The 48,729-nt window shown below is 38.3% G+C and carries 41 protein-coding genes, 1 pseudogene and 2 riboswitches; of the genes and pseudogenes, 28 read left to right on the top strand and 14 right to left on the bottom strand.

All coding sequences use genetic code 11. The features are described from left to right. The first annotated feature begins 691 nt into the window (after window positions 1-691). The 8 genes from RZN25_10795 to RZN25_10830 all read left to right on the top strand — a co-directional run bounded on the left by RZN25_10795 (window position 692) and on the right by RZN25_10830 (window position 11,600). Window positions 692-1,726: an ABC transporter substrate-binding protein gene (locus RZN25_10795; protein ID MEQ6377308.1), complete on the top strand. Its 1,035-nt coding sequence runs from the start codon at window positions 692-694 to the stop codon at window positions 1,724-1,726. Continuing rightward, complete coding sequence (locus RZN25_10800; protein ID MEQ6377309.1) at window positions 1,723-3,813, top strand: ATP-binding protein; 2,091 nt, start codon at window positions 1,723-1,725, stop codon at window positions 3,811-3,813. Before RZN25_10795 ends, RZN25_10800 begins: the two co-directional genes overlap by 4 nt. Then, a complete protein-coding gene (locus tag RZN25_10805) occupies window positions 3,806-5,158 on the top strand; it encodes a sigma-54 dependent transcriptional regulator (protein MEQ6377310.1) in 1,353 nt (450 codons plus the stop codon). Before RZN25_10800 ends, RZN25_10805 begins: the two co-directional genes overlap by 8 nt. Before the next feature lie 273 nt (window positions 5,159-5,431). Beyond that, window positions 5,432-5,626 (top strand): twin-arginine translocase TatA/TatE family subunit, encoded by a 195-nt coding sequence (gene tatA, locus RZN25_10810; protein MEQ6377311.1) that lies wholly within the window; start codon window positions 5,432-5,434, stop codon window positions 5,624-5,626. Between the two features lie 15 nt (window positions 5,627-5,641). Further along, complete coding sequence (locus RZN25_10815; protein MEQ6377312.1) at window positions 5,642-6,541, top strand: 4Fe-4S dicluster domain-containing protein; 900 nt, start codon at window positions 5,642-5,644, stop codon at window positions 6,539-6,541. An 11-nt stretch (window positions 6,542-6,552) separates the two neighbouring features. Further along, window positions 6,553-7,830: an NrfD/PsrC family molybdoenzyme membrane anchor subunit gene (nrfD, locus tag RZN25_10820; protein ID MEQ6377313.1), complete on the top strand. Its 1,278-nt coding sequence runs from the start codon at window positions 6,553-6,555 to the stop codon at window positions 7,828-7,830. Continuing rightward, complete coding sequence (locus RZN25_10825; GenBank protein MEQ6377314.1) at window positions 7,823-10,918, top strand: molybdopterin-dependent oxidoreductase; 3,096 nt, start codon at window positions 7,823-7,825, stop codon at window positions 10,916-10,918. The genes nrfD and RZN25_10825 overlap by 8 nt, the downstream gene beginning before the upstream one ends. Before the next feature lie 13 nt (window positions 10,919-10,931). Further along, the gene (locus RZN25_10830) at window positions 10,932-11,600 is read left to right on the top strand and encodes a hypothetical protein (protein MEQ6377315.1); all 669 of its coding nucleotides are present in this window, start codon (window positions 10,932-10,934) and stop codon (window positions 11,598-11,600) included. A gap of 194 nt (window positions 11,601-11,794) precedes the next feature. On the opposite strand, the gene RZN25_10835 is transcribed toward RZN25_10830, so the two are convergent. Continuing rightward, the gene (locus RZN25_10835) at window positions 11,795-13,363 is read right to left on the bottom strand and encodes a DHA2 family efflux MFS transporter permease subunit (GenBank protein MEQ6377316.1); all 1,569 of its coding nucleotides are present in this window, start codon (window positions 13,361-13,363) and stop codon (window positions 11,795-11,797) included. A gap of 211 nt (window positions 13,364-13,574) precedes the next feature. On the opposite strand from RZN25_10835, the gene RZN25_10840 reads away from it, so the two are divergent. From RZN25_10840 to RZN25_10860, 5 genes are all read left to right on the top strand, one after another. Beyond that, window positions 13,575-14,453 (top strand): TetR/AcrR family transcriptional regulator, encoded by an 879-nt coding sequence (locus RZN25_10840; GenBank protein MEQ6377317.1) that lies wholly within the window; start codon window positions 13,575-13,577, stop codon window positions 14,451-14,453. A gap of 128 nt (window positions 14,454-14,581) precedes the next feature. Then, window positions 14,582-15,340, top strand: a complete 759-nt coding sequence (locus RZN25_10845; protein ID MEQ6377318.1) for a DUF2087 domain-containing protein — start codon at window positions 14,582-14,584, stop codon at window positions 15,338-15,340. A 150-nt stretch (window positions 15,341-15,490) separates the two neighbouring features. Then, window positions 15,491-16,531, top strand: a complete 1,041-nt coding sequence (locus RZN25_10850; GenBank protein ID MEQ6377319.1) for a fatty acid desaturase — start codon at window positions 15,491-15,493, stop codon at window positions 16,529-16,531. Window positions 16,532-16,668: 137 nt separating this feature from the next. Then, window positions 16,669-17,793 (top strand): sensor histidine kinase, encoded by a 1,125-nt coding sequence (locus RZN25_10855; GenBank protein MEQ6377320.1) that lies wholly within the window; start codon window positions 16,669-16,671, stop codon window positions 17,791-17,793. Window positions 17,794-17,815: 22 nt separating this feature from the next. Beyond that, complete coding sequence (locus tag RZN25_10860) at window positions 17,816-18,421, top strand: response regulator transcription factor (protein ID MEQ6377321.1); 606 nt, start codon at window positions 17,816-17,818, stop codon at window positions 18,419-18,421. A gap of 140 nt (window positions 18,422-18,561) precedes the next feature. On the opposite strand, the gene RZN25_10865 is transcribed toward RZN25_10860, so the two are convergent. The 5 genes from RZN25_10865 to RZN25_10885 all read right to left on the bottom strand — a co-directional run bounded on the left by RZN25_10865 (window position 18,562) and on the right by RZN25_10885 (window position 23,555). Beyond that, window positions 18,562-20,145 (bottom strand): 5'-nucleotidase C-terminal domain-containing protein, encoded by a 1,584-nt coding sequence (locus RZN25_10865; GenBank protein MEQ6377322.1) that lies wholly within the window; start codon window positions 20,143-20,145, stop codon window positions 18,562-18,564. Between the two features lie 158 nt (window positions 20,146-20,303). After that, window positions 20,304-20,435, bottom strand: a complete 132-nt coding sequence (locus tag RZN25_10870) for a hypothetical protein (GenBank protein MEQ6377323.1) — start codon at window positions 20,433-20,435, stop codon at window positions 20,304-20,306. 64 nt (window positions 20,436-20,499) lie between these two features. After that, window positions 20,500-21,123, bottom strand: coding sequence for a CoA pyrophosphatase (locus tag RZN25_10875; GenBank protein ID MEQ6377324.1), 624 nt, complete (start codon window positions 21,121-21,123; stop codon window positions 20,500-20,502). A 79-nt stretch (window positions 21,124-21,202) separates the two neighbouring features. Then, window positions 21,203-22,945, bottom strand: coding sequence for an aminodeoxychorismate synthase component I (gene pabB, locus RZN25_10880; protein ID MEQ6377325.1), 1,743 nt, complete (start codon window positions 22,943-22,945; stop codon window positions 21,203-21,205). Window positions 22,946-22,952: 7 nt separating this feature from the next. Then, window positions 22,953-23,555: an aminodeoxychorismate/anthranilate synthase component II gene (locus tag RZN25_10885; GenBank protein MEQ6377326.1), complete on the bottom strand. Its 603-nt coding sequence runs from the start codon at window positions 23,553-23,555 to the stop codon at window positions 22,953-22,955. A 163-nt stretch (window positions 23,556-23,718) separates the two neighbouring features. Between RZN25_10885 and RZN25_10890 the strand changes: the two genes are divergently transcribed. Together RZN25_10890 and RZN25_10895 are read left to right on the top strand one after the other, a co-directional pair. Beyond that, a complete protein-coding gene (locus tag RZN25_10890) occupies window positions 23,719-24,834 on the top strand; it encodes a plasmid pRiA4b ORF-3 family protein (protein MEQ6377327.1) in 1,116 nt (371 codons plus the stop codon). Window positions 24,835-25,133: 299 nt separating this feature from the next. Further along, entirely contained in the window at window positions 25,134-25,862 is a 729-nt protein-coding gene (locus RZN25_10895; GenBank protein MEQ6377328.1) for a 2-phosphosulfolactate phosphatase, read from the top strand. A gap of 24 nt (window positions 25,863-25,886) precedes the next feature. On the opposite strand, the gene RZN25_10900 is transcribed toward RZN25_10895, so the two are convergent. Further along, entirely contained in the window at window positions 25,887-26,165 is a 279-nt protein-coding gene (locus RZN25_10900) for an ankyrin repeat domain-containing protein (protein MEQ6377329.1), read from the bottom strand. A gap of 302 nt (window positions 26,166-26,467) precedes the next feature. Here RZN25_10900 and RZN25_10905 point away from each other — a divergent pair, with 302 nt between their 5' ends. The 3 genes from RZN25_10905 to RZN25_10915 all read left to right on the top strand — a co-directional run bounded on the left by RZN25_10905 (window position 26,468) and on the right by RZN25_10915 (window position 28,895). Next, complete coding sequence (locus tag RZN25_10905) at window positions 26,468-27,130, top strand: abortive infection system antitoxin AbiGi family protein (protein MEQ6377330.1); 663 nt, start codon at window positions 26,468-26,470, stop codon at window positions 27,128-27,130. 113 nt (window positions 27,131-27,243) lie between these two features. Continuing rightward, window positions 27,244-27,738 (top strand): Lrp/AsnC family transcriptional regulator, encoded by a 495-nt coding sequence (locus tag RZN25_10910; protein ID MEQ6377331.1) that lies wholly within the window; start codon window positions 27,244-27,246, stop codon window positions 27,736-27,738. Further along, window positions 27,735-28,895, top strand: coding sequence for an aminotransferase (locus tag RZN25_10915; protein MEQ6377332.1), 1,161 nt, complete (start codon window positions 27,735-27,737; stop codon window positions 28,893-28,895). Before RZN25_10910 ends, RZN25_10915 begins: the two co-directional genes overlap by 4 nt. Window positions 28,896-29,089: 194 nt before the next feature. Here RZN25_10915 and RZN25_10920 read toward each other — a convergent pair whose 3' ends face one another. The 5 genes from RZN25_10920 to qoxA all read right to left on the bottom strand — a co-directional run bounded on the left by RZN25_10920 (window position 29,090) and on the right by qoxA (window position 33,624). Continuing rightward, window positions 29,090-29,371 (bottom strand): spore morphogenesis/germination protein YwcE, encoded by a 282-nt coding sequence (locus RZN25_10920; protein MEQ6377333.1) that lies wholly within the window; start codon window positions 29,369-29,371, stop codon window positions 29,090-29,092. A gap of 448 nt (window positions 29,372-29,819) precedes the next feature. Next, window positions 29,820-30,125 (bottom strand): cytochrome aa3 quinol oxidase subunit IV, encoded by a 306-nt coding sequence (qoxD, locus tag RZN25_10925; GenBank protein ID MEQ6377334.1) that lies wholly within the window; start codon window positions 30,123-30,125, stop codon window positions 29,820-29,822. Next, window positions 30,126-30,722, bottom strand: a complete 597-nt coding sequence (qoxC, locus tag RZN25_10930; protein MEQ6377335.1) for a cytochrome aa3 quinol oxidase subunit III — start codon at window positions 30,720-30,722, stop codon at window positions 30,126-30,128. It abuts the gene before it with no gap. Further along, window positions 30,719-32,665 (bottom strand): cytochrome aa3 quinol oxidase subunit I, encoded by a 1,947-nt coding sequence (qoxB, locus tag RZN25_10935; GenBank protein MEQ6377336.1) that lies wholly within the window; start codon window positions 32,663-32,665, stop codon window positions 30,719-30,721. Before qoxB ends, qoxC begins: the two co-directional genes overlap by 4 nt. Next, on the bottom strand, window positions 32,665-33,624 hold the full coding sequence (qoxA, locus tag RZN25_10940) for a cytochrome aa3 quinol oxidase subunit II (GenBank protein ID MEQ6377337.1): 960 nt from the start codon (window positions 33,622-33,624) through the stop codon (window positions 32,665-32,667). Before qoxA ends, qoxB begins: the two co-directional genes overlap by 1 nt. A gap of 393 nt (window positions 33,625-34,017) precedes the next feature. Here qoxA and RZN25_10945 point away from each other — a divergent pair, with 393 nt between their 5' ends. From RZN25_10945 to RZN25_10975, 7 genes are all read left to right on the top strand, one after another. Next, window positions 34,018-34,782, top strand: coding sequence for an NRDE family protein (locus tag RZN25_10945; GenBank protein MEQ6377338.1), 765 nt, complete (start codon window positions 34,018-34,020; stop codon window positions 34,780-34,782). 218 nt (window positions 34,783-35,000) lie between these two features. Then, window positions 35,001-35,107: riboswitch (SAM riboswitch) on the top strand. Between the two features lie 130 nt (window positions 35,108-35,237). Then, a complete protein-coding gene (locus RZN25_10950) occupies window positions 35,238-37,085 on the top strand; it encodes a bifunctional homocysteine S-methyltransferase/methylenetetrahydrofolate reductase (protein MEQ6377339.1) in 1,848 nt (615 codons plus the stop codon). After that, a complete protein-coding gene (gene metH, locus RZN25_10955; GenBank protein MEQ6377340.1) occupies window positions 37,078-40,536 on the top strand; it encodes a methionine synthase in 3,459 nt (1,152 codons plus the stop codon). Before RZN25_10950 ends, metH begins: the two co-directional genes overlap by 8 nt. A 621-nt stretch (window positions 40,537-41,157) precedes the next feature. After that, window positions 41,158-41,246: riboswitch (cyclic di-GMP riboswitch) on the top strand. 365 nt (window positions 41,247-41,611) lie between these two features. Next, a complete protein-coding gene (gene motA, locus RZN25_10960) occupies window positions 41,612-42,406 on the top strand; it encodes a flagellar motor stator protein MotA (protein ID MEQ6377341.1) in 795 nt (264 codons plus the stop codon). Beyond that, on the top strand, window positions 42,399-43,166 hold the full coding sequence (gene motB, locus RZN25_10965) for a flagellar motor protein MotB (GenBank protein ID MEQ6377342.1): 768 nt from the start codon (window positions 42,399-42,401) through the stop codon (window positions 43,164-43,166). Before motA ends, motB begins: the two co-directional genes overlap by 8 nt. A 16-nt stretch (window positions 43,167-43,182) precedes the next feature. Continuing rightward, window positions 43,183-43,521, top strand: a complete 339-nt coding sequence (locus RZN25_10970; GenBank protein MEQ6377343.1) for a hypothetical protein — start codon at window positions 43,183-43,185, stop codon at window positions 43,519-43,521. A gap of 168 nt (window positions 43,522-43,689) precedes the next feature. After that, entirely contained in the window at window positions 43,690-44,217 is a 528-nt protein-coding gene (locus RZN25_10975) for a CueP family metal-binding protein (GenBank protein ID MEQ6377344.1), read from the top strand. 301 nt (window positions 44,218-44,518) lie between these two features. Here the strand turns inward: RZN25_10975 and cysK are convergent, their stop codons facing one another. Beyond that, window positions 44,519-45,433 carry a cysteine synthase A gene (cysK, locus tag RZN25_10980; GenBank protein MEQ6377345.1) on the bottom strand — a complete coding sequence of 305 codons (915 nt, stop codon included), beginning with the start codon at window positions 45,431-45,433 and terminating at the stop codon, window positions 44,519-44,521. 194 nt (window positions 45,434-45,627) lie between these two features. On the opposite strand from cysK, the gene RZN25_10985 reads away from it, so the two are divergent. Both RZN25_10985 and RZN25_10990 read left to right on the top strand, forming a co-directional pair. Continuing rightward, window positions 45,628-46,371 carry a ZIP family metal transporter gene (locus RZN25_10985; GenBank protein ID MEQ6377346.1) on the top strand — a complete coding sequence of 248 codons (744 nt, stop codon included), beginning with the start codon at window positions 45,628-45,630 and terminating at the stop codon, window positions 46,369-46,371. A gap of 286 nt (window positions 46,372-46,657) precedes the next feature. Beyond that, window positions 46,658-47,038, top strand: a pseudogene (locus RZN25_10990) (CAP domain-containing protein). 212 nt (window positions 47,039-47,250) lie between these two features. Here the strand turns inward: RZN25_10990 and RZN25_10995 are convergent. Next, entirely contained in the window at window positions 47,251-48,294 is a 1,044-nt protein-coding gene (locus RZN25_10995; GenBank protein MEQ6377347.1) for a DUF3048 domain-containing protein, read from the bottom strand. Window positions 48,295-48,478: 184 nt separating this feature from the next. Between RZN25_10995 and RZN25_11000 the strand changes: the two genes are divergently transcribed. Continuing rightward, complete coding sequence (locus RZN25_11000) at window positions 48,479-48,712, top strand: hypothetical protein (GenBank protein MEQ6377348.1); 234 nt, start codon at window positions 48,479-48,481, stop codon at window positions 48,710-48,712. Window positions 48,713-48,729: the final 17 nt, after the last annotated feature.

Raw genomic sequence — 48,729 nt, forward strand, 5'->3', positions numbered from 1 at the left:
TCCCCAGAGCCATCGCGTAGCGATTTCGTTCTTCTTACCAACACACACATCACTAAAGTTTTCTAAATGTGAATATAGGTTTATATAAGAACCAAAAAGTTAGAAAACATAACAACCGTTAAAGGGCTTCTAAGAAATCATACCTCGTTTTCTTAGAAGCCACTATTCTTATAAGTGCAGGCCTTTAAGGCGCCCAATGTTGCTGCCTTTACGTAGATAAGACAAGTTTTCCTATCTGCATAGCAACACTTGTCTTATAGCCAATCCCTAATAGAGAAACCTAATTTTCCCATGTATTCTCAAGCGACTAAAGTTATAATTTCTAATAGTAGAAAAAAGTCCACTCCAACTAATATTGGGTGGACTTTTATCTTACCTTCTTACCCTGGTGCTTACAATCAGTGGGGGACGGCACTGATGGAAGTTTCACTTTATCTTCATCACAGGGAGGACACCCTTCAGTATTACTAGATTTAATGATTGGCCCCCATTAATATATAATTTGTGTTGGTGGGAACCGTCCCTACCAACACACCCGCGCCCGCCAACACACCCGCGCCCGCCACCACCCCGTGCCCGCCACCAACCCCGCCAACAGGCTTACCTGTATGTGGGTCCTCACAAAATTGTCATTTTGTCATGGTGATTTTGTGGTTTTGTGAGTTATATTTAGGATACGGGGGGTGGTTTTGTGAGGAAGGGATTATGGATTTTCATTGCTAGTTTTTTTATAGGTGCGACAATTTTAATTGTAGTTTTAACGATAGATTCTCCCGAGCAAAAAGATAAGGTTTACCAAATAGGAGTGCTTATGACTGGAAATAGCAGATTAGAAAAATTCCGTGGGTTGGAGCAGGGGCTATATGAACTTGGTTATGAAAAGGGTACATTTCAATTCGATGTATATAATAGCCAAGATAATTTGAAAGAATTAGAAACTTTAGCTAAAGAAGCTGTTCAAAATAATCCGGATATTTTGGTAGCATTAGGGGCGATTGAGGCTTTAACAATTAAAGATACCATGGAAAAACAGGGAGTCTCTATCCCTGTGGTTTTTGCGGGGATTGCGGCGCCTAAAGAGTTGGGACTAATTGATGACTATCGAAATCCTGGGGGTATGTTTACTGGAGTTGATAATAATCATTTGAATCTATCAGCTAAGAGATTGGAACTACTGCTTAATCTAGTCCCAAGTATCGAACGAGTCATTGTTCTATATGACCGCGAATTGGATGTTAGTGTCATGAGTTTAGAACGGGTGAAAGAGGCAGCAAAGGAATTGGACATCCCAATTGTCGCATTCCAAACGATTGGAGAACCTGAACTATTTGAAAATCTTGATCATATCGTCAAATCAACAGATGGATTGATGGTATTACCAAGTTTCCATATTGAAGCTTTATCTAAGGAAATTTCGGAGTTTGCAATGGAACACTCACTTCCAACGATGGGGATTTTTGAAGAAAATATACAGTACGGATTTTTGGCGGGATATGGAGTTCCTTTTTTTGAACAGGGTTTTCAGTCAGCTCGACTTGTTAGTTTGATTTTACAAGGGGCAGACCCATCTCATATATCTGTGGAGTTACCAGATCAAGTAAAGTTTTTGATTAATGACTACGTCCGAAAACAAATTGGTGTCTCTTTAGATCAAGAAACATCTCTTTTGGCTGATTTTTTGACAACAAATGAATCCCTTCTTGATGAAAGTGGAGAAAGGCCATGAGAAATTATATAAATCGACTACGAATTCGAAATAAGGTGTTGTTGTTTGGTTTAATTATGTCGACTCTCCCTCTCATATTTTTAAGCGTTTTTCTCTTCTTAGAGTTTATGGACGATCAGGAAAAAAGTGTGAAGGAAAGGCAGACTATTATCATTGAGAGTATTGCAAAAGATGTGGATCAACAAATACAACAGATAATCAAGCATGTTCAATTTTTATCTACTGTAGATGGTTTAGAGGATCATCGAGGCCTCTATTATCAAACCTTACATGAAAATCAAGCAATTGAGGAAATCGTTATGTTTGACCATTTGGGGGTCGTGAAGGATCGTGTATCACGTTTTGATTTGAATAGGGTGCAAAACCAGGATTGGATGAATACAGAACAGCTAGATCAGCTTTCTCATGAAAAGATATTTATTGATGAGGTGTCCTTTAACTCATTTGGTCAACCCATTATGAAACTAGCAACTTCACTTCCGCTGAAGGAAAATAACCAGTTCCTAGGTGGTATTGGTGTTGTTATTCAGCTGCAGAAAATTATAGGAGAAATTACTTCTTCAAGAGTCAAAGAGGAAGGAATTCTTTATTTATTAGATCAAAAAGATAAAATTATTGCTCATCAGGATTATTCTCAGCTTTGGAAGCCTAGTGAGGAGAATAATGAAGGGGACAGAGTTTTGGGGGTGCAAAAAAAGATCGATACTTTAGGTTGGACCCTTGTTATGGAACAGCCATATAAAGAGGCCTATTCCTCCGTGTATACTCTAGCTTCAAAAGGGACAATTATTGTATTAATAGTGGGCTTTTTCATTAGTTTGCTAAGTATTGCAGCTGGACTTTATTTTACAAGGCCTATTGAAAGTCTGCAAAAGGCTATTAAGAGCTTTCAGAAAAATCAATGGGTGGAGCCTGTCCGTCTTCAGCGAGCGGATGAAATGGGTCAGCTAGCTAATGCTTTTAATGAGATGAGTGCGGAGCTTTATGAAAAATCGCAGTCGCTGCTTATGGAAAAAGAGCGGCTGGACGTTATAGTCGATGGGATTGGAGCTGGCCTAGCATTAGTTCGTTCTGATTTTACCATTTCATGGATTAATCCAACATTAGAAAGCTGGTTAGATCGGTTCGAATTAAATATCCCTTGCTATGTGTTGTTTAGCGGAGAGGACCAGCCGTGTAAGGATTGCCCAATTATGGATCCTGCACAACCGATAGAGTCGAATGAAATCCATAAAGTAATTGGAAAAAGCGGGAAAAAGAAAATCTTTAGGCACCGTGTGTATCCTTTGACTCAAACGGTAGATTCTAATGAACATTATCTAATTGTCATGGAGGATATTACAGAACAACAAGAGATGGAGGAAAAGCTGATCCAGACCGATAAGTTAAGTGCCTTAGGATTAATGGCATCTAGCTTTGCCCATGAGGTAAACAACCCATTAGCGACCATTAATGTTTATGCTGAAGATCTACTTGACCGTTTAAAGGAAGAAAAAGAGGAGCTTGTTCAGTCAGGTGAAATGGAAAAGTATTTACGCATAATTAAAGAAAATACAGAGCGCTGTAAAAATATCACTAGAAATCTACTTAATTTCTCAAGAAAAACAGAATGGACAAAGAATAATATTGATGTGAACGAGGTGGTTCACAATAGTATTGCTTTAATCCATTATACGTTTTCTCGTAAAAATATAAACTTGGAATTAATGCTTACTCCAAATCTTCCTCCTCTCATAGGAGATGGATTAAAACTGATGCAGGTGATGGTAAATATGATTCAAAATGCAGTTGACGCCATGGAAAATGGAGGAGATCTTCTTGTTTCCTCAACCTTGGAAAGAGAATCAATAGCCTTGGTAGTAAAGGATACGGGTTGCGGGATGTCTGAAGAAACGATAGGAAAGGTATTTGATCCTTTTTATACAACCAAACCAGTAGGGAAAGGAACGGGACTTGGACTTTCTGTTTGTTATGGTATCATTCAGCAATTTGGAGGAGAAATTCACATTGAAAGTGAAATAGGAAAAGGTACTGTTGTGAAAATACAGTTACCCATCCTAAAAGGGGAGGAGGAAAACAATGCCTAATCGTATTTTGGTCGTTGATGATGAAAGAGATTTACTAGAATTGTTGGTGAAGCGCTTAAATCGGAAAGGTTTTATTGCTAAAGGGGTTGAATCTGCTGAGGAAGCCATCCCGTTGTTAAAGAAAGACGTTTATGATGTTGGAATTTTCGATATACGAATGAAGGGAATGGACGGATTAGAACTACTTAAAATCGTAAAAGAAATCCAACCAGAAACTGAGATCATCATGCTGACTGGACATGGTACGATTGACACAGCCATTGAAGCTATGAAACGGGGAGCCTACGATTATTTAACGAAACCATATAATCTATCAGAACTTGAAATTACAATTCAAAAAGCTTCTGAGAAAAAGAAATTAAGAGAAAAAAATGCCGGTTTAAAACAGATGCTTCATAAACAAGATTTTCAAATTATAGGTACTAGTAAAAAAATCCAACAGGTTATTCAATTAACTTATCAAATTGCTGACCGTGATGTCCCTGTCCTTATAGAAGGGGAGAGTGGCACGGGTAAAGAATTATTTGCAAAAGCTCTCCATTATTGGGGCTATCGGAGTAAGGAACAGTTTGTTGCCGTGAATTCAGGGGCCTTGCCAGAAACACTTTTGGAAAGTGAACTTTTTGGTCATGAAAAGGGAGCTTTTACTGGGGCGCAACAACAGAAAAAAGGATTAGTGGAAATCGCCGATGGAGGTACTCTTTTTCTTGACGAAATTGGAGAAATGCCTTTGTCTGTCCAGGTGAAACTGCTAAGGTTTTTAGAATCTGGTGAATTTCGAAGAGTTGGGGATGTTAGGCTGCGACAGGTGAATGTTCGTGTGGTTGCCGCAACCAATCGAAATATGGAGGAAGAGGTTCGTGAAGGTAGGTTTCGAGAAGATCTATATTACCGTATGAATGTAATTAAGCTTGAAATTCCTCCTTTACGGGATAGGTTAGAGGATATAAAACCTTTAGTAGACCATTTTTTAGTAAAACACCAAGGGAAAGAGCTCTCTAAAGAGGCCGAAAGCAGATTGCGATCCTATCCATTCCCGGGAAACGTAAGAGAATTGTTTCATATTTTGGAACGGGGATGCTTACTATCGGTGGGGAATCAAATCAAAGCGAAGGACCTATTGCTACCTGGTATGGACGATACTTCTTTGCAAAAGGAAGACTCTCAAAAACAAACTCACTCTTTAGAAGAACTAGAGAAGAACCATATTCGTAAAGTGCTCCATGAAGTGCGTTGGAACAAAACAAAGGCAGCAGAGATTCTTGGCATCAGTGTTCGGAATCTCTATCGCAAAATTGATACGTATCATTTGAAGGATAAAGCTGTGCAAAAGGAAAAACTATGACTCTTTGTCACTATTGACGAGTTGACTCTGACAAAATGGCATGTAAAAGCTGAGGAGAACAAAAAATCTCTTCAGCTTTTTTATTTGCAGAAAAACATGTGAAGATTTTGTGAAGTGGGAAAGGTTGTCGAAGCCTTAGATTTGAATAAATTTTGGTCCAGTAAAACTCGAGAGTGGGAACGTAGGGATTTGCTGCTTTCTTCATCTAAATTATAAAATTGGCATGATTTTTGCATGTACTTAGTTGAACAGCAATTTAAGGAGGCTAGGACTATGTTATCAAATATTGGTATACCAGGTTTAATTCTTATTTTAGTGCTTGCGTTGATTATATTTGGTCCAAGTAAGTTACCGGAAATGGGAAGGGCGGTAGGGCAGACCTTAAAGGAATTTAAAAAATCGGCACAGGAGCTGACCAATGATGGTAATAGAAATCGCTCCAACGACACCATTGAATCTATTAAATAAAAAAGAGGGGTGAATATGATGGGTATTTTCTCGAAACAAAGCATGAGTGAAAAAGATTGGGACCAGATTTTGGATTCCAATTTACCTGATGCAAGACAGGAATTGGAACAATCTCCTTATGATACTCAGTTAGGTTTAAATATGGCTAGGGATGCTCGGAAAGTTATTAATGGAAAATTGAAAATTGAGGATTTTCACAAAGTCTATTCCAGTTCTCTTCTAAAAGAGTTTGGAACAGAAATGGCCTCAGGGGAGCCGAAAACGTCTTCTTTTAAAACGAAGGGCCCAAAGTGGGCGATGGTTATTGATTTGAAGAAATGTGTTGGTTGCGATACTTGCACGGTTTCTTGTAAGGCTGAAAATAGAACTCCTCCAGGAATTTCTTATAATGTAGTCATGGAGAAGGAAATTGGAGAATTTCCTAATCTAGCAAAAGTGAATTTACCTCGACCATGTATGCAATGTGATAAGCCGCCATGTGTTCAGGTTTGTCCAACACGAGCTACTTATAAAATGGAAAATGGTATTGTGGCTATTGATAATGATCGATGCATTGGCTGTCGATATTGTATAGTGGCTTGTCCTTATGGAGCACGTTCCTTTGATTTTGGAGAGAGTTATGAAGGAGAGATGGAGGGCTACAATGATGTAACAAGTCCGGAATATGGGGTAGAAAGAGGAGAACGGAAAAAAGGTAAAACACCACAAGGAACTGTTCGGAAGTGTAGTTTCTGTTTCCATCGTTTAGAACGTGGAGAAGAGCCAGCTTGTGTAGAAACTTGCGTAGGGGATGCTCGTTTCTTTGGAGATATAAGTGACCCGAATAGTGTGGTATCAAAGCTTGCCGCTAGCCCACGTGCTTTTACTCTGAAATCTGAACTAGGAACAATGCCTAGTGTCATTTACTTGAAATAGGAGGGATGAATATGTCGCAGATCGCCTATGAATCGAAAACAAATGTGAAGACTAGCTCTAGTCGGTTGTTCAAAATTTGGATAGGAGCGCTCTCCATTGTATTCTTAATTGGCTTATATTTTATAGTTGAACGGATGATTACAGGGCTTGCAGCAACTAATCTGTCATCCATTACCCCTTGGGGTGCTTGGATTGCCTTTTATATCTTTTTTGTGGGATTAAGTGCAGGCTCCTTTCTCCTTTCAACCTTAATATACGTATTTGGTATGGAGGAATTTGAAAGAGTTGGAAGGGCTGCGTTATTTACAGCTATTGTCTGTATGATTGTGGCTTTGACCTTTGTTTTGATGGACCTTGGTCGTCCTGAGAGATTTTTAAATGCTATTATTCACTGGAATGTAACGAGTATGCTAGCATGGGAGGTTCATTTTTATCTCGTATACATTGCCTTATTAAGTGTTGAACTGTATATAGCCATGAGAGAGGATCTCGTTAAGCTAGCCAAAGGTAGCAGCACATGGAAAGGAAAATTCGCAAGACTCATAACTTTTAAGAATAGTACAATCAATGAATTTACTAAAAAGAGAGACCACCTGTGGATGAAGATTCTTGGAACCGTCGGAATCCCTATAGCTATTTTTGGAGTGCATGGAGGTACTGGAACCATTTTTGCTACTGTAAAAGCACGTCCAGCATGGAATACAGGGCTCTTTCCAATCATATTCGTTGTTTCCGCGATGGTATCAGGTACTGCGCTTTTGCTAGCCATGTATGTGATTAAGAAAAAAGCAACAAAACAACCAATTGATAACGAAATGGTTCAATCGTTAGCCAAATTAATGGTTGCATTTTTATTTGTAGACTTGGGTCTACAATTCTATGAATATTTAGTGAGTTGGTATGGATTAGAACATGAACATTTACTGACTCTTGAAACTCAAATGACAAGCGAATTTGCTTGGTCTTTCTGGGGAGTGCAAATGTTTTTAGGGGCAGTTGTGCCGATCTTTCTCGTCTTCTGGAAAAAAACGAAACAATCAACTACTGCTCTTTTAACGGCTGCGGTCCTAGTAGTTATCGGTATTATTGGAGTTCGATTTAATATCGTTTTACCTCCACTAATCATCCCAGTGTTTGAAGAACTTCCTTTTGGATATTATTATCCGACGTTCAGTGAGTGGATGATTAGTTTAGGAGTCGCGGCGATGGGATTATTGATTTATTCTATTGGGGATCGATTGTTACCACTTGAGGAGCTTGAGAAAACAGGAGGAAATAGTCATGAATAGTAAAGAAATGAACCGAAGAGGTTTTCTTAAGGCTTTAGGAAGTCTTGGAGCGGTTGTACTTGTGGGCCCTGCTTTTGTTGGTCCGGTGAAACAGGTCATCAATGGGGTGTGGATTGATGAAGCACATGGAGTTGGCTCTGCCACTCAGGACTATACAGCGGACAATGTCATTTTTACGACCTGCCAGCAATGTAACACTTTTTGCACCATTAAAACCTATATCGTATCTGGGAATGAAAATGGAGCCTATTCCTCTATCGTTAGAAAAATTGCTGGGAATCAGTACAGCCCTATGAATATGGTGCCTTATGGGCAAATCAACTACAACACTCCAATCCAGGATGCAGTGAAAGGGACTGGGGATGTGAAAAAAATGGGGCGTGGATTCCGTGGAGGTCGCACGTGTCTGAAGGGACAGGCCGGAATTCAAACAGCCTATGATGCTTATCGCATTAAAAAACCTATGAAACGTGTAGGAGAACGAGGTAGTGGGGTTTGGAAAACCATCAGCTGGGAGGAAGCTTATAAAGAAATTTTGGAAGGTAGCCCTGATTTAAAAACTCCGGGACTTAAGGACATTTGGGCATACGTTCCTCAAGGAAAAGTCATGGAGGATTGGGATAAAGTCAAAAATGGCAGCATGAGTCAGGAGGATTTCGATCAGAAATATAAGGATTCGTTAATAAATACGAAGCACCCTGATCTTGGTCCAAAATCTAATCAAATTGTCTTTATGGCAGGTAATCGAAGAGATTTAATTGAGAGACTTACAGGTCAATCCTTAGGAACCATTAATAATTTTGATCATGGAGGTGTCTGTGGAATAAGTAGTGCTATGGGGAATGTTCGCTCATTTGCTGGATCTCAACCGAAAAAGCGAATGATTCCCGATATGGAAAATGCGGAATTTGTAATGATATGGGGGACCAATCCGCTTGTTTCTAGCAAAGGTCCAACTACACTTGGCCCACAAATTACGAATGCTATTCAACGAGGAATGAAGATGGCTGTCATTGACCCACGCTTTAGCAAGACAGCGGAGAAAGCGGATATGTGGGTACCGATAAAGCCTGGGGCAGATGCTGCCCTTGCGCTCGCAATGTCTCGGTGGATCATAGAAAATCAGCGGTTTGATGAAGTGTATTTGACCAACCCCAATAAAGCTGCGGCTAATCAAGACGGTGAACCAACTTGGAGTGACGCCACATATTTAGTGAATGTCAGTCACCCGAAGCGTCCACTTTTACGCGCGAAGGACATTGGAATTGGGGAAGATGAATTTGTTGTCTTAGAGAATGGGAAACCAGCAACACATAATAAAGCCCGACAAGGTGATTTAGAGGTAGATACAACGATTCAAGGAATGAAGGTGAAATCCGTTTTTCAAATGTTCAAGGAGCGGGCTTTTGAAAAAACGTTAAAGGAATATGCTGAAATAACAGAACTAGCTCAAGATCAAATTGTGCAGCTTGCCAAGGAATTTACTTCTCATGGGAAAAAGGCTTCCATCATGTCCTATCGCGGTCCTGCTAAGCACGGGAATGGATATTATGCCACAAGGGCAATTAATATGTTGAACCATTTAATCGGAAATCATGACTGGAAGGGTGGAGATACTTTTTCGGGTAGAAGCTATAAGCAATTAGAAGGTCAGTATGATTTAAATGCTGTACCTAATGGAAACAAAGCTTGGGGAATTCCAGTGACCAGACATAAGACGGTTTATGAAAAAACGTCCTTGTTTGCAAAAGATGGCTATCCCGCCAAACGTCCTTGGTTTCCGTTTGGAAATAAATTAGTTCAAGATGTGTTGCCGAGTGCTGCGGAAGGATATCCTTATAAAATTAGTGCGCTTTTCATTAACCGGTTTTCACCAATCATGTCGAACCCAAGATCCATTATGCAACAGAAGTTTTTAGCAGATCCAAAAGTTGTTCCACTTGTTGTATCATCAGATATTGCGATGGGTGAATCAACAAAATTTGCAGATATCGTACTTCCAGACCTTTCTTATCTAGAGAGCTGGAACTTTGAAAATATTTTTCCAATCCTAAAAACGAAATTCGCCAGTCTTTATCAACCTGTGACACGAGTGGTGCCGGATGCTCGTCCGACTGATCAAGTATATATCGACTTGTTTAAAGAAATGGGATTGCCAGGGGTAGGGAAGGACGCATTCCCTGATGGATCTTCTTTGGATCGTCCAGAAGATTACTATCTCAAGCGAGTTGCTAATATTGCCTTTGATGGCAAGCCTGTTCCTGATGCTAACCCTGAAGAGCTTAAAGCATTTGAAAACGCAAGAAAGCTAGCTCTTGGTAAATTTTTTGACAAAAAAGTATTAGAAAATGCGGTAAAGCCTGAAGAATGGAAGAAAATTGTTTATGTACTAAATCGCGGTGGACGATTTGAAGGTGCTGGCGATGAATATGAAGGAGCGTATTTAAAATATCGTTGGGATGCTCAAGCTTGTTTTTATGATGAGAAGGCAGCTGGTTTTAAGAACTCATTTACTGGTGAATTTTTTGATGGATTGCCACTTCATGAGGAGATTAAGCAATTCGATGGAACAGAGGTAAAGAAGAACCGAGGATTGCAATTTGTGAATTGGAAATCTCGTAATATGGGAACTCATCGTACGGAAAGTAATGCATGGCTTCGTGAGATCCGTAGTGATAATTACATTTGGATGAATCCTATTGATGCACATAAGAGAGGTTTGTCTTCAGGTGATGAGGTTAGAATTACTTCAGATGAGGCGGAAGCAACTGGTATTGTGTATGTTACTCAAGGAATTAAACCTGGGATAGTGGGGTCTGCTTATAACTTTGGACATTTTGCCTACGGATCCTCTCGGGAAAAAATTGATGGGAAAGTACAGGAACCGCCGAAAGGATATGGACATACTCCATTTAAATTTAATCGACCGATTCATGAGGAATCTGGATTTGCACCAAAACGTGGAAATGGTTTCTCTGTGAACCATTTACTAGTTAAGGATGAAAGTTATTTTGAAGGATATATAGTAGATCTTCTTGGTGGTTCACCAGGTCAATTGGATTTGTATGTAGATATTAAAAAAGTATAAGGGAGGAACTACGATGATGTTTGATCTAGAGGAAAGTTATGGTCGGCTAGCGTTATGGAATATCTTATCCCAAATTTGGCTAGGAGAATGGGATGAGTATGAAGCGTATTTTCGTGAACTACCTCTCGAGGTAAAACAAGAGTTTCCATTTCATTCCCATTTTAAGCGGGAAGAGGTATCTCTATGGTATGACAACTACTTTGTCATACCCGGAGATTACTTTGTTCCTCCTTACTTTTCGTCCTATTCTGGTGGTGATTCTCGAGAGCCTCTCGTTGGTAGTTCTGACGGAGAATTTCTTCAAGAGGATGATACAAAACAAGAATTGCTATGCTTAATAGGTCATTTTGAACGAGTAGGATATTATTATCCATTAGAAAAAGATGTGTATCCTGATCATTTTGGTAGCCTTGCCGGATTTATGGTCTCTGCTATTCGCGAAGAAATCCAAAGCATATCTAATGGGAATTCCAATCGTTCAATTGAAATGAAAGAATTAGAGGAAGAAATACTTGTAAAATATCTTATACCTGTGGAAGATAAGTTAAAAAAATCTGCACAGGAAAGAATAATGCACCCCTTTTTTCAAACATTTCTAACTTTCTATCATAATGCTGTTCAACAGGAGAGTGTTCTGTTGAGGAGTGCTGGTAGGGACCGTTCTCACGCTGAATTTAATTAATGCCTAAAAAAAGGTGAAATTGAGTTTGCAAACGCACTCAGTTTCACCTTTTTCAAAATATAATTTCGTCTTGGATAGAACAAATTTCCTCCGCATAACGGGCAAGTAGTGCTGTTGGCTGGGCTTGTTTGCGTGCCAAACTAAACTTCCGATTGTTACCTGAAAGAACAGCCCCCACCAACACGATTGAACAATTAGTTTCTTGCTAATTTTGGTACTGCAGTTTCGGGGATGAGTTTTGGTCCTCCCTGTCCTCCGCGACTTCCTTGATCTCTGTCCATTTGGTTTTCTTCAAGTGGATCTGGAGCTTGTGTTGCTCGCTTAATGAAGAAGGCTAGGATTAAAGCCACACAAGCGATTCCTGTAGCCACTAAGAAAGCATCGTTAATTCCTCCAAGCATAGCTTGCATTCCAATTTCTTGTTCCATAAGAGCTAAATCGGCAGCAGATGGTTGTGCATTTGGATTAGCAGCCATTAAGTCAGCTGCAATCTCTTTAGCATGTGTTTCTGTTCGAGTTGACATAACAGTAATAAGTAAGGCAGTACCAATAGCACCTGCCACTTGGTTAAGCGTATTGTTCATTGCTGTTCCGTGTGGATAATAACGTGCTGGCAATTGATTTAGTCCGTTGGTCGAAACAGGCATCATAACCATAGACATACCAAACATCCGAACAGCATTTAAAACGACCAAATAGCTATAAGGAGTTTCAGCTGTTAATTGACTGAAGTAATAGGTGGTAACAACTAAAATGCTTAACCCAGTTATAGCTAGTATTTTTCCACCAATTTTATCGAATAAGCGACCGGTAATTGGTGACATAGTGGCCATTACGAGCGCTCCAGGTAATAAAAGTAATCCAGCATCCATTGGAGAAATTCCACGGATGGTTTGAACATAAATTGGAATTAAGAGCATTCCGGAAAACATTGCCATATTTACTACCATTGTAATTACGGAAGACAAAGCAAACATTGGATATTTATATACTGAAAAATTCAACATTGGTTGATCTTGTCTTTGTTGGCGCAAAATAAAAATAGTTAAGGAAATCGCACCAATAACGATCGTCCCATACACATACGGGCTATCCCATCCCTTAGTTCCAGCTGAGCTAAATCCATACAAAATTCCTCCGAATCCCACACTGGATAATAGAAGAGAAAATAGATCTAATTTGATATCTACTTTTTCTTTTGTATCTTTAAGTTTAAAAATTCCAATAAGAATAATGATTAATGCAATTGGTGTTAAGAAATGAAAAAGCATTCTCCAGTCATAATGCTCTATAATCCAACCTGAAAGTGTTGGCCCAATAGCTGGTGCAGCCATTAAAATGAGCCCAAATACACCCATGGCAGCCCCGCGTTTTTCAACTGGGAAACTAACTAACATCACATTCATTAAAAGAGGCATCATAATGGCCGAACCAGATGCCTGCATCATTCGACCGGTGAGAAGTACCCCAAAAATATCAGCAGTTCCAGAAAGGATGGTACCTGCTGCAAACAATGTCATTGCTATTAAAAACAAACGGCGAACGGTATATTTTTGGATTAAAAAGGCTGTTGCAGGAATTAATACACCGTTCACGAGCATAAATCCTGTTGTAAGCCATTGAACAGTGGCAGCTTCTACTTGTAAATCGATCATTATGGAAGGTAAAGCAATGTTCAACAGGGTATTATTTAAAAATGCAATAAACGCCCCGATCATCAGAACAGCAAGAACCCCATAATCAACTTTGTTTGTTTGGTTCATGGTGAAAATCCCCCTCTATACTAAAAGTTCATCTTTTTATACTTTGATTTCACATGAATAATATAATATAACACCAGTTCAATTTTTGCAACTCAAATTTCTCGCTAATTATATTTTATTTATGAAAGCCCTTTTATAGTAGGCTTTACATTGTATTTGAACCCCAACTAAGGTACTATACTAGTAGTATAAAAAGATCCTATAGATAAAGGTGATTACTTTGCATAATCGAAAGCAGCATGTTGTTCAAAAAGCTCATCAACTTTTTATAGAGAAAGGGTTTCAAGCAACTTCCATTCAGGATATTTTGGATTACAGTGGCATTTCAAAGGGAACGTTTTACAATTACTTTGCCTCTAAAAACGAATTATTAATAACCCTATTTAAAGAAATCTACGAAAAACTTGAGAAGGACCGGAATGAATTACTGATTGGACAAAACCCAGCAGATATTGAAGTTTTTATTAAACAAATCGAACTCCAGTTAAACACGAATCAAAAAAACAAACTGGTTGCTCTATTTGAGGAAGTATTTGTTTTAAATGATGAAGATCTGAAGGAATTTATAAAACGATCACAGTTGCGGACCTTACGCTGGATTTATGAACGTTTTCTAGAGATTTTTGGTGAGGATAAAAAGCCATATTTACTCGATTGTGCTATAACTTTTTTAGGGATCTTAAATCATAATATTAAGTATTATCGAATAGGTCATGACATCAATGATGGGATTTATGAAGTGGTACGATACAGTGTGAACCGAATCGTCAAAATGGTTTATGAGGTGGCCCAATCTGAAGAACAACTTAACGGTCCGGAGTTATTAGAAACGTTGGTCCCAGTGAGCCGATCCATAGGGAAAACCACACAGCAACGTATGGAGGAAACGATAGACTATCTTAAAAAGATGCTTAGCAATAGTGATGAAGATTTGGTTTATGTTGAACTAATTGACTTTGTGAAACATGAGGTTCTTCATTCGAATAGTCCAAGAAAAATGCTAATACAAAGTGCATTAAATACTTTGAAAATAAATACTAGATACGTTAAAGAAATTGAAGAACTAGAAAAAATGTTAACTGATTTCTAAAAAAGGATTACTGCCAGGAATGGTAGTAATCCTTTTTTAACGTAAAACGAATCAACAAAACGTTTTACAATTAACAAACGATTTGATAATATGTTTACATATATAAAAACAATTGAGGTGATTGTTTGTTGGGCAAGGAAGAATTTTGGGATGCATCGGTTGAGGAATTAACAAAAGGATATTTTTATAATTCAGAAAAAGAAACATATTGCTGTCTTGTTTGTCAGGAGGTCTTTCAAAAAGGGATTATTTATCCAATTAATAATGTTTTATATGAAGCTGAATGGGCAATGAAGCATCATATAACAGATAAGCACCATTCCATGCTTCACCACCTTTTATCACTAGATAGAAAATATACGGGTTTGTCAGATATTCAAAAAGAGGTTCTTACCTATTTTTATCAAGGCTTGTCAGATAAAGAGATAGCCCAGCTGATTGAGGTAGGTAGTACATCAACCATTCGAACGCATCGTTTTAAGCTAAAGGAGAGGGAAAAGCAATCAAGGGTGTTTTTGGCCATTATGGACTTGGTGAATCGTCAAAAGTCCGGGGAAGAAGAATTTATACCATTACACAAGGGGGCGACTATGGTGGATGACCGATATGCAATTACTTCGTCTGAAAAGGAAAAAGTATTAAATACATATTTTAAACAAGGTTTAGATGGAGCCTTGGAATCATTTCCAAGTAAAGAAAAACGTAAGATTATTATCCTTCAGCATATAATAAGGAAGTTTGATAAAAACAGGATTTACACTGAACCTGAAGTAAATGGGGTACTAAAGAAGATATTTGCTGATTTTGCAACCCTTCGACGTTATCTTATTGAATATGGATTTATGGACCGAAGCAAGGATTGTTCCCAATATTGGGTGAAAAAATAGCTTTTTGCTCATAAATGAATAATTTGGACGAGCATGACATTTGTCATGTATAGGGGCTGACGGTTATTACTTATTTGAATGAGATGTTTTCACTATGATAAAGATAAGAACATAAACAATTTCTTTCGTCATACAAGGAGGTTCTCATTCATGAGTAAGCAAAAGCAAGTAGAGCTAAGAAAGAGTGTAAAACCATTTGAAACATCAGATATAAAGGTTGGCATAAAGCAAATTTTAAATACCATTCCACCATTTTTTCTTTTCTGGTTTTTATCTTACCAAAGCCTATCTATCTCAATTACTTTGAGTATATTTTTATCAATCATTGCTGCTGGGTTTTTGGTTCGAATCTTTATTATTTTCCATGACTGTACCCATCAATCTTTCTTTAAAAGTAAAAAAGCAAATAAGGTTCTTGGAACAATTACCGGGGTTATTACTCATTTTGCCTTTGAAAAATGGAAACGAAGCCATACGATTCACCATGCAACAAGTGGTAATCTTGATAAAAGGGGAACTGGTGACATGTGGGTCATGACGGTAGATGAATATATGAATGCGTCATTTTGGACGCGTTTGTCATACCGTTTTTATCGAAATCCACTTGTGATGTTTGGATTGGGACCTTTCTATTTGTTTTTAATCGAAAACCGTCTGAATCGAAAGGGTGCTCCGAAGAAGGAGCGTTGGAATACGTATTTAATTAACCTTTCCCTTGTTATGGTCTATACCATTTTATTTATGACCATTGGTTGGCAAGCAGTTCTTTTCGTTCAGCTTCCTATTGTATTTGTTGCTGGCGTTTTGGGGATTTGGTTATTTTATGTTCAACATCAGTTTGAGGATTCTTACTTTGAGTATGAAGAGGAATGGGATTATGTAAAGGCTGCAGTTGATGGGAGCTCCTATTATCAGCTTCCAAAAGTATTGCAATGGATTACGGGTAATATCGGGTTCCACCATGTTCACCATTTGAGTCCAAGGGTACCGAATTACAAGCTTGAAGCGGCCCATGAATCGACTCCTCCATTGCAAAAAGCAACTACGATAACTCTGGCATCCAGTCTGGCAGCTATTCGTTTTAGATTATATGATGATAAGAAAAAGGATTTTGTCTCGTTTAAGGAAGTAAAGGAACGTATGCGAAAAACCAAACTTTCCTTAAATCCTTCTCGATTACAAGAAAAATAACAGGTAAAAAACCCTTCAGTTCTTTGAAGGGTTTTTTACCTGTTTGTAGGACAAGAGAGCTTATTTAATCCATTTGGTATCATTTATAGTACAATAAAGTTACATATTGAAAAAATGTTCTTTGAAAGGGGAATGATATGCAAAACTGGTTTCATATTTTTCCGAAAAACACAGGATTAAGTTCCTACATTTGGATCATTTTTTGTATTCTACCTTTTTATTTTATATTTCGGTCTTCTTCTACTCCTGAAATTATAATTGGCATTGTTTTAACTATTTTATTTTTTGTCTCCTATAGTCTTTCTTTTCTGTCCAAAGGATGGTCAGTCTATGTTTGGCTTGGGATTGATTTGTTTATAAGTTTGGCAATGACCTGGATGTTTGGATATATTTATTTTGCTTTATTTCTAGCTTTTTTTATTGGAAACATCCAACAAAAAGCAGGTTTTATCACCTTATATGTTGTACACTTAGTTTTTACAATTGTTTCCATAAGCTATGGCTTTTTTGTAGAAACAGCCATGTTTTTAAGTCAACTTCCGTTTATTATTATCAGCTTAATTGGAGTAATTTTGCTACCATTTACATTGTATAATCGAATTAAACAAGAAAAATTGGAAGATCAACTCCAGAATGCGAATGAACGTATTTCACGGTTAATGGTGATTGAAGAAAGGCAAAGAATAGCTCGTGACTTACATGATACGTTAGGACAAAAGCTTTCTTTAATAGGCTTAAAAAGTGATCTGGCAGGCAAATTAATTTCAGTTAACCCGGATTCAGCAATAAGAGAAATTCAAGATATCCGTCAAACCGCTCGAACGGCATTAAAAGAAGTTCGCGAGATGGTTTCTGATATGAGAGGTTCCACCCTTGACGAAGAGCTCGGGCATGTTCAGCAGATTTTAGAAGCCGCACAAATCGAACTAGAGGTAGTAGGAGAACCAAAGTCCATTGAAGTTCCTTTATTTGTGGAGCATGTTTTAAGCATGTGTCTTAAGGAAGCTATAACCAATGTGGTTAAACATAGTGAGGCGGATTTTTGTAGAATTGTAATTGAACAAACAGTTGATGAAGTAATCATTCATGTCATGGATAACGGAAAAGGGATATCTTTTACATCAGAAAAAGATTCTCAAGGTGGTCATGGGCTTGAAGGGATGAGAGAGCGCTTGGAATTTGTGAATGGAAGTTTGGAAATCCAAGAGCAAAATGGAACAGTTGTCAAAATAAAGGTACCAAATGCTTTATTAAATCAATAAATCCATGAGGGGAGAGAATGCGTTGATTCGAATAGTCATAGCGGAGGATCAAAGGTTATTGTTGGGAGCACTTGGTTCATTGCTTGATTTGGAAGAGGATATGGAAGTCGTAGGGATGGCTAAAAATGGGGAAGAGGCCTTACAACTTGTTAGAAAGTATCAGCCAGATATTTGTATTATGGATATTGAAATGCCGATAAAGAGTGGTCTTGATGCTGCAGAGGAAATCAAAAAACATAATATACCATGTAAGGTAATTATATTAACCACATTTGCTAGGTCCGGATATTTTGAGCGGGCGCGTAATGCCAATGTAAGTGGTTATTTATTAAAAGACAGCCCAAGTGAAGAATTAGCCAATTCGATACGTATCATCATGGGAGGAAGAAAAGTGTATGCTCCTGAACTAATTGATATGGCTTTTCATGAAAGTAATCCCTTGACCGAAAGAGAAGAGCAAGTAATGAAGCTTATGGCTGATGGAAAGAATACGAAAGAAATTGCGAAAGAATTATATATAACGAATGGGACTGTCCGAAATTATATATCGGTTATTTTAGACAAACTAGAAGTCAGTAACAGAATTGAAGCTATTACTCGTTTTAAAGAAAAAGGTTGGTTTAAATAGAGTGAAACTTCAATCAGTGGCCATCCCCACTGATTGTTAATACCTAAGGATATGACCTAAAGGTCCGTAAATGCGGGATAAATGAAAAGGCACTCATCATGTCGGAGTGCCTTTTCAATTTATATTTTTGTTTTGCATTCTTATTTTAATTGAATTCTTCCATCTCTATCGTATGAAATAGGTTGATCCATTGCTTCTACAAAATCCACTAAGGCATCAATGTCAGTTGGACCAGTTGCTTGATTCGTTCCTTCGGTGAGTACCGTAAAACCATCCCCGCCGGCTGCTAGGAAATTGTTTGCTGTAACGGAATATGTTGCGTTTGGATCAATTGGTTCACCATTAATAGTAATATCTACTATACGATTTTCATTATAAGGAATGGAGTCATCCCATGTGTATTTGAGTCCCGAAATTTGGAGCATTATCGTTTTGTCCTCTCGCCATTGTTGATTCAACAGATTTATAATTTGTTGGCCGGTCAAATCCATCTTAACTAGGATGTTATTAAATGGCTGAACGGTGTACAGATCACCCCAAGTGATTTCCCCTTTATAGATATTGTCTCGAATTCCTCCCGGGTTCATCACTGCAATTTCGGAATTCATCGCTTTTCGTTGTGCATCCGCTATTAAATCGCCAAGTGCTGACTCACCAGCAGGATTTTGTTCTCTGAGAATATCCTCTGAAGCTTGTCCAACAACCTCATTAAGTGCTTCTCCAGCTCTTTCTTTTGCTTCTTCAACAATTTTTGCTACTTCTGGATCTGGCGTTATTCCTTCATGAAAAGTTGTAACAATTTCAACATCTTTCTTAACGATATCCTTAGTTTTTGGATCAATTTCCAAGTCTACATCGGAAAAAGCAGTTCCATAAGAATAGGATTGAACCAGTAACTTTCCATCCACTGTCGTATTCAAATAGCCGTGATTATGTCCGCCGAATATCACATCCACTTCATCATCTATTTCACTGGCCATGTTTACGATTTCTCCTGTTGCCTGACTGCCATCTTTTTCTGAAGATCCAGAGACATGGGCTAGTACTACAATGGATTCGACACCCATAGATTTCAATTCTTTTGTTGCTTTGTTAATAGCTTTGACTTCATCTGTGAATGTTATATTTTCAACAGCAGTAGGAATGACAATCGAAGGGGTTTCAGTTGTGACAACCCCAATGAATCCTATGGGCATTCCATTTACTTTTTTAATAGTATATGGAGGAAGGATTGGTTTACCTGTTTGCTTGTCAACTACATTTGCCACCACATAAGGGAATTGGGCTCCTTCGAATGGCTCACCAGTGTCTGGGTTTGGTCCCCCATTAATTAATCTCATCATTTCTTCCGTTCCACGATCAAATTCATGGTTTCCAAGAGTTCCTACATCAAATCCAATTTTATTGAGAATCTTAATCGTAGGTTCGTCATTGAGTAAAGAAGAGGTAGGGGAACTTGCTCCAACTACGTCTCCTGCATGCACAATCAGTGTATTTTTATTAGCTCTTTTCTTTAAATAAGCTGCTAAATAATCTGCCCCGCCAACTTTCTTTCCATCCACTGTTCTGGTCACATCAATTTGACCATGAAAATCATTAATTCCTAGGAGTTGGACCGAAATGTACCGGTTTTTTGATTGGTCCTCCTTAGCAAAGGCTGTCGTTCCTGAAACGACCATAGCTAGTGCTAACAGCGATGATAAAATAAGCTTTTTCAAGTTCATTAAGAAAATTCCTCCCAAATTTTTATTGTTTTTTTAAAAAATTCCATAGCAAAAAGATGCGGAACTTGGTTATAGGTTGCGTAATTTTTAGTGGAAAATGAACGAAAAATATAATAAAAGAAATAGCCTTGTCGATTGCTCAACAAGGCTGTGGTAGATTACTTTGAATTTTCTAGAAGCTCAGTTATTTTGTTGTGATGTAAAATAGTAGCAACAATGATGACTAAACTAAACACAGAAGACATTACAGTACTAAATGTTAAAAGTCCCATTAGTTTTCGATTAAACATTCTTTTTCTCCTTTTTCTTTTTAATATTCCAAAGAGAAGAAGTGTTTATACAAAAATAAAAAGACTATGAGTCTCCCCTCATAATCTCTACAAAATGTTTTATAATTTGGGCTGTTAATCCCCAAATAGCTTTTCCTTCATATATATAAAAATTTTCATCTATCTTTTTTGTTCTCCAGTTATATTCCTCTCCTCCAGGAATAAGTTCAAATGGAAAGTTGGTTTCTGGTTTTACCTCTAAGTTTATATGAAAGATTTCTGGCTCCTTATTCATAAAATAGGACAGAGGTACTGTAAAAATTTCTTCCACTTCTTCTGGATTAATGGTCATGGAATTGAAATCCGTAATATGAGCCACATATGGGAAAATTATTAATCCAAAGGGGGATACCAAATAATCGATTGGATAAACTTGAGTAATGTTTTTTTCAGAAATGCCAAGTTCCTCTGTTGTCTCTCTAATGGCAGTCATCATAGTTGTCTGATCTTCTTTATCCATTTTCCCCCCAGGAAAACAAATTTCACCAGGTTGCCTGCGAAGGTTTTGAGATCTAATTTCGAATAAAATATGGACCTCTTCATTGATCTCGACGAGAGGAAGAAGTACGGAAAACTTAGAAATGCGCTTACTTCCTAAGATTTGTGGTGAATGATTCTTAACTTTTTGAATAATAGTTTTGATCTCCATAAGGGTCACCTCATCATGTGGGTTTCTCTTCATTCTAATAAAAAGTATGGTTTAAGTAAAACAAGATGGTTTCCAGCGGCTAGTTTTCCAGGTTTACTTGCAACCATCCTCTTATACTATTTATGAACCAAATTTGATCAACATGATGGAGGTCTTCTTTTTTAATCATTTTTTCCTTTATAATACCTTCCTCAAGAAGCTTTTGACGAAAAATTCCAGGTAGTAGACCGCATTCAATAGGTGGTGTAAAAAATTCCCCGTTTGTTTCTACCACCACATTTCCAATTGTGAATTCTGTAATTTCTTCTTTTTCATTGAACAAAAGAACAGAGAAAGCTTCTTCTCGGTTGTGCTTTTCATACATTTCCCGGTGAGTAGTTTTATGAAATAAAAATGGATCTGCACTATCTATTGGGGTTTGTGCTAACTTACAAGAAATAGGTTCTTCGATTTTGAAGACTTCTACACCTTCCATATTTATTCCCCCCATTTGATCTAAAATCAATCTAATTTTAAAAGAACCATAGGGGTGTTTTTGTGCAAAAAGGTTTAACTCATCCACAATTTTGGTTTCAGAATATGCGAATAGAAAATACTCACTTGATTGTTGCAGTCGTTGCAGATGATATTTCAATAAAGGATATTTTCCTTCTTCTAGAAGAATAGATTCTAAAAGTTCAAAATCCTTATGATTTTCAGTTAGAATTCGTGCCTTGGTATAGAGCTCGTGATACTCTCCTTCTGCAGTGGAATCCCATGTGACGCCACTTCCAACTCCATAAGTAGCTTTCTTTTTTTTCATATCGATCACTACCGTTCGAATAGGGACGTTAAAAATGGCTTCGCGATCAGGAGTAATAATACCAATAGCGCCACAATATACATCCCTTGGAGAAGATTCAAGGGATGCGATATATTCCATGGTGCTAATTTTGGGTGCACCTGTAATTGATCCACAAGGAAATAGTGCGCGAAACCAGTCCGAAATTTTAGTTCCCTCTTGAAGATCGGCAGTTATAGTGGAGGTCATTTGATGGACGGTTGGGTATGTTTCAATTTCAAACAGTCTTGGAACTGTTACTGTACCCGGTTTTGCTATTTTTCCAATATCATTTCTGAGAAGGTCAACGATCATGACATTCTCTGCGCGCTCTTTTTCAGAATGGAAAAGATTGCTTTTATATATTTGATCTTCGGCTAGAAATCGTCCTCTTTTGGCAGTCCCCTTCATTGGTTTTGTTGTGATCCTCTCATTTTTCACATGAAAAAATAGTTCAGGAGATACGGAAAGGATTCGGTACCGACCTGTATTTAAATAAGCTGAATAAGAGGTTTGTTGCTTCAGTTTTAGGCTTTGATAAAATCCAAAATCATCGCCTTTAAAATTCGCATGCAATCTGGCAGTGAAATTTACTTGATAGGTGTCCCCGTTCCTAATGGCCTCTTTAATGGTAGTAAGGGAAGACTGATAATTTTCCTCTGTAATATCGAGCTCCCATTCGCTGACATTGAAATTTGGAGAAGTGTTCTTTTCTTCAAAGGAATATGCTTCTGCTTTATCATATACTCCAAACCAGGCCAATGGGAAATCAGAGTTTCTTGGATGCACCTTATGATGTTTATCGAAAGCTGATGCTGCTTCGTAGGAAACAAAACCAGCCACATAATGCCCGCATTTGTTTTCTTTTTCAATCTCTAAAAAAAGAGTCTCGATTTCTTCGATGGTCCTAGCCTCTAGGATTCTTAATGGGTTAATAAAAAGGTTTTGACTTGGTAAATCGACAAAATCAAATAGTATCAAAGGAGATTCATTTGTCTTCATTTCTTTCTCACCGTGCCTTATACAAAAATTCTTCTTTCCAATGGATAGCTTGTTGGTAACTGTTCAGTAGCATTTCCTTCCCACGCTCCGTCAATATGGATTCTGGATGAAATTGAATTCCTTCTACGGGATAGATTTCATGTCTCACTCCCATGATTACCCCATCCCTGGTATAGGAGCTTATTGTTAAAGGAATATTTTTATCTTTCGATAGATCTGCCACTAGTGAATGATACCGTGTAACGATAGTTGGAGAGGAAAGGTTTTTAAAAACCCCCCTCTGATCATGAAGAACCTCCGCTGTTTTCCCGTGTACTGGCTGAAGGCCTTTTATCACCTTTCCTCCAAAAAATTCAACGATGAGTTGAAATCCAAGGCAAACCCCTAGCATTGGAATGGTTTGATGATAATTCTTTAAGATATCCTGGCAAACCCCACTATCTTTTGGTGTTCCAGGGCCAGGGGAAAAAACAATTAGTTTTGGATCATGGTTAGCAACTTCTTCCCTACCCACTTCATCATTACGAAAGACTTTAACGTCTTCTATTTCCCTAAAATACTGAACCAAATTATATGTAAACGAATCATAATTATCGATAATAATAATCATTTTATCACTCCCTTTCCCATTCTATCACGTTTTCTACTTTGTTAACGCTATAATAGAACCTATAAAATGTAAATGTTTTGCCTTAGTTTTAGCAATTTTGCAGTTGTTTTTTCAGTTATAATGAAGAAAAGTAATATAATTTATAATAAAAAGGAGGATTTGTGTGTTCGTTCAATGCACGAAAAAGCTGTTGGGTGAATTAAAGATGGAGCCAGAGCAATCCTCTTCAGAGGAACTAGATCCTTTGTTTTGCTGGCATGCAAACATAATTTTGATGAATCGAAAAAAAACAATCGTGTTGGTAAATGATAAGAACCGATATGTTGTGGTTTTGCATGGAGTGAAAGCAGAGGATTTTAAAAGGATGGATCAACTAATCCTGAATGCTATCGAAACAACTCTGTTAGATGAGGAGATAGACATTGAAATAGTTAAGAAATATGTAAGAGAGTCCTCTCAAGTAATTTTTGGGAAAACGGGAGACCGAAAACTGGTGGCTCGAATGAATAGAGATTGCAAAGAAATCATGTTTTTCGAAGAGCATCTGAATTCAAACGAGATTATACAAAGCGAACTAGCAAGAAGGAAAAGTAGGTTACTTGTCGGTGACGGTGCTAAATCCTATATGTATCCTTCAGAAGAGATGTTCAAACATCTTGAAATCTATTTTGGAAAACGGTTATTTACATCTCAAGCAGCAATATTTAAGATTACTCTGGATTTGAAGGGTGAAAAAGTTTGGAGGAGAGTTATTGTTCCACTTCACTACAATTTCAGGCAATTCCATGAGCTTATTCAAATTGCCTTTGGTTGGCAATGCGAACATCTATATGAATTTTATATTTTCAGTAGCGAAAAGACTTCAAAACTAAAACCATGGGAAAATGCCATTGGCCATGTGGTTGCTGATCAAGAGCTTTTTGAATCATCCCATGGTGATAAGATGCAATTAGATAAAGACACAAAACTGAATGAATATTTTCTCGACCATAAATGTGGAAAATATATTTATGACTTTGGGGATCAATGGAAACATTGGATAGAGGTTGAGGAGATTAGGGATGATTATTCAAATAGGTATCCAGAATGTGTTGATGGGGAAGGAAAGACCCCACCTGAGGACGTCGGAGGCAGCGATGGATATGACTTTTTCCTCGAGGTCATGAGTGACAAAACTCATCCTGAGCATCGGTATATGTTAGATTGGGCCATGCACCAAGGGTATGTGGAGTTTCAAATAGACAGAGTGAATGCTATGATTCGCTCACATTTTAAATAGTAGAGGGGGAGTACCAATTGGGTATTCCCTTTTTTCTACAGATAGGAAAGTATAAAACTTTCCTATCTGCATAAGTGCAACTAAGGCATTCGCCACAAAGGCTTGGTGAATGCCAAGTTTTCTAATTTTTATACTATCAGAATTTATAACTTTGGTCGGTTGATAGTAAATTCATGATTGAAAAACTCTCATTCTAGGAGCGATTAGATGGTTTTTTAATTGCCACACTTTCTAAATCTATAAATTCGAGAATTCTTCAATTACCCTTCTCATATAGTGAAATGACAGGAGGGGAATTAATGTTTATCGATGTAATCACAAGAAAAGAAGATATTATGTCTGAAAAGGTAAAAAATCATATCATTGTTGTTTTCGATGTTTTTTTAGCTACAACAACTATTGCTACAGCCCTAGAAGCGGGTGCTTTAAAAGTGTACACAACAGCAACCCCAGATCAAGGGAAAAAGCTTTCAAAAGAAATAGGTTCAGACCAATGCTATCTTGCAGGTGAAAAGAAAGGAAAAGTTATCGATGGTTTCCAATCTCCGTGGCCTCTTTCTATAAGAAATAAGGTTCGAGATAAGAATTTAATCCTTTGTTCTACGAATGGAACGGTTGCCATAGACAGATGTCAACAAGGGAAACATATATATACATCTTCTCTCATTAATAATGCTTCCGTTGCCTATTATGTTGCTAATAGACACAGGGAAGAAGAAAAACTTACGCTAGTGTGTGCGGGATCTAATGGCCATTTTAGCTTAGAAGATTTTGTGGGAGTAGGGTCGTTCATTAACTATTATTTAAAAAGATCGAATAGAAAAATAAGGCTTTCAGATTGCGCCAAAGCCTCTTATCATCTATTTTTATCCCAAGATGAAAATATTTTCTCTTTTCTTCAGACCTCCGCAGTCGGACGCCAGTTAATAAAGGGAGGTCTTATGAATGACCTAGTCTATGCATCCACCCAAGATATAAGTCATATAATCCCAACTTATAAGGATTCCTCATTTCAGGGACTTTTCTAGTATTTTACGATCCAATTCTACAGCTTAGGAAGGGGTCAAAATAGACCTCTCCATATAGGAAGGCCTTTTGTAAAGAGTGGTTATTAATTTAGAATATGTTCCACTTCGGAATTTCCAAAAATTTTTAACATAGTCGAGTGCAGACATATCTTGTTGCTCAACTAAGGAAGGGTCTGCTCTCCCGATTAGAAGGGCTTTCACAACTTCAACATTAGCATTTGGCGCAGCCGATAATAGAGCGGTCCAACCAAAACGGTCTTGGGCATTTGGATCTGTCCTATAATGTAAAAGAAGCTGGACCATTTCAACAATGCTCTAGTAGGTCGCTACTGTTAAGGGATCTTAAACCAATCGGACCACTGTTGGAAGTTTTACTTTATGGATACAATTACATATGCGATGAAATGGGAATAGACCTACTCATATAACACATAAAATCCCTGTTGACATAGTTTAATTATTTTCATTCGCCATTTCCCGGGAAATGCTGACATGAATCGAATTGTAATGCGAGAATGTCGAATAACTTAAGAAGTTTAGGGTTGAAGTTTTTATGATGGATAAATTGGACACTCTACTATTGGAATGAAAAAGCAGGTGATGTTATGCAAAGGTACTATTCAAACATATATTGGCATTTTACAGGATCTCCGGAGAACCTGGATTGGCATAGGATTAAAAGCCCTCAAGATATTTTGAAATATGGAGGAGAACCAAAATCTGATGAGAGGTGTTTTGAAATATTACAAAAAATTTTATCCTCAAGAGAACTTTTGGCATCAAGCAGTGAAAAAATAAAAGAGAACCTTACGACAAAGCCATTTTGTTCTGTGACTGATATTCCATTTAAGGACCTGCTCAGTCAAAAGAAATATTATGGTAATGTAGCTGTTGGGTTCAAACCAAACGTCATTCATAAAAGTTTTTTACCGGTTATCTATATTCCTTCCAACAACTTACCGATGGTGGAAATGATCGATCAACACTCTTTTAAAGAAGAAGACACAAATGGTTTGGAACAGAAGAGGTCCATTGACCGATTTCTCATGAACTATATCAAAGTAACAACTTTTACGATTGAGGAAGAACATAGCTTTTATCGGGAACGAGAGTGGAGGCATATTGGTGATTTTACTTTTAGTGAAGCAGATATATCTGCCATTGTAGTTTCAAGCTCGTATGTATCAGATGTGAGAGATATGCTCCAAAAGTATGAATATCCCCAGGATATTTCCGTGATTTCATGGGATGTGATTGAGTACTCTTAATTACATTAACTCATTGAAGTGCAAAAGAAATTTGGTGACAGTTGAAGTGGACCTTGGTACAATGGGTAACAATATTATGGAAATAGAACAAAAGTAAAAGGTCGTGATTTTAAATGGAAAAAATTGAAGTAGAGTTGCTAAGCCTAATTGAAAATAATAGTAATCTGGAAATAGAGAAGATTGCTAAAATGATTGATCGGAGCGAAGAGGAAACTAGAGAACTTATTAGAAAGCTCGAAGAAGAGAAGGCCATTCTCGGCTATTCTGCTGTTATTGATTGGTCGAAGGTACATAATTATGAAGGCGTTACAGCTATGATTGATGTGAAGGTTCAACCAGCGCGCGGAGTCGGTTTTGATAAGGTTGCAGAAAGGATCTATCGTTTTCCGGAAGTAAAGGCTGTTTATTTAATGTCAGGCGCCTATGATTTGTCGGTATCTATTGAGGCTCGTACCATGCTAGAAATTGGAAAGTTTGTTTCTGAAAAACTATCTGTCCTTGATTCTGTTCTTTCCACTACTACTCATTTTGTATTAAAAAAATATAAGCATGACGGCATTATTTTTGATAATGATAACGACGATAAAAGGATTGTGGTATCTCCATGACGTCATTTGTTTCCCAACGTATCCAGGAATTAAAGCCATCAGGAATACGGCGTTTTTTTGACCTTGCTTCACAAATGGAAAACGTAATCTCTTTAGGTGTAGGAGAACCTGATTTTGTTACTCCGTGGAATGTCATTGAGGCAAGCTACCATTCTCTTGAACAAGGATATACAGCTTATACAGCTAATGCTGGACTTATCGAACTTCGGGAAGAGGTTAGTAAGTATTTAAAAAATCAGTACGAGGCGGTCTATCAACCTCAAAATGAAGTAATTATTACAGTCGGGGCAAGTCAAGCCATTGATATTGCTCTTCGTGCGGTTTTGAATCCAGGGGATGAAGTTGTGGTGGTGGCACCTAGTTTTGTTTCGTATGCGCCTGCTGTTGAATTAGCAGGTGGTGTTCCAGTCATGTTGTACACGGATCCCGACGATAAATTTAAATTGCGCCCTGATCAGTTGGAAAATGTGATTACTAAGAAAACAAAGGCTATTATGATTTGCAGTCCTAATAATCCCACAGGTACAGTACTTAGCAGAGATGAATTAATTGCAATAAGTGAAGTGATTGAAAAATATAATCTGCTTGTCTTGTCTGATGAAATCTATGCGGAGCTAACTTACGATGAAGAGTATTCCAGCTTTGCCTCTCTTCCTGGAGTGAAGGAAAGAACCATTTTGATTAGCGGATTTTCAAAAGCATTTGCTATGACTGGATGGAGGTTAGGGTACGCAGCTGGTCCACAGGATATAATCGCTGCCATGACAAAAATACACCAATACACCATTATGTGTGCCCCTACCATGGCACAATATGGGGCACTTGAAGCTCTTCGAAATGGGAAGAAAGCCGTTCAGGACATGAAAAAAAGCTACAAGCAAAGAAGAAATTTTGTAGTTAAAACCTTTAATGAAATCGGTTTATCTTGTGATATGCCTGGGGGAGCTTTTTACGTCTTCCCATCGATTCGTGAAACAGGACTGAGTTCTGATGAGTTCGCTGAGCAATTGTTAAAGGAAGAAAAAGTAGCGGTTGTTCCAGGAAATGTTTTTGGAGAAAATGGGGAAGGACATATTCGTTGTTCATACGCAGCTTCCCTTCAACAGCTTGATCTTGCTTTAAAGAAGATCGAAAAATTTATAGGAAAACGAATTTAAATAGGAAGTGGACTAAAGCAATAGGGTCCTAGACAAATCCCTTCATCCAGTAGATGAAGGGATTTGTCTAGCTCCAGCGAAAAAGCATTATCGAGTAATCTTCGAAGTTTTTTCCTCGAGTAAAGGAAAGCTACATAGAGCTACTTCGCAGCAACAAGTGCTTTTTCTTGTTTCGAGGGGCGCTTGCGCTTTTCTTAATAGTCTTCAATTCTTCGTTTTTTCTCATTTATTTCTTTGTACATATCTGCATAAACCATCATAAAAGCGGCATGCCCTAATATAAGCTGGAATGCAAAAATACCCCAAAGCAAGGAATGGTATGAGCCAAATGGAACATTGATAATGTGAAGCGACAGGATCACCCAAGCGATAACTACAAAAATTAGCTGTGTAATCGCCATCTTTTGTCTATTGGAGCTCCACAGTATAAATGGGGTCATGCTAAAAATCAACAGGTACATAAGGAGTACGTCCATCCAATCCCCTCCTTGTTTTAATACATCTATGAAAGCGGTTACGAGTATTATAACACTTTGTTCACAAAATTGTAACATTTCATTCAAACTTTTCACTGTGTTTATGTTATAAAGCCAAGATTAGTGGGATTATGCTTTTATCCCGCATGAACGGCAGGAATACCACACCTCAGGATCTTAAGTAAAACGAAAAGAGTAGGTGGGGGATAAAATCCCATGAGAATAGAACAATTAAATTTTCATCCTTGTTGGTGAGGGTGGCTGCCTGTAAATGTCCGATTGGTTCAAGGACTTTAGGTGGTTGCTAACAATCAGTGGGGATGGCCACTGATTGAAGTTTCACTTTATAAAATGTAAATCACTAAAAAAATCTGTGATAGCGAATGGAAATCTAGTTGCGTTTGTACCAAAAGAAAAAGCTCACCAAATGAGGTGAGCTTTTAAAACTTTAGTATGCAGCGTGACCAGAAGTAAGGATCCAAAATGAGCCTATGATGATTACAAAGGCCAAAAAGGCACTGTATGCAATGTTGATTAAATTTGTTAATTTTTCTTGTCCTTCTGTAATATGCATGAAAAGGAAGAGCTGAACTCCTGCTTGAAGAAAGGCGAGTGTTCCAATAAACCACATAATCACAGTGGATGAAAAGTTTGTTTTAAATACGACGATCATTGCCAATATAGTCATGGAAATGGATAGAAAAAATCCAAGTACATGATTTATAGGAAAACGGTGCTTTTCGTGATTAGCCATTTACATCACCATTCCTTTCAGATAGACGAATGTAAAGATGAAAATCCAAACAACGTCGAGGAAATGCCAATATAGTCCTGCGATAAATAGTTTTCTAGATGTCGTAGGTGTAAATCCACGTCTAACTAATTGAATGATTAGTAGTGTAATCCAACCAATTCCCAGGGACACGTGAAGACCGTGAGTGCCCAATAGTGTGAAGAAGGCAGATAGGAACGCACTAGTCTGCATGGTAGCTCCTTCGTGAACATAATGCGTAAACTCTGACACTTCCATATAGATAAATCCAAGGCCTAATAATAAGGTGACGATCAACCAAACGATCGTATCGTTTTTCTTTTGATTTCTCATCTCATGAATAGCTAGACCACAGGTGAAACTACTTGTAAGAAGGAGGAGCGTCATAATAAGGACATCTTTTGCAATGAAAAGGTCACTACCTGATGGTCCTCCTGCTGTATTATCTACAAGTACGAAATAAGAAGCAAATAATGTGGAGAAGAGGACGATCTCTGCTCCAAGGAAAATCCAGAAGCCTAGAATATTCATTTGATTTTGAAGACCTTTATACTCTAAGGGCGTGTTTTGGGATGTCATTTCAATTCACCTCTCCACTTTTCTTCTGTTTCAATGACTTCTTCAACAGATACATGGTAACCCTCATCGTAATCGAAGGAATTCATGATTAACCCTGCCAATATAGCAATCGAGAATATTGCTGCTGGTATAAACCATTCAAACACTAGGAAGAAGCCAACTACACCGAAAGCAACACTTATAAATATTGGTGTCCAAGAATTACTTGGCATGTGAATTTCTTTAATCTCACTTTTCTTTAATCCAGTGTTGCCTGTTTTCTTCATTTCCCAGTAAGGATCAAGTTCTGTAACTTCAGGAACTTTTGCAAAATTGTAATGTTGAACAGGTGAAGCAGTCATCCATTCAAGTGTACGTGCATCCCACGGATCATTTCCAACATCGCGCGAAGCGTAACGGAAGCTCCAGTAGATGTTGTAAACAAGAGCGATAAATCCAGCAGCTAATACTAAGGAACCAATAGCTGAGAACCCTAAAAGACCTCCCCATCCAGTTTCAGCAGAATATGTGTACATACGACGTGACATTCCATCTAATCCGACAAAGAACATTGGCATGAAGGTCATGTTAAATCCGATGACAAACAGCCAGAAATGCCACTTCCCAATTTTTTCATTAAGCTTAAATCCAAACATTTTTGGCCACCAGTAGTAAAGTCCAGCAAATACCGCAAATACAACACCAGGAATCAATGTGTAGTGGAAATGTGCTACTAAGAACATTGTATTGTGATACTGGTAGTCGGCGGCGGCCATAGCAAGCATGACTCCTGTTACTCCTCCAATTAAGAAGTTTGGAATAAAGGCTAGTGCCCATAACATAGCGGTAGAAAATCTAATTTTCCCTTTACGCATTGTAAAGAGCCAGTTAAAGATCTTAACCCCGGTCGGAATTGCGATGGCCATAGTCGTAATCGAGAATATAGAGTTAACAGCTGGACCTGATCCCATTGTATAGAAGTGATGGACCCAAACTAGCATACTTAAGAATGCAATACCAACAATGGATGCAACCATGGCTTTATATCCATATAGATTTTTACGGGAAAAAGTTGCAATAATCTCAGAAAACATTCCAAAGGCTGGGAGAATAACAATGTACACTTCAGGATGTCCCCATAACCAGAAAAGGTTTAGCCATAGCATTGGATCTCCACCAGCGGCAACCGTGAAGAAGTGGGTTCCAAATAGGCGATCTAATGTCATGAATGCTAAAGCTACTGTGAAAATCGGAAACGCAGCTACGATTAGGATGGACGTAGTGAAAACGGTCCATGTGAACATAGGCATTTTCATAAGAGTCATACCCTTGGTTCTCATTTTCAAAATCGTAACGATAAAGTTAATTCCTGTCATCAGGGTTCCAATACCAGCAATCTGCAAGGCAATTGCATAATAGTTGTTCCCTACACCCGGAGTAAACTCTTTCCCAGCTAGTGGAAAGTACGATGTCCATCCAGCATCTGGTGATCCTCCAATGACGAAAGAAATATTAAACAGCATAGCCCCACTGAAAAACAGCCAAAAGCTTAATGCATTAAGTTTAGGAAAAGCAACATCTCTCGCTCCGATTTGAAGCGGGATGACAACGTTCATAATACCAATTAAAAGTGGCATCGCCATGAAGAGAATCATGATAACGCCATGTGTTGTAAAGACTTCATCATAGTGCTGGGCGTCTAAAATTTCAAGACCAGGACGTGATGTTTGGGCCTTCATTAACAGACCATCCACACCGCCACGGAAGAACATTAAAACACCTGCAAGTATATACATAATCCCAATTTTTTTATGATCAACAGTTGTAAACCATTCGGTCCATAGCCAGCGCCAACGTTTGAGGTAAGTTATTAATGCAACGATACCAACAAGCGTTAGACCAATGGCAATTTGAGATCCTAAAATCATCGGGTCCCCAGTGACAAAGAATTCATCAAGGTTCATTAATGTCCGCCTCCTTCATGCTTATTGGTTGTTGAATCTAGATCTAATTTACTTGTATCTACTTCGTTTTCATCTGATCCATGTTCTTCCTCATCACCGTGGCCGATGCGATAATCTTCCGGATCTGTGAGTAAAGGAGCGTCATGGTCCGAGTGATCGATCCACTGTAAATGTGTTCCATTGTACGTTTCGCGTCCAATAATCGTTGGGTTAACAAGCTGAAGATAACGTTCTTTTGTTAACTCCGGAGCAGAGTTTTTAACCTCCTCTACCCATTCAACGAAATCCTGATGAGTCATGGCTTCGGCTTCAAAGTCCATATGGGCATAACCTTTTCCATTAAAGTTTGTATTTCTTCCAATATAGCTCCCCGGCCTATCAGCAACTAGGAAAAGATTTGTTTCCATGTTTGCCATGGTATATTTTTGCCCACCTAAGGATGGAATCCAAAATGATTGCATCGTCCCTGTAGAAGTCATTTTGAATTGAATTGGTCGATCTTCAGGGATATTTAAATAGTTCACTGTTTCAATATCTTGCTCAGGATAAGTAAATATCCATTTCCAATCGGCTGATGTAACATGAATCACAAGTGGCTCTTCATCTTGATAGCCTTCAGGTATTTCTTCGTGATCATAGATTGCTTTTATTGTTGGAATAGTGAGTACGATAACAATTATGATTGGAATAACGAACCAAGTAGTTTCTAAGATTTTGTTTCCTGCTTCATGAGGAGGCTCATAATCTTTGTTTTCTGGACGTTCTCTATACTTCCATATAATCACTGTGTATAAAATAAAAACGACAGCCACAACAATCGCCATTAAGATGATTGAAAAAATGATTAAGTCTGTCAAATTCTTAGCGACCGGACCTTGAGGGTCAAATACAACCATACTTTCACAACCAGTCAAAAAACTAAGCAGTAAAAAGAGTATAGCTAGAACTTTTAGTTTCACCGTGGTTTCTCCCTTCTCTATGAACCTATTAGAATAGTGATTTATGTTTACACTTTTTAAACAAATCTCTATAAAAAGTGTGCTTTCGGATGTAAATAATAGCATGAAATTGTGAAGAATAATGCAAATTCGTACATTTGTCATATAATGTTCATAAATTAACAAACAACAAGAGTTCTCGCTACTTTTTGCTTGATTTTTCGTTCAAAAGTGGTTCTTAGCGTTGTTTAGTGTGATAAAGTTGGTTGACAGATTTGAATAAAAGTATCTTAGAAAATGGAGGGTGTGGCTAGTGTATTGGGTTCCTGAATTAAAAATAATAATTGGCTGTTGAGTCCTAGACTTTTGTATTGCTATTCATTATGGTATAAAGAGGAAAAAGGGGGCCATGTTATGTGTCTAATTCTCTTAGCAAAAAATATTCATCCGGATTATCCATTAATTGTTGCTGCTAATCGTGATGAATTTTACAAACGTCCAACTGAATCTGCTCATTTTTGGGAGGATCATCCTTACATTTTGGCAGGTCGTGATTTGGAAAAAATGGGTACTTGGATGGGAGTTACGAAATATGGGCAGTTTGCTGCCTTAACAAATTATCGTGATCCTGAAGAGATGATGGAAGGAAAAAAATCCAGAGGAGAACTAGTTGCTAACTTTTTGAAAACGGGTCAGTCCCCTGAAACCTACTTAAGTGAAATTTCGCAGGCTCCAAAAGATTATCCTGGATATAATCTTCTTGTTGGCAACAGTGAAGAACTATTTTATTTTTCAAATAAAGAGAAACAAGTTCGAAATGTAGAAAAAGGAATTCATGGGTTAAGTAATCACCTTTTCAACACAGATTGGCCGAAAGTGAAGAAAGGGAAGGAGGGTCTTCGAGAAATTCTTAAATATGACCAGTCACAAACAGAAATGGTAAAGAATTTGTTTGGATTACTGGAATATGCAGACCCAGCATCTGATGAGGACTTACCACAAACAGGAGTGCCTATAGAGTGGGAAAGAGTGTTATCGCCATTATTTATAAAGACAGAGAATTATGGAACAAGAAGTTCGACGGTTTTATTAATGAGTCAAAAGGAAATTCATTTTTATGAAAAAGTTCATGACCAGAGTGGAACTCAAGAAAATAGTTTCTCTGTTCCCGTGGGATAATAAGAATTGAAGTAATAGAAAACATAAAGAGAACCATTTTAAACAAAAGGTAGAGCAGAGATGAAAATAAGTGAATAGAAGCTGTCTATTTACGCAAAAAAGCCGTCCGAAATTAAGAATGAGTAATAGAAGCCCGATATACTATTCCCAATCTTTTTCCCTTGACTTCACCCTCCATTACCCATATGATAAATAATAATAAAAATTAAATAAGTACGAACTTATCAAGAATGGTGGAGGGAATTGGCCCTGTGAAACCTAGCAACCCATCGAATTCGATGAAGGTGCTAAATCCAACAGAATCAAGGATTCTGAAAGATAAGGGAGAAGTGAAACGTTGACTTTTACAAACCCTATCTACCCATGATAGGGTTTTTTCATTACCTAAAGTCCCAGTCATTATACAACAGGACTAATTTGGCAATGAACATAAACATCGAACGGAGGTGGCCCCGCTGGGTTTATTAAAGGAGTTAAACGAAAAAATTTTAATTGCAGATGGTGCTATGGGAACTTTGTTATATTCTCATGGTGTGGATTCTTGTTTTGAAGAGTTGAATCTTTCTAATCCAAAAGAAGTTCAGCGAGTTCATGAGGCCTATGTTCAAGCAGGGGCCCAAGTGATACAAACAAATACGTACGGAGCGAATGCTATCAAACTAAGTCGTTATGGTATAGAAGATCAGGTTGAGGCGATCAACCGTGCAGCGGTTCAGCTGGCCAAAAATGTAGCAGATGATGCTTTTGTTTTGGGTACCATTGGCGGGATCCGTGGAATTAATAAGAGCATAGCCACCCTAGAAGAAATTAAACAGAGTTTTCTTCAACAACTAAAAGTATTACTAGATACAGAGATTGATGGACTTTTATTAGAAACTTTTTATGACTTTGATGAATTAACCACCGTCCTAAACCTTGCTAGAAAAGAAACGGAGCTACCTATCATAACGAATGTATCCTTACACGAAGTTGGAATGCTTCAGGGTGGAATCTGTCTTCAAGAGGCTTTTGAAAAATTAGAAGAACTAGGAGCAGATGTCGTTGGGCTCAATTGCCGATTAGGACCACATCATACAATTGAATCTTTAAGAGGTGTTGAGCTTCCCCAAAGGGCATTTCTCTCAGCCTATCCGAATGCAAGTTTACCAGATTATGAGGAAGGCAAGCTTGTCTATGCAACAGACGATAGCTATTTTGAAAGGGTGGCCCTGGAGTTACGTGAACAAGGAGTTCGATTAATGGGGGGGTGCTGTGGAACAACTCCTCAACAGGTTGCGGCTATGGCAAAAGCGTTAGCGGGTGCAAAACCAATAAAGGGAAAAGTCGTTTCTATTAAAAAAGATACGATCGATATTAAGGAAGCAAAGATTCCCTCCCTTCCACATTTACATGATATGGTGAAACAGCAGAAATCGGTAATTGTTGAATTGGATACTCCCAAGCATCTGGACACAGAGGTGTTTTTTCAAGGGGTAAAAGCTCTAAAGCAAGCGAATATTGACGCTATCACCATGGCGGATAATTCATTGGCTTCTCCGAGGATTAGTAATGCAGCTATGGCAACAATGATTAAAAATGATTATCATGTACGGCCTTTGGTCCACATCACTTGCCGTGATCGAAACTTGATTGGATTACAATCTCACCTCATGGGTCTACATACTCTTGGGATTAATCAAATTCTAGCGGTGACTGGCGACCCAACTAAAATTGGGGATTTTCCTGGAGCTACTTCTGTCTATGATCTTACTTCATTTGAATTAATTACGTTCATCAAGCAATTGAACGAGGGAATTTCTTTTTCCGGGAAATCCTTAAGACAAAAGACCAACTTTTCTGTTGGATCTGCCTTTAACCCAAATGTGCGTCACCTTGATCGGGCAGTTGCAAGATTAGAGAAAAAAATCGAAGCAGGAGCGGATTATTTCATAAGCCAGCCTGTATTCAACCCGTATCAAATGGAAGAAGTGGCAGGGGCTACGAAGCATATTGAACATCCGATTTATCTAGGCCTCATGCCTTTAACTAGTGATAGAAATGCAGAATTCCTTCATAATGAAGTACCAGGAATTAAGCTATCAGATGAAGTCCGAGAGCGTATGGCTGCTTGTAAGGGTGACCCTAAAGCGTCGAAACGGGAAGGACTTGCGATCGCCAAAGAACTTATTGATGTAGCGTATGATTTATTCAATGGCATCTATCTCATAACGCCATTTATGCGTTATGATTTAACGGTAGAACTAGCAAACTATATCCACGCTAAACAACAAGATCAGCCTGAAAGGAAGGTTTTCAATGGTTAATCAACTACTTGAACAACAATTGAAGAAAAAAATTCTTATTTTCGATGGAGCCATGGGAACCATGCTTCAGGCCGCTAACCTTACCCCAGAGGATTTTGGTGGGGAAGATTATGATGGCTGCAATGAATATTTGAATATAACAAGACCTGATGTGGTGGAGTGGATTCATAGAAGTTATTTGGAAGCTGATGCCGATGTTATTGAAACGAACACATTCGGTGCAACAGAAGTTGTGTTAGACGAATACAATTTGGGTCACAAAAGCTATGAACTCAATCGCATTGCAGCTGAAATTGCAGGACGTGTTCGTGCCGAATTTTCAACGTCAGAATGGCCACGTTTTGTAGCAGGTGCGATGGGACCAACGACCAAAACGCTAAGTGTAACAGGTGGGATTAGTTTTTCTGACCTCATTGACAATTACAAGGTCCAGGCTAAGGGACTTATTGACGGTGGCGTTGATTTCCTTTTACTAGAAACTAGCCAAGATATGCGGAATGTGAAAGCTGCCTTTTTGGGGATTCAGCAAGCTTTCGATGAAGTTGGAAGAGAACTCCCTTTGATGGTTTCGGGAACGATAGAACCAATGGGAACTACACTTGCTGGACAAAATATTGAGTCCTTTTATTTATCTTTAGAACATATGAAGCCTTTTGCGGTTGGATTAAATTGTGCGACAGGTCCAGAGTTTATGAGAGATCACGTACGTTCCCTATCGGACTTGGCAACAACAGGAGTGAGTTGCTATCCGAATGCCGGCCTTCCTGATGAAGAAGGGAATTACCATGAAACCCCTGATTCTTTATCCAAAAAATTAGCTGGTTTTGCTGATAAAGGCTGGCTAAATGTGACGGGGGGATGCTGCGGTACAACACCAGATCATATAAAAATGATAGCTGAGGTCATGAAAGATAAAAAACCTAGAGAAATCCCGGCCAAAACGCATGGCCATGCCGTCAGTGGAATTGAGCCTCTTTTGTATGATGATACAATGCGTCCACTTATGGTTGGGGAACGAACAAACGTCATTGGATCAAGAAAATTTAAGCGTCTAATTGCAGAAGAGAAATATGAAGAAGCAGCAGAAATTGCCCGTGCTCAGGTCAAAAATGGTGCTCATGTCATTGATGTCTGCTTAGCCGACCCTGACCGTGAAGAAATAGAAGATATGGAAAAATTTATCCAACAAGTAGTCAACAAAGTCAAGGTACCTCTTGTAATTGACTCAACCGATGACGAGGTGATTGAGCGGGCTTTAACCTACTCTCAAGGAAAGGCCATTATTAACTCCATCAACCTTGAAGATGGAGAAGAGCGTTTCGAAAGAATAGCGAAACTTGTTCATAAATACGGTGCGGCAGTGGTTGTCGGAACTATTGATGAAAAAGGGATGGCCCTGACTCGTGAGAAAAAACTAGCAGTTGCGGAACGTTCCTATCAACTTCTTGTTGAAAAATATGGCCTGCAACCAGAGAATCTTATTTTTGATCCCCTCGTATTCCCGGTTGGAACGGGTGATAAGCAATATATAGGTGCTGCCCAAGAGACGATTGAAGGCATCCGTCTGATTAAAGAGCGATTTCCAGAATGCTTAACTATTCTTGGAATTAGTAATGTTTCCTTTGGTTTACCACCAGTAGGGCGCGAGGTTTTAAATTCTGTTTTCCTTTATCTTTGTACCCAAGCAGGTCTTGATTATGCCCTAGTGAACACCGAGAAGTTGGAGCGCTATTCCTCCATTCCTAAAGAAGAAATCGAAATGGCTGAAGATCTTTTGTTAAGAACTTCAGACCAAACGTTAGCTGATTTTACGGCCTTTTATCGTGGCAAAAAGAAGGAGAGTAAGAAGCCTTCCGCAAACATGACATTAGAGGAACGTTTATCAACCTATATTTTGGAAGGAACAAAAGAAGGCCTCCTTCCCGACCTTGAATTAGCGCTAGAAAAATATGAGAATCCATTGGATATTATTAATGGACCATTAATGGAAGGGATGGCTGAAGTTGGGCGTCTTTTCAATGATAACCAACTGATTGTTGCGGAGGTCCTGCAAAGTGCTGAAGTAATGAAGGCATCAGTAGCATTCCTTGAGCCACACATGGAAAAGAAGGATGAGAATTCAAATTCAGGTAAAGGGAAGATTATTCTAGCCACTGTTAAGGGGGATGTTCATGATATCGGGAAGAACCTAGTGGAGATCATACTTGGAAATAACGGGTTCCAGGTTGTTGACTTGGGCATTAAGGTCACTCCAGCGGAACTCATTGAAGTTGTTAAACGAGAAAAACCAGATATCATTGGATTGTCTGGTCTTTTAGTAAAATCTGCGCAGCAAATGGTATTGACTGCCCAGGATTTAAAACAATCGGATATCTCCATTCCTATTTTAGTGGGTGGTGCTGCGCTTTCTCGTCGCTTTACAGAAGTGAAAATTTCTCCGGAGTACGAGGGTCCAGTTTTATATGCAAAAGATGCTATGAATGGATTAACTTTAGCGAACCGGTTGCGAGATGAAAAGGAAAAAGTAAAGATTTTGCAGGAGCTTGAAGAACGGAAGGAAAAAAGAGAGAAACAATTAGCTGAAGCAGCCGCTTTAGACAAAGGTACTCCAGTTTTGACAAATGTTCGCTCAAATGTTTCCAAGGATGGACCTATTTATGTTCCTCGAGATTTGGAACGTCATATTTTAAAAGATTTTAAAGTGTCTCATGTTGAGCCATATATTAATCAACAAATGCTGTTAGGACACCATCTAGGGCTTAAAGGGAAGGTGAAGCAGTTAATAGCTGACCGAGACCCTAAAGCTTTAGATTTAAAAGATAAAATTGATACACTTTTATATAGGGCAAAACATGAAGGTCTTATTCAGCCTTCCGGAGTCTATCAGTTTTTCCCAGCCCAATCGGATGGTGACCAAGTAATAGTCTATGATCCTTCTGATCAAAAGACAGTTATACAGGTATTTTCTTTTCCTCGTCAGGAAAAAGAGCCTTATCTCTGCTTAGCAGATTATCTGAAATCCGTTGATAGTGGAGAAATGGATTATGTGGGATTTTTTGCGGTAACTGCAGGGAAACAAATTAGAGAGCGTGCTCAAGAGTTAAAGGAACAAGGAGAGTTCTTTGAAAGTCATGCTTTACAAGCTTTGGCATTAGAAACGGCAGAAGGATTCGCTGAGCGTATGCATCAATTGATTCGGGATCAATGGGGGTTTCCGGACCCAGTAGACTTTTCCATGGAAGATCGATTTGCTGCCAAGTATCAAGGGCAACGTTTCTCCTTTGGATACCCTGCCTGCCCCAATTTAGAGGATCAAGAAAAGTTGTTTAGTCTAATCAAACCAGAGGATATTGGGATTCATTTAACGGATGGATTTATGATGGAGCCTGAGGCATCTGTCACTGCAATTGTATTTGCACATCCAGAAGCTAGGTATTTTAATGTGATGTAGATTTGTAGATTTGTTGGTTGGCCCCCGCCTAGTGCGGGGTTTTATTCTATTAAAAGGTAAATTGCTGCCTGCTGCGCATAAACTTGAATATTTGCTCATTAAGGGACAAGGCCAAGCATAGATGGGATTTGTTGAGCATAGTGTCTCAAAACCCGAGCATAAAAAGTTAATAGTTGCGCATAAAATTCTTTAAAAGTGAGCATAAAAAGTAAACTTTGCGCATTGAGGCTTCAATTGAGCATACAGAATGAAACATGAGCATTGGCTCAAAAAAACTGAGCATAAAACCAATAAATTTGAGCATAACACCCATGATTTCCGCGCATAAACAATTATTTTGTAGCATAAGACCTTAAAAATGAGCATAAACAGGTAATTTTGAGCATTATATTCATCCAGCATCACTCATCCAGCATCACTCATCATTCCCACAACTTAACCAAACCGCGGCTTACTCTGTTACTTAGATTTGGGTGCAACTATCTAAGGATAGGAACTACCCAACCTATAAATCTTCTTAACTCCAATCCTTTTATTCATAATTTTTGTTGTCTTTTGTCGGAGTATGTTGAAAGTGTGGTAGATTTCATTTAGTATAAGATGTATATAAAGACATTTGTAGGATGATAAAGGCAAACTATTTGAAAGAATAGGACGCAAAGCGCAGGGTCTAAGGGGGAGGAATCCTCTATGATCGCCTGGTTACCAAGCAAAAAATGGGGCGCAGTTTAAGGGCTATTCCTATTTTGTTTGGAATGGCTTTTTTTAACAGATAGGAAAGTATAAAACTTTCCTATCTGTATAAGTGCAACTAAGGCATTCGCCACAAAGGCTTGGTGAATGCCAAGTTTTCTAATAGAAAATATATGTCTAGCTCCAGCGCCCTATCGACTGAAGTCGGTTCCCTCACGCAATTCGATTAGTCAACATCGATTCACGCTGTGAATCGTGTTTCCTATATCACTGAGTTAAGGAACCTAGGCTAATCCTGTGGGTGACCCCCACATTCAGTGGGTCTCACCTTCTTCCGTTGATGGACAAGGGCGCTTGCGCTTTTCTATTTGGGGTGTGTTGGATGGACAAAACAACGATTTTGGGTTTAATTTTAGGTTTTATCGCAATTGGAGTAGGTATGGTAATGAAAGGGGTAAGCCCTGAAGCCTTATTAAATCCAGCAGCCTTTTTAATTATCTTTGTTGGAACTGCTGCCTCCGTGCTTATCGCTTTTCCTATGAGTACGATTAAAAAAATACCGAAGCTTTTTAAAATTATTTTTACTGAAGAACAAAAATATGACTTAAATGAAATGATTCAAATGTTTTCTCAATGGGCCGACCTTGCTAGGAGAGAAGGTATTCTTGCATTAGAAACTCGAATAGACGAAATTGATGATCAGTTTTTAGCTACTGGTCTCGAGTTATCCATTGATGGACAATCTCCAGATTTTATTCGTGATGTGTTAATGGAAAAAGTAGATGCTATGGAGGAACGTCATCAACAGGGAGCCATGGTGTTTTCACAAGCTGGTACATATGCGCCTACCTTAGGGGTCTTGGGAGCGGTTGTTGGACTTGTTGCGGCTCTATCTAATTTAGAAGATGTGGAAGCTCTTGGTCATGCCATCTCTGCTGCATTCATCGCTACATTATTTGGTATCTTTTCCGGATATGTACTTTGGCACCCATTCGCGAATAAACTTCGTGAAAAATCAAAGGCTGAAGTTCTTATGAAGAACATCATGATCGAAGGGATTTTATCCATAGCGAATGGAGAATCTCCACTAGTTATTAAAGAAAAATTAAGCTCCTACTTGTCTGCTTCAGACCTTGCAAAATTGAAGGGTTTTGAAGAGGAGGGAGAGAATGCGTAAGAAAAAGAAGAAATCCCATGGGGAACATCATGTAGATGAGTCATGGCTTATTCCGTATTCAGATCTTCTGACCTTATTACTTGCTCTTTTTGTTGTCTTATTCGCAATGAGCCAAATTGATGCTCAGAAGTATGAACAGTTGAGAAGGGTATTTGAAAGTGAGTTTAGTGGAGGAAAGGGGATTTTGGAAGAAAACATTTCTCCCGTAGAACCTGATATTGAACCAACTAAGGATGAACCTGAGGAAGATGAGGAACCCAATGATTCTGAGTTAGAATTAAATCAGCTTCAGGCTCTTCAAAAACAAATAAATGAAAGAATAGAAAAAAATAATCTAGCTGATGCAATTGGAACAAAATTAACAGATGAAGGCTTATTTATTTCTATTTTTAATGATCTGTCGTTTGATCCGGGAAGTGCTGAGGTTAACCCAAAGGGCCATGAAATAGCCAGAGATCTGTCGGATTTTCTCATTTTGGATCCTCCCCACGAAATTATGATTAGCGGGCATACAGATGATCGACCTATCCATAATGCGGAGTTCGCATCGAATTGGGATTTAAGTGTGATGCGAGCTGTTAATTTTATGAGGATTTTACTAGAGAATGAAAAATTAGATCCTGAGCGTTTCAGTGCCAAAGGATATGGAGAATTTAAACCCATTGCACCAAATAATTCAGTTGAGAATAGAGCTAAAAATCGAAGAGTGGAAGTTTTAATCCTTCCTAATTTTGAAATAGAAACTAATCAAAAGGAATAAAGGTGGTTATCTCAGCATGAAATTCATGAACCTCTATCATAAGAGAAGATATCAAAAAATAAAAAAGCTTTATCCAAAATCAAATTCAGAGTTGCAGGGCGTTCTTTATATCATATCTGGAAACCAGGAGTTATATAAAAAAATACTTCCAGCTTTAGAAAACAGGAGTACATGTGCCTATGACTTATTAAACTCAGAATCGTTTTCTTCAGAAGCCACTGTTCTAGCTGAGTTAGCTATGGATATCTATAAAGGAGAGGATTCATTTCATGGGTCTGACCTTTTTCAATTAAATCAAGAAAACTTCACCTTAGCAATTAGAGCTAAAGAATATGGTTTTCAACCAGCTTTATAAAACTATTTTTTAAATGATGAAAATGAAAATTTTCGATGCAACAGCTTGGCTAGTTCCTAAATGAATTTTGAAATTAGCCAAGTTTTTCTATTCCCAGATGAGAAGATTTTCACAATGTTTTATGGTATATTATAAACGTTGACTATCAGTAAAGGAGATTAGCTAAATATGAATAAAAAGGTTGTTTGGTTTGCTGGGATAATCGTGCTAGTTGGTGCGTTGTTTTTCCTAACCAATCAAAAAGAAGATTCTGTACAGGTCTCTGATGATATTAAGGGATTAGTAAGTGACCTAACACTTGGTAAGGTCGAGGCTAATTCTGCTTCTATTGACGGTAAAAATCTTGTAGTAAATAATACGAACGATAAAAAAGTGACGTATAAGTTGCCAGAAGATGAATTTTTCGTATCCATTGCTCCTTATGTTAATAGTACTCACCCTTGAACATTCCATAGCTTGACAGGTTGTCAAGGAGAACTAGTTCAAGAAGAGTTTACTGTTGTTATTGAGGATGAAAATGGAGAAGTAGTAGTAGATGATGTTGTAACCTCTCAAGAAAATGGTTTTATGGATTTTTGGTTACCACGTGACAAAACGTATACAGTTACAATCGAATATGATGGTAAGTCCGTAGAAAAAGAAATCTCTACATTTGAAGAGGATGCAACTTGTGTAACGGACATGCAATTATCTTAAAATAAAACCGGGCGATTAGAAGCCCGGTTTTGTTATACTACCAGAATTTATACCGAGTGAACGGGCAGCCAACCATGAAGCCAGCTTTCACCAACAAGGGTGAAAAATTTAATAGTTTATTTTTATGGCAATAATACCCCCACCTTAAAGCCATAAGTGAAACGAAAGAGAAGGTGGGGAATAAGCTGGCCGAAATGTCCGATTGGTTAGGTCATACTCTTGAGTGCTAACCATCAGTGGGACGGGCACTGAATGAAGTTTCGCTTTATAATTTCTATCAAAATACTAGGATATATCATCATTAAATTAACCCCATACTTAAATATCTTTCTCCTGTATCGGGCGCAATACATACTACTTTTTTACCTGGCCCAAGTTTTTTGGCTACTTGGATGGCTGCGAAGACGGCAGCGGCTGCTGATGGACCAACGAAAATTCCTTCTTCTTTTGCAAGTCTTCGGAACATCTCTACAGCATCATCATCTGCAATTTGAATGATTTCATCATAAATAGAAGTGTTTAATATATCAGGAACAAAACCAGGGCTAGTTCCAACTAACTTATGTTTTCCAGGCTTCCCTCCAGACAATACAGGAGACCCTTTTGGCTCAACAACTGCGATATGGAGATTAGGGATTTTTTCTTTTAATGTCTCCCCTGTTCCGGTGATCGTTCCACCTGTTCCAGCTGTAGCAACGAACCCATCTAGATGGCCATCCATCTGATCAAGAATTTCTAATGCTGTTGTTGTTCGGTGGATATCTGGATTCGCCTTATTCATAAACTGCTGAAGAATAATGCTATTTGGTATCTGCTCTCTCAATTCTTCTGCACGTTTGATGGCCCCTGACATTTTTTTCTCGCTTGGAGTTAATTCGACCTGGGCCCCAAAAGCTTTTAGAAGATTAATTCTCTCTTGGGTCATATTATCAGGTAAAACCAAAATCGCTTGGTACCCTTTAGAAGCAGCAGCCACGGCAATCCCAATTCCAGTATTCCCACTAGTCGGTTCAATTATAGTAGCTCCAGGGTGAATGATTCCTTGTTTTTCGGCCTGATCGATCATATTAATTGCCGCACGGTCTTTCACGCTTTTAGTGGGATTAAACATTTCGAGTTTCACAAAGACTTCTGCAACTCCATCAGGGACAACCTTATTTAAACGAACAACGGGAGTATTTCCAATTAAATCGGTTATTTTGTTAACAACTTTCAATAGCTACCCAACCTTTCCCTTTTATATGTGATTAGGGTATCTTATTTTATCTAAGATGTCACGTAAGAAATTTCTGGGAGGAAATGAAGTGTTAATTCTTATCTTATTCCACTTATGTGCCCTTTCTCTTTTGTATATTTCCTCTTAAAAATGAAGAGGATGAGTAATGACAGCATAGAAAGGGAGGCTTTGTCATGTGGAATGCGCTTTTATGGGGAACGATTGCCGGTTCTGCAACGATGTTAGGGGCACTGGTCGTATTAAAATATTCTATACCCAAGAAAATAATTGGATATATCATGGCTCTTGGTACAGGCGCATTAATTGGAGCAACTTCCTATGAGCTACTTGAAGACGCAGTGAGTAGGAGCGGTTTTTTTCAAATAGCTATTGGATTTTTAGGAGGATCACTCATTTTTACTTTTTTAGATATAGTCATTTCTAGAAAGGGTGGCCATAAACGTAAGCATAGTAACCGTGATGAATTCGTGGAAGAAAACTCGGAAGAAACGTCAAATGTTGGTGTTTTTATTGGTTCTGTGATGGACACTTTGCCTGAATCAGCCATGATAGGGATGAGCTTAGTTGGTGGAAAGTCAGTGAGCATAGCTCTGGTCGTCTCTATTTTTATTAGTAATATTCCAGAGGGAATATCAAGTACCGCTGGATTAAAGAAGTCGGGGTATTCTAATAAAAAAATAATTGTGATGTGGGCACTAGTTCTCTTTTTTTCAGCTTTGAGTTCCTTGGCGGGAGCAATGTTATTGGATTCTGCTTCTGACACCATTAAGGCAATGGTAAGCTCTTTTACCGCAGGTGCCATTATTTCCATGATTGCCTCCACTATGATGCCGGAAGCTTTTAAAGATGGTGGGCCTATCGTAGGGTTTATAACTTGTGTGGGAGTTTTTACTTCACTTGTTCTCCATCATTCGTAATTTTTTTGTCTATTGATACCATGAAGTGGACATAGTGATAACTAGATAGATATTTTATTGGAGTGATTGGATGAATGAATTACTTGTTATCACATCACTTGTGTTCATGTTTATAACATATAAACTTGGAGTCCGTCATGGCAAACGAAAAAATATTTGGCAGAAAACGCCTGTTCAGTCTGCTATTCGTGGAACTGATCAAACCGTGACAAAGACGCCACCCAGAAACCGTGAATCCCTTTCTCAAAACAGATCCCAGGTATCTATTTATCCAAGAAGGTCAGTTTCTCTTCACCGTTTTGAGAAAGATGTTATTGAACTGACGAATATGGAACGAAAAAGATATGGATTACATCCCTTACAGATAGATCCTCGTCTTGTGAAAGTGGCACGTATGAAATCAATGGACATGGGGAAGAAAAATTACTTCTCTCATACATCACCAACCTATGGGTCTCCTTTTAACATGATAATGGATCAAGGAATTTACTTTTCTGTTGCTGCAGAAAATATTGCTGTTGGACATGTCAGTCCGGAACAAGTAGTTAGAGGTTGGATGAACAGTCCAGGACATCGGAAAAATATCTTGAATCATATGGTTACTCACATTGGGGTTGGGTTCGAGAGAGAGGGGAACCATTGGACACAGTTGTTTATAAGAAAATAAAAAAGGTGGGATTCACTCTAAGCCACCCCTTTAGTGAGGGGTATGGCGGTTGAACCCCACCTTTACTTAGCAGATAGAAAAGTATAAAACTTTCCTATCTGCATAAGTGCAACTAAGGCATTCGCCACAAAGGCTTGGCGAATGCCAAGTTTTCTAACAAGATAAGAAAGCATAAAATTTGTCTAGCTCCAGCGCCCTTGCGCATTTCTAATTTATTCTACTATATCAACGGACTCACCAATGCCAGGAGAGGTTGGGACAATGTTAATCCACGTTTTCCCCTTTACAAACGGAACGACTTTATTATCTTTAAATGGAATAATACGCCCATCTAAGTTTTTCCAAGAAATCTCTTGCAAGATTCCTCGTTGGAGAAGATAAGCCTTTCCGCCTACTTCTAAATCTAAAGCACGTCTACCATAATCGTCGATGATTCTGTGTGGAGCTTCTACAATAAAGATATTATCTAGCTCAATTGGTATTTTCATTTCTAAGTCTACCGTTTGGACACCATCACTATAACGAATATATTTTTGTGAGGATTCATCATACTCATATTTCACAGTATTGGTCGAACCATAATGAACAGTAATATGGGAAACCTGCTGCCCATCTAATTCATCGGCTTGTTTGCTACTTAAGAAGCTGTTTGGTTTCACGGTTTCAGTTAGAGAATAACCATTCATCTCGGCTCCTTTTTTAATATTTTCATACGTGATGTACGAGTTATGTGGAGCTTTTCGAGAACTTGATCTTTTGAACAAGATTCCATCATACTGAATTCCATTGATATGGTCTGTCACTTTATCATCAAATAACATCTGTTTGGCTAAAGGACTGTATCCATGGGCTACGTAAAAAGAATGGTAACCATTGTTAAGATCAATGAAATAATCGCGTGAGCTTCTCACTGGGCCTACAACTTCTGGTAGTTCACTTTGGAATAAGGCTAGAAATCTGGTGACATTGCCTTCAGCGAGGACTTCATATACAATATCTGCTTTATGAAGACCAGATTGTGGGCGTGCTTTAGGATGATTGTTAACCATAACGGCGAAGACTCTTTGATCACTTGGCTCATCTATTGCTTCTCCAGTTAATGGGTATACATAGGTCGATGTTTCTTTAGCAATAGGTGTCACTGTTCGTTCCTCTAATGGAGTTGATTTTTTAGTGACGGTTTCCTCAGAAGTACTACAACCTATTAACAAAATAATCAGTAACAAAAATGATGCCAGCCATGTTGCTTTCTTCATCTGTATTCACAGCCTCTCTATATACTAGTCTATGAATAGTTTAGCTCATTTTTAATAGAAATTATATTCTTTCTTCTATAAAATTAGTTTTAACATTTTGGTGTTGTCCTATACTTCTTGGTGAACCTCTCTAACTAAATCAATAGATTTTGATGGAGCATCCCTTAAAAGAGATATTTCCTGCTTGTTCATCATGGATGCTTTTTGCTACACTACGGGCAAGATCTATCATGCTGATCTGTCAGCTAGTTATAATATAGCAGCTCGTTATTTTATTGGGGCATATCAAAAATCCATGTCTGAAAATTCATGGTTGTCCTTGCAGGCAAAAGTTTCTGTAGCGGCAAAAAGAACATTACAAACTTTATCTTCGTTAATTAGTCTTCATCAGGCAATGAAGTCACCGAAGATGGCTTAATCGTGCTTGTTTTGTAT

Source organism: Bacillaceae bacterium S4-13-56 (assembly GCA_040191315.1).
Lineage (GTDB): Bacteria > Bacillota > Bacilli > Bacillales > JAWJLM01 > JAWJLM01.

Coding starts and splice junctions, on each gene's coding strand:
- RZN25_10905 (MEQ6377330.1), top strand. CDS start 26,468: ATGCAAAGGTACTATTCAAACATATATTGGCATTTTACAGGATCTCCG.
- RZN25_10995 (MEQ6377347.1), bottom strand. CDS start 48,294: ATGAAGAAAGCAACATGGCTGGCATCATTTTTGTTACTGATTATTTTG.
- RZN25_10865 (MEQ6377322.1), bottom strand. CDS start 20,145: ATGAACTTGAAAAAGCTTATTTTATCATCGCTGTTAGCACTAGCTATG.
- RZN25_10850 (MEQ6377319.1), top strand. CDS start 15,491: ATGAGTAAGCAAAAGCAAGTAGAGCTAAGAAAGAGTGTAAAACCATTT.
- RZN25_10800 (MEQ6377309.1), top strand. CDS start 1,723: ATGAGAAATTATATAAATCGACTACGAATTCGAAATAAGGTGTTGTTG.
- RZN25_10805 (MEQ6377310.1), top strand. CDS start 3,806: ATGCCTAATCGTATTTTGGTCGTTGATGATGAAAGAGATTTACTAGAA.
- RZN25_10855 (MEQ6377320.1), top strand. CDS start 16,669: ATGCAAAACTGGTTTCATATTTTTCCGAAAAACACAGGATTAAGTTCC.
- RZN25_10825 (MEQ6377314.1), top strand. CDS start 7,823: ATGAATAGTAAAGAAATGAACCGAAGAGGTTTTCTTAAGGCTTTAGGA.
- tatA (MEQ6377311.1), top strand. CDS start 5,432: ATGTTATCAAATATTGGTATACCAGGTTTAATTCTTATTTTAGTGCTT.
- RZN25_10985 (MEQ6377346.1), top strand. CDS start 45,628: ATGTGGAATGCGCTTTTATGGGGAACGATTGCCGGTTCTGCAACGATG.
- motA (MEQ6377341.1), top strand. CDS start 41,612: ATGGACAAAACAACGATTTTGGGTTTAATTTTAGGTTTTATCGCAATT.
- RZN25_10900 (MEQ6377329.1), bottom strand. CDS start 26,165: ATGGTCCAGCTTCTTTTACATTATAGGACAGATCCAAATGCCCAAGAC.
- RZN25_10970 (MEQ6377343.1), top strand. CDS start 43,183: ATGAAATTCATGAACCTCTATCATAAGAGAAGATATCAAAAAATAAAA.
- RZN25_10870 (MEQ6377323.1), bottom strand. CDS start 20,435: ATGTTTAATCGAAAACTAATGGGACTTTTAACATTTAGTACTGTAATG.
- qoxC (MEQ6377335.1), bottom strand. CDS start 30,722: ATGACATCCCAAAACACGCCCTTAGAGTATAAAGGTCTTCAAAATCAA.
- RZN25_10910 (MEQ6377331.1), top strand. CDS start 27,244: ATGGAAAAAATTGAAGTAGAGTTGCTAAGCCTAATTGAAAATAATAGT.
- RZN25_10885 (MEQ6377326.1), bottom strand. CDS start 23,555: ATGATTATTATTATCGATAATTATGATTCGTTTACATATAATTTGGTT.
- RZN25_10835 (MEQ6377316.1), bottom strand. CDS start 13,363: ATGAACCAAACAAACAAAGTTGATTATGGGGTTCTTGCTGTTCTGATG.
- RZN25_10920 (MEQ6377333.1), bottom strand. CDS start 29,371: ATGGACGTACTCCTTATGTACCTGTTGATTTTTAGCATGACCCCATTT.
- qoxB (MEQ6377336.1), bottom strand. CDS start 32,665: ATGAACCTTGATGAATTCTTTGTCACTGGGGACCCGATGATTTTAGGA.
- RZN25_10815 (MEQ6377312.1), top strand. CDS start 5,642: ATGATGGGTATTTTCTCGAAACAAAGCATGAGTGAAAAAGATTGGGAC.
- RZN25_10945 (MEQ6377338.1), top strand. CDS start 34,018: ATGTGTCTAATTCTCTTAGCAAAAAATATTCATCCGGATTATCCATTA.
- pabB (MEQ6377325.1), bottom strand. CDS start 22,945: ATGAAGACAAATGAATCTCCTTTGATACTATTTGATTTTGTCGATTTA.
- metH (MEQ6377340.1), top strand. CDS start 37,078: ATGGTTAATCAACTACTTGAACAACAATTGAAGAAAAAAATTCTTATT.
- RZN25_10830 (MEQ6377315.1), top strand. CDS start 10,932: ATGATGTTTGATCTAGAGGAAAGTTATGGTCGGCTAGCGTTATGGAAT.
- motB (MEQ6377342.1), top strand. CDS start 42,399: ATGCGTAAGAAAAAGAAGAAATCCCATGGGGAACATCATGTAGATGAG.
- nrfD (MEQ6377313.1), top strand. CDS start 6,553: ATGTCGCAGATCGCCTATGAATCGAAAACAAATGTGAAGACTAGCTCT.
- RZN25_10915 (MEQ6377332.1), top strand. CDS start 27,735: ATGACGTCATTTGTTTCCCAACGTATCCAGGAATTAAAGCCATCAGGA.
- qoxD (MEQ6377334.1), bottom strand. CDS start 30,125: ATGGCTAATCACGAAAAGCACCGTTTTCCTATAAATCATGTACTTGGA.
- RZN25_10895 (MEQ6377328.1), top strand. CDS start 25,134: ATGTTTATCGATGTAATCACAAGAAAAGAAGATATTATGTCTGAAAAG.
- RZN25_10875 (MEQ6377324.1), bottom strand. CDS start 21,123: ATGGAGATCAAAACTATTATTCAAAAAGTTAAGAATCATTCACCACAA.